The 47077-nt window shown below is 34.3% G+C and carries 47 protein-coding genes and 1 rRNA gene; 26 read left to right on the top strand and 22 right to left on the bottom strand.

Going from position 1 to position 47077, the window contains the following annotated elements; translation table 11 throughout:
- Nucleotides 1-13: 13 nt before the first annotated feature.
- Nucleotides 14-122 (top strand): 5S ribosomal RNA (gene rrf, locus EQG68_RS14560).
- Nucleotides 123-272: 150 nt separating this feature from the next.
- Here the strand turns inward: rrf and msrB (EQG68_RS14555) are convergent.
- From msrB (EQG68_RS14555) to EQG68_RS14545, 3 genes are all read right to left on the bottom strand, one after another.
- Nucleotides 273-662 (bottom strand): peptide-methionine (R)-S-oxide reductase MsrB, encoded by a 390-nt coding sequence (gene msrB / locus EQG68_RS14555; RefSeq protein ID WP_129465619.1) that lies wholly within the window; start codon nt 660-662, stop codon nt 273-275.
- The gene (gene msrB / locus EQG68_RS14550; RefSeq protein ID WP_129465618.1) at nt 659-1132 is read right to left on the bottom strand and encodes a peptide-methionine (R)-S-oxide reductase MsrB; all 474 of its coding nucleotides are present in this window, start codon (nt 1130-1132) and stop codon (nt 659-661) included. The genes msrB (EQG68_RS14555) and msrB (EQG68_RS14550) overlap by 4 nt, the downstream gene beginning before the upstream one ends.
- 189 nt (nt 1133-1321) lie before the next feature.
- Entirely contained in the window at nt 1322-2185 is an 864-nt protein-coding gene (locus EQG68_RS14545; protein ID WP_129465617.1) for an alpha/beta hydrolase, read from the bottom strand.
- 74 nt (nt 2186-2259) lie between these two features.
- Between EQG68_RS14545 and EQG68_RS14540 the strand changes: the two genes are divergently transcribed.
- The 6 genes from EQG68_RS14540 (at nt 2260) to EQG68_RS14515 (ending at nt 12647) form a co-directional block, all read left to right on the top strand.
- Entirely contained in the window at nt 2260-4194 is a 1935-nt protein-coding gene (locus EQG68_RS14540) for an alpha-1,4-glucan--maltose-1-phosphate maltosyltransferase (protein ID WP_129465616.1), read from the top strand.
- Nucleotides 4194-5816, top strand: a complete 1623-nt coding sequence (locus EQG68_RS14535) for a maltokinase N-terminal cap-like domain-containing protein (protein WP_129465615.1) — start codon at nt 4194-4196, stop codon at nt 5814-5816. The genes EQG68_RS14540 and EQG68_RS14535 overlap by 1 nt, the downstream gene beginning before the upstream one ends.
- A gap of 68 nt (nt 5817-5884) precedes the next feature.
- A complete protein-coding gene (gene glgB, locus EQG68_RS14530; RefSeq protein ID WP_129465614.1) occupies nt 5885-7798 on the top strand; it encodes a 1,4-alpha-glucan branching protein GlgB in 1914 nt (637 codons plus the stop codon).
- Between the two features lie 233 nt (nt 7799-8031).
- Nucleotides 8032-10431, top strand: a complete 2400-nt coding sequence (locus tag EQG68_RS14525; protein ID WP_129465613.1) for a glycoside hydrolase family 31 protein — start codon at nt 8032-8034, stop codon at nt 10429-10431.
- Nucleotides 10432-10462: 31 nt separating this feature from the next.
- Nucleotides 10463-11281: a M48 family metallopeptidase gene (locus tag EQG68_RS14520; RefSeq protein WP_129465612.1), complete on the top strand. Its 819-nt coding sequence runs from the start codon at nt 10463-10465 to the stop codon at nt 11279-11281.
- 64 nt (nt 11282-11345) lie between these two features.
- Nucleotides 11346-12647 carry an MFS transporter gene (locus EQG68_RS14515; protein WP_129465611.1) on the top strand — a complete coding sequence of 434 codons (1302 nt, stop codon included), beginning with the start codon at nt 11346-11348 and terminating at the stop codon, nt 12645-12647.
- Nucleotides 12648-12670: 23 nt separating this feature from the next.
- Here EQG68_RS14515 and EQG68_RS14510 read toward each other — a convergent pair whose 3' ends face one another.
- Genes EQG68_RS14510 through EQG68_RS14495 form a run of 4 tightly spaced genes read right to left on the bottom strand, consistent with a single transcriptional unit; the run spans nt 12671 to nt 15558 of the window.
- On the bottom strand, nt 12671-13393 hold the full coding sequence (locus tag EQG68_RS14510; RefSeq protein WP_129465610.1) for a head GIN domain-containing protein: 723 nt from the start codon (nt 13391-13393) through the stop codon (nt 12671-12673).
- A gap of 19 nt (nt 13394-13412) precedes the next feature.
- Entirely contained in the window at nt 13413-14468 is a 1056-nt protein-coding gene (locus tag EQG68_RS14505; RefSeq protein WP_129465609.1) for a hypothetical protein, read from the bottom strand.
- Complete coding sequence (locus EQG68_RS14500; RefSeq protein ID WP_129465608.1) at nt 14452-15003, bottom strand: anti-sigma factor; 552 nt, start codon at nt 15001-15003, stop codon at nt 14452-14454. The genes EQG68_RS14505 and EQG68_RS14500 overlap by 17 nt, the downstream gene beginning before the upstream one ends.
- A gap of 6 nt (nt 15004-15009) precedes the next feature.
- Complete coding sequence (locus EQG68_RS14495; protein WP_129465607.1) at nt 15010-15558, bottom strand: RNA polymerase sigma factor; 549 nt, start codon at nt 15556-15558, stop codon at nt 15010-15012.
- Nucleotides 15559-15688: 130 nt separating this feature from the next.
- On the opposite strand from EQG68_RS14495, the gene EQG68_RS14490 reads away from it, so the two are divergent.
- The 4 genes from EQG68_RS14490 to cmk all read left to right on the top strand — a co-directional run bounded on the left by EQG68_RS14490 (nt 15689) and on the right by cmk (nt 21270).
- A complete protein-coding gene (locus EQG68_RS14490; RefSeq protein WP_129465606.1) occupies nt 15689-16435 on the top strand; it encodes a hypothetical protein in 747 nt (248 codons plus the stop codon).
- Nucleotides 16436-16633: 198 nt separating this feature from the next.
- The gene (gene lon, locus EQG68_RS14485; protein ID WP_129465605.1) at nt 16634-19084 is read left to right on the top strand and encodes an endopeptidase La; all 2451 of its coding nucleotides are present in this window, start codon (nt 16634-16636) and stop codon (nt 19082-19084) included.
- Between the two features lie 145 nt (nt 19085-19229).
- Complete coding sequence (porQ, locus tag EQG68_RS14480) at nt 19230-20249, top strand: type IX secretion system protein PorQ (RefSeq protein WP_129465604.1); 1020 nt, start codon at nt 19230-19232, stop codon at nt 20247-20249.
- Between the two features lie 334 nt (nt 20250-20583).
- Nucleotides 20584-21270, top strand: a complete 687-nt coding sequence (gene cmk / locus EQG68_RS14475) for a (d)CMP kinase (RefSeq protein WP_129465603.1) — start codon at nt 20584-20586, stop codon at nt 21268-21270.
- Here cmk and EQG68_RS14470 read toward each other — a convergent pair.
- Nucleotides 21247-21759, bottom strand: coding sequence for a hypothetical protein (locus EQG68_RS14470; protein WP_129465602.1), 513 nt, complete (start codon nt 21757-21759; stop codon nt 21247-21249). The genes cmk and EQG68_RS14470 overlap by 24 nt on opposite strands.
- Before the next feature lie 174 nt (nt 21760-21933).
- On the opposite strand from EQG68_RS14470, the gene yaaA reads away from it, so the two are divergent.
- Nucleotides 21934-22695: a peroxide stress protein YaaA gene (yaaA, locus tag EQG68_RS14465; RefSeq protein ID WP_129465601.1), complete on the top strand. Its 762-nt coding sequence runs from the start codon at nt 21934-21936 to the stop codon at nt 22693-22695.
- 176 nt (nt 22696-22871) lie between these two features.
- Here yaaA and EQG68_RS14460 read toward each other — a convergent pair whose 3' ends face one another.
- Nucleotides 22872-23744: a winged helix-turn-helix domain-containing protein gene (locus EQG68_RS14460; RefSeq protein ID WP_246011774.1), complete on the bottom strand. Its 873-nt coding sequence runs from the start codon at nt 23742-23744 to the stop codon at nt 22872-22874.
- Between the two features lie 131 nt (nt 23745-23875).
- Here EQG68_RS14460 and EQG68_RS14455 point away from each other — a divergent pair, with 131 nt between their 5' ends.
- The 3 genes from EQG68_RS14455 (at nt 23876) to EQG68_RS14445 (ending at nt 26818) form a co-directional block, all read left to right on the top strand.
- On the top strand, nt 23876-24943 hold the full coding sequence (locus tag EQG68_RS14455) for a ligand-binding sensor domain-containing protein (RefSeq protein WP_129465600.1): 1068 nt from the start codon (nt 23876-23878) through the stop codon (nt 24941-24943).
- Nucleotides 24944-25122: 179 nt separating this feature from the next.
- Nucleotides 25123-26241, top strand: a complete 1119-nt coding sequence (locus EQG68_RS14450; RefSeq protein WP_129465599.1) for a ligand-binding sensor domain-containing protein — start codon at nt 25123-25125, stop codon at nt 26239-26241.
- 22 nt (nt 26242-26263) lie between these two features.
- Entirely contained in the window at nt 26264-26818 is a 555-nt protein-coding gene (locus EQG68_RS14445; RefSeq protein ID WP_129465598.1) for a hypothetical protein, read from the top strand.
- On the opposite strand, the gene EQG68_RS14440 is transcribed toward EQG68_RS14445, so the two are convergent.
- From EQG68_RS14440 to EQG68_RS14385, 11 genes are all read right to left on the bottom strand, one after another.
- The gene (locus EQG68_RS14440) at nt 26766-27080 is read right to left on the bottom strand and encodes a hypothetical protein (RefSeq protein ID WP_129465597.1); all 315 of its coding nucleotides are present in this window, start codon (nt 27078-27080) and stop codon (nt 26766-26768) included. The genes EQG68_RS14445 and EQG68_RS14440 overlap by 53 nt on opposite strands.
- A gap of 127 nt (nt 27081-27207) precedes the next feature.
- Nucleotides 27208-28005 (bottom strand): DUF2971 domain-containing protein, encoded by a 798-nt coding sequence (locus tag EQG68_RS14435; protein ID WP_129465596.1) that lies wholly within the window; start codon nt 28003-28005, stop codon nt 27208-27210.
- 328 nt (nt 28006-28333) lie between these two features.
- Nucleotides 28334-28858 (bottom strand): CIA30 family protein, encoded by a 525-nt coding sequence (locus tag EQG68_RS14425; RefSeq protein ID WP_246011772.1) that lies wholly within the window; start codon nt 28856-28858, stop codon nt 28334-28336.
- 87 nt (nt 28859-28945) lie between these two features.
- Nucleotides 28946-31171, bottom strand: a complete 2226-nt coding sequence (locus tag EQG68_RS14420; RefSeq protein ID WP_129465595.1) for a redoxin family protein — start codon at nt 31169-31171, stop codon at nt 28946-28948.
- 1 nt (nt 31172) lies between these two features.
- A complete protein-coding gene (locus tag EQG68_RS14415) occupies nt 31173-32078 on the bottom strand; it encodes an ABC transporter ATP-binding protein (protein ID WP_164975468.1) in 906 nt (301 codons plus the stop codon).
- Between the two features lie 90 nt (nt 32079-32168).
- On the bottom strand, nt 32169-33695 hold the full coding sequence (locus EQG68_RS14410; RefSeq protein ID WP_129465593.1) for a flotillin family protein: 1527 nt from the start codon (nt 33693-33695) through the stop codon (nt 32169-32171).
- An 11-nt stretch (nt 33696-33706) separates the two neighbouring features.
- Nucleotides 33707-34270 (bottom strand): NfeD family protein, encoded by a 564-nt coding sequence (locus EQG68_RS14405; protein ID WP_129465592.1) that lies wholly within the window; start codon nt 34268-34270, stop codon nt 33707-33709.
- Nucleotides 34271-34350: 80 nt separating this feature from the next.
- Nucleotides 34351-34920 carry an anthranilate synthase component II gene (locus EQG68_RS14400; protein WP_129465591.1) on the bottom strand — a complete coding sequence of 190 codons (570 nt, stop codon included), beginning with the start codon at nt 34918-34920 and terminating at the stop codon, nt 34351-34353.
- Nucleotides 34921-35024: 104 nt separating this feature from the next.
- Entirely contained in the window at nt 35025-35594 is a 570-nt protein-coding gene (locus tag EQG68_RS14395) for a YceI family protein (protein WP_187347470.1), read from the bottom strand.
- A gap of 26 nt (nt 35595-35620) precedes the next feature.
- The gene (locus tag EQG68_RS14390) at nt 35621-36253 is read right to left on the bottom strand and encodes an NAD(P)H-dependent oxidoreductase (RefSeq protein WP_129465589.1); all 633 of its coding nucleotides are present in this window, start codon (nt 36251-36253) and stop codon (nt 35621-35623) included.
- A 10-nt stretch (nt 36254-36263) separates the two neighbouring features.
- Nucleotides 36264-36719: a MarR family winged helix-turn-helix transcriptional regulator gene (locus tag EQG68_RS14385; RefSeq protein WP_129465588.1), complete on the bottom strand. Its 456-nt coding sequence runs from the start codon at nt 36717-36719 to the stop codon at nt 36264-36266.
- A 133-nt stretch (nt 36720-36852) separates the two neighbouring features.
- On the opposite strand from EQG68_RS14385, the gene EQG68_RS14380 reads away from it, so the two are divergent.
- The 7 genes from EQG68_RS14380 to priA all read left to right on the top strand — a co-directional run bounded on the left by EQG68_RS14380 (nt 36853) and on the right by priA (nt 43310).
- The gene (locus EQG68_RS14380; protein ID WP_246011770.1) at nt 36853-37377 is read left to right on the top strand and encodes a TlpA disulfide reductase family protein; all 525 of its coding nucleotides are present in this window, start codon (nt 36853-36855) and stop codon (nt 37375-37377) included.
- Nucleotides 37378-37387: 10 nt separating this feature from the next.
- Nucleotides 37388-37996 (top strand): thioredoxin family protein, encoded by a 609-nt coding sequence (locus tag EQG68_RS14375; RefSeq protein ID WP_129465586.1) that lies wholly within the window; start codon nt 37388-37390, stop codon nt 37994-37996.
- Nucleotides 37997-38121: 125 nt separating this feature from the next.
- Complete coding sequence (locus EQG68_RS14370) at nt 38122-38436, top strand: rhodanese-like domain-containing protein (protein WP_129465585.1); 315 nt, start codon at nt 38122-38124, stop codon at nt 38434-38436.
- Nucleotides 38437-38508: 72 nt separating this feature from the next.
- Nucleotides 38509-38724 (top strand): YgaP family membrane protein, encoded by a 216-nt coding sequence (locus tag EQG68_RS14365; RefSeq protein WP_129465584.1) that lies wholly within the window; start codon nt 38509-38511, stop codon nt 38722-38724.
- A 112-nt stretch (nt 38725-38836) separates the two neighbouring features.
- A complete protein-coding gene (gene nadC / locus EQG68_RS14360) occupies nt 38837-39694 on the top strand; it encodes a carboxylating nicotinate-nucleotide diphosphorylase (protein WP_129465583.1) in 858 nt (285 codons plus the stop codon).
- 209 nt (nt 39695-39903) lie between these two features.
- Nucleotides 39904-40830 (top strand): YihY/virulence factor BrkB family protein, encoded by a 927-nt coding sequence (locus EQG68_RS14355; protein WP_129465582.1) that lies wholly within the window; start codon nt 39904-39906, stop codon nt 40828-40830.
- Between the two features lie 29 nt (nt 40831-40859).
- A complete protein-coding gene (gene priA, locus EQG68_RS14350) occupies nt 40860-43310 on the top strand; it encodes a replication restart helicase PriA (protein ID WP_129465581.1) in 2451 nt (816 codons plus the stop codon).
- On the opposite strand, the gene EQG68_RS14345 is transcribed toward priA, so the two are convergent.
- Nucleotides 43307-44002, bottom strand: a complete 696-nt coding sequence (locus EQG68_RS14345; RefSeq protein ID WP_129465580.1) for a LytR/AlgR family response regulator transcription factor — start codon at nt 44000-44002, stop codon at nt 43307-43309. The two genes, priA and EQG68_RS14345, sit on opposite strands and share 4 nt — an antisense overlap.
- Before the next feature lie 169 nt (nt 44003-44171).
- Here EQG68_RS14345 and rpsF point away from each other — a divergent pair, with 169 nt between their 5' ends.
- The 4 genes from rpsF (at nt 44172) to EQG68_RS14325 (ending at nt 46044) form a co-directional block, all read left to right on the top strand.
- Nucleotides 44172-44510, top strand: a complete 339-nt coding sequence (gene rpsF, locus EQG68_RS14340; protein ID WP_129465579.1) for a 30S ribosomal protein S6 — start codon at nt 44172-44174, stop codon at nt 44508-44510.
- 5 nt (nt 44511-44515) lie between these two features.
- On the top strand, nt 44516-44812 hold the full coding sequence (gene rpsR / locus EQG68_RS14335; RefSeq protein ID WP_112087383.1) for a 30S ribosomal protein S18: 297 nt from the start codon (nt 44516-44518) through the stop codon (nt 44810-44812).
- 62 nt (nt 44813-44874) lie between these two features.
- Nucleotides 44875-45315, top strand: coding sequence for a 50S ribosomal protein L9 (gene rplI / locus EQG68_RS14330; RefSeq protein ID WP_129465578.1), 441 nt, complete (start codon nt 44875-44877; stop codon nt 45313-45315).
- Nucleotides 45316-45423: 108 nt separating this feature from the next.
- On the top strand, nt 45424-46044 hold the full coding sequence (locus EQG68_RS14325; RefSeq protein ID WP_129465577.1) for an L-threonylcarbamoyladenylate synthase: 621 nt from the start codon (nt 45424-45426) through the stop codon (nt 46042-46044).
- Between the two features lie 203 nt (nt 46045-46247).
- Here the strand turns inward: EQG68_RS14325 and EQG68_RS14320 are convergent, their stop codons facing one another.
- Nucleotides 46248-46733, bottom strand: coding sequence for a hypothetical protein (locus tag EQG68_RS14320; protein WP_129465576.1), 486 nt, complete (start codon nt 46731-46733; stop codon nt 46248-46250).
- Nucleotides 46734-47077: the final 344 nt, after the last annotated feature.

Genomic DNA, 47077 nt, shown 5'->3' with positions numbered 1-47077 from the left:
AAAACTAAAAACTTAAGGTGGTTATTGCGGCGGGGCTCACCTCTTCCCATTCCGAACAGAGAAGTTAAGCCCGCCTGCGCAGATGGTACTGCATTTTGTGGGAGAGTATGTCGCCGCCTTCTTTTGATAGGGTTGTCCAAATAGGACAACCCTATTTTTTTATAGGAACTTTGCAGTCCTCCGATTGTTATCGGGTTCGTGAGGCCGACTTCTTTTAAAAAACCTTCATTTAACGATGAAGGTTTTTTTGTTATATAAAAAAATTGAATTAATTATTCTTTAAATTCTATCGATAGCGAATTCACACAATAGCGTATTCCGGTTTCTGTAGGACCATCATCGAAGACATGACCAAGATGACCGCCACAGGTAGAGCAAAGAATTTCGGTGCGAATCATTCCGTGGGAAGTATCTTTACTATATTCCACTTTTCCGGGTAGGGAGGCATCGAAAGAAGGCCAGCCGCAATGGGCGTTGAATTTTGTTGAACTATCAAATAAAGGTTCTCCACAACCGGCACAACAATAGGTGCCTTTTTCAAAATGGAGGTTAAATTGTCCGGTGTGCGGGAATTCTGTTCCTTTTTGGCGGAGGATTTTATATTTTTCTAAGCCTAGTTGAGCTTTCCATTCTTCTTCAGTTTTTTGGATTTTGTAACTCATTTTGTTTTGGGTTTAAATTTAACTGAAACGGAATTAGTACAAAAACGTTTTCCGGTTGTTTCTCTTGGACCATCGTTGAACACATGACCGAGGTGACCGCCACAGTTAGCACACATGACTTCTACTCGAGACATGCCAAAACTATAGTCATTTTCATAGATAACAGAACCTTTAATAGCTTGGTCGAATGATGGCCAACCGCAATCAGATTCAAATTTTGTTTCAGAGGTAAATAACGGGTTTTCACAGGCGGCACAAACGTATTGTCCTTCTTCAAAATGATTCCAATATTCACCGGTGAAAGCTCGTTCAGTACCTTTTTTTCGCAATACTTCGTATTGTTCAGGGGTGAGTTCGGCTTTCCATTCAGCTTCTGTTTTTACAACTTTGAATGTTTTTTTAGTTTCCTTTTTTTGACCTTGACAGGCAGTTAGGGAAAATAGAGAAAGGATTAAAATTAAATTTTTCATAGCAATTATATTTGATTTTAAATTTTAAAATAAACTATCTTTTTACCACTATTCCTAGCCCGGATAGTAGCGGAAACCCCGCAGGACTGAAAGCTAATTTTTCTTTGCATTTTGGGGCGACCAAAGGAAGCCACGAAAAAGCTCTAGAAAAATAGCTTGAAGGCCGAGGAGTTGAAGCGAATAGCCGGATTAGCTTCTGATAAAAGTAATAATTTCCTCAATTACTTTTTCGTTTCCGAGTATTTTTCGATGTCCTAATTTTTTGGTTATCATTAGTTTACTGTTTTTTAGATGACTGTGAATACTGTGTGCACATTTTACATTTACATCTGAATCGTCTTCGTCATGAATAATTAAAACCGGTGTTTCAACATTTTTTGCCACCACTGATGTGGAATAATTGTTCATGGATTCTCCGAATTTCTGTTCAAAATGTTCACGCATTCGATTGCCGATTTCGGGTTTGAGCTGTAACTTTTCAATAAAATCAATGATGATATCTTGAATCAAGTCGCCACTACCTATAATTACGGCTTTTTTGACATAAAGGTTTTGTTTGATGGCGTTGATAATGGACATTCCGCCCAACGAATGACCGATGGCATATTCAAACGGTCCGAATTGTTTATCCAGTTCATGAATACTGGCAATAAATTCTGTCATAATAGTCGAATTACCTTTACTTTTTCCATGTGCCGGAGCATCAAAACTGACAGTAGCATAGCCTAAATCAATGAGTTTGTCGGCTATTTTTACTAATTGTGTGCCACGACCCGACCAACCGTGAACGAGTAAAATCTTATTTTTACTATTTCCGTACTGATAGGTTTTGACGGTTTTATTGATAGATGGAATCAAAACATCAATTTGGACACTTTGTTTTTCCATGTGAAATTCGCGTTTCGGAATCTTATATTTTATGGGAGTTGTAAAAAGTTTTGCTGCAAAACGAGAAGCCAATTTTGGTGAAATTGCTTGTAAAAATTTAGCGGTTATGAGAATTGGCTTCGGAATCTGCAAGGATTGATTGTCAGATTTGGATTTTTTTGACATTTCAATAAATTTTATGGCAAGGTATGATTTAAAATTATTTTTTATAAATTTAGAGTTCATAAAAATTACTTAAAATGCAAAATCAAACCCGTATTATTATTGAAAGTGTGAAGCCTCAGTTGGATGGAGGTTCTTTTTATATTAAACGTATTGTAAACCAAAAAGTTAATGTATCGGCACATGTTTTTGCCGACGGTCATGACGTGGTGGAATGTTGTGTAAAATTTAAACATGAAAAGGATAAAAAGTGGAGTGAGGTACGCATGGTTCCTACCGAAAATGACGAATGGGAAGCCGAATTTACAGTTGAAAAACAAGGTTTCTATTCCTATTTTATTGAAGGTTGGGTAGATTATGCGTTAAATTGGCAACACGGAACCGAACGAAAAATTAAAGACAATCAACACGTTAAATCGGAGTTGTTAGAAGGAGCAGAGTATTGCCAAGCGATTTTGAAAGAAGTAACAAAAGAGGAAAAAGCGTATCTGAATTCTGCTATCAAAGCGTTTCAAGATGCCAAATTATATGATTCAGCGATTGCAATTGCGTTGTCGGATGAATTGCATCAGATTTTTAAAAAATATCCGACTAGAACGTTGGCGAATTCTTCTGCGGAATTGAAGGTGTATGTAGATAGAAAAAAAGCGTTGTTTAGCACTTGGTATGAATTTTTTCCACGTTCGGCTTCTGAAACTCCCGGAAAACACGGAACGTTTAAAGATTGCGAACGATTGTTGCCGAGAGTAGCCGAAATGGGTTTTGATACGTTGTATTTCCCGCCAATTCATCCGATTGGCGAAATAAATCGCAAAGGAAAAAACAATGCTACAACGGCTGAAAAAGGAGATGTCGGATCGCCTTGGGGAATTGGTTCTAAACATGGCGGACATAAATCAACGCATCCGGAATTGGGAACAATTGATGATTTTAAATCATTGGTTAAAAAAGCCCAATCGATGGGCATTGAAGTGGCGATGGATTATGCATTGCAAGCCGCTCCTGATCATCCATATGTGAAAGATTTTCCACGATGGTTTAAATGGCGACCTGATGGAACGGTGCAATATGCTGAAAATCCGCCAAAAAAATACCAAGATATTCAACCGATTTATTTTGAAAGTGGCGATTGGAAAAACTTATGGAAAGAATTGTTAGATGTGGCTTTATTTTGGGTTGAGGAATGTGGAATTCGCGTATTCCGTGTAGATAATCCACACACGAAACCATTTTATTTTTGGGGATGGTTGATTGGCGAGATTAAGAAAAAACACCCAGATGTGTTGTTTTTGTCGGAAGCTTTTACACGTCCGAAAATCATGAATGAATTGGCTAAACAAGGTTTTACGCAATCGTATACTTATTTTACTTGGCGAAATACGAAAGCTGAATTGATTGAATACGTAACCGAATTAACCCAAACGGAACAAAAAGAGTTTTTCCGCCCGAATTTCTGGCCCAATACACCGGATATTTTGCCTTTTGCGTTGCAAACCGGAAATGAATCGGTTTATTTACAGAAGTATTTCTTGGCGGCAACATTGAGTTCAAGTGTTGGGATTTACGGTCCGGCTTATGAGTTTTTAGTGCATCAACCGATGGCAAAAGGAAAAGAGGAATATTTGAATTCTGAGAAATACGAAGTATATCATTGGGATTGGGAAGCGAAAAACAAATTGACTACGTTGATTACACGCATCAATCATATACGAAAACAGCAAGAATCCTTGCAACAAACCAATAATATTGTTTTTTGTAAAACGGATAACGAACAATTGATTGCGTATTACAAATTTAATGATGCCAAAACCGATCATACCTTGATGGTTTGTAGTTTGAATGCACAAAATCCGTTGCAAGCCGTTGTTCGTTTGCCTTTGGAAGAACTTGGCAATCAGCCCGTTCGTGTGACTGATTTAATCACAGGAAATAGTTATTGGTGGGATAGAGAGTGGAATTTTGTAGAATTACATCCTGCTTTACCTTTTCATTTATTTAAAATAGAACGCTAATGAATACGACCAACCAAGATACTTTTACAAGTACATTTGAATTTAAAACCGAATGGTCTACTTGTTTTGAAGATGAAAATTTTGTCAAGGTTTTTTCATCGGATATTTTAGAAAATTATATCATCAACAAACGATGGTATGGTGGAAAAGCGAGTACGTTAAAGTACATTGAGGTGGTCGATCATTTTAAAATAACCTCCAAGAAAAATACCTATTACGGGGTTTTGTTGGAAGTGAATTTCAAAGAAGCTTTTTACCAACATTATTTTATGCCATTGGCTTTTATGGCCAAAGAAGAGTTGGATACAAGTACTGTTATTGCTCCGGTTGTGATGGGAAAACAGAGCGGTTATTTAGTTGATGCTTTACATCAAGAAGACTTTCGTAAGTTATTGTTTGATAATATTGTAAAGTCAAAAGAAACACCAGGATTAAAGTTAGTTTTTCACAAAGGTTCTTCCATAGAAAAAGAAGAATATCAATCTTCTCGTTTCATGGGATTGGAGCAAAGTAATACGTCCATTATTTACAACGATTCCTTTGTGTTGAAGATTTTCCGACGTATTTATGTAAGTACGAATCCCGATTATGAAATCAGTCGTTTTTTGACGGAACGCATGCATTTTGAAAATACACCACGCTATACCGGAAGTATTAATTTGACTTTAGCTGAAGGAAATATTACGCTCGGTTTGATGCAAGAATTAGTTTCCAATCAAGGTGATGCTTGGAAATTTATGCTTGAACAAATTGACGGTGTTTTTGATAATTTGAAACGCAAAAAAATCAAAATCGATAAATTACCCGATATCGCGATGTTTAAACGATTGCGAATTAATGAAATTCCGCCCGAAATTATTGATTGGGTAGGATTGAGTTTGTTTTTACGCATTCAAACGTTGGCTTTGCGAACGGCAGAAATGCACATTGCGTTAGGAAGCGATATTCACGAAACGGCTTTTACACCCACCACGTATAATGGCGATTATACCGTTTGGTTGAAAAACAGAATGTTGTATCAGTTTCAAAACCGATTGAATATTATTGAAAACAGTTTGCATAAATTGGACGGATTGGCGTTGGAATTGGCTCATCAATTTATGGAAAATAAAAAGTTAGTCCGAAAACATTTTGTTGATTTTGATTGGACGAAAATGAAATCGGAACGCATTCGTATTCATGGCGATTATCATTTGGGACAAGTGTTAGTGAATGGCGACGATTTCTACATTTTAGATTTTGAAGGCGAACCGGAAAGCACTATTCGCGACCGAAAAGTAAAACAACCGCCGTTGAAAGACGTGGCCGGAATGTTCCGTTCGTTTCATTATGCCATTTATGCGACGATTTTTAACAACAAAGAAAAATATCCGTATGAACAAGAAGAGTTGTTTAAAGCCGGAGAAATTCTGTATAAATATTTTGTAGGTGTCTTTTTGGAAACCTATATCGAAAAAGCTCAATCCGGCAATTTAAACATTGGTTATAACCACGAGATTGACTTTTTATTGAAATATTGTTTGTTAGAAAAAGCGGTTTATGAGTTGGGTTATGAATTGAATTCGAGACCACGATGGGCGGTGATTCCGTTGCGGGGGATTCAGAGTATTATGAATTATTAGGTAAGATAATAGAGAAAAGAAAATAGAAAATAGACGATAGAAACAAAAACCATTTAAGGTTAAATAATATGAACCAAGTACAACCACATTCCTTATTCACCGATTTTGATATTTCGCTTTTCAAAGCCGGAAAACATTTTAGATTATACGAAAAATTAGGAGCTCATCTCATCGAGGTCAACGGCGTAAAAGGCGTTTATTTTGCTGTTTGGGCACCGTCGGCACGCTCGGTTTCGGTGGTGGGCGATTTTAATTATTGGATTCAGGGCGAACACCAATTGCATGTGCGATGGGATTCTTCCGGAATTTGGGAAGGATTTATTCCCGGAGTGGATAAAGGAACGAAATACAAATATAAAATTCAGTCCAATAACAACGGAATTATTACTGAAAAGGCCGATCCGTTTGCATTGTATTGCCAAAAACCACCGGAAACGGCTTCGGTCATTTGGGATTTGGAATACAAGTGGAAAGACAAAAAATGGATGGATACCCGAAAGGATAAAAATGGTTTAGACAAACCGTTTTCCGTGTATGAAGTGCATTTGGGTTCATGGAAACGCAATTTAGAGCAAGATCGTTCGCTTACGTATTTAGAATTGGCGGAAGATTTGGTGAATTATGTCAAAGAAACCGGTTTCACACACGTGGAATTTATGCCAATTATGGAATATCCATACGATCCGTCATGGGGTTATCAATTGGTAGGCTATTTTGCCCCAACTTCCCGATTTGGAAAACCACAGGATTTTATGTTTTTGGTGGATAAATTGCATCAAGCCGGTATTGGCGTGATTTTAGACTGGGTTCCGTCACATTTTCCTGATGATGCTCATGGGTTAGGATTTTTTGACGGCTCCAATTTGTATGAGCATCCGGATAGAAGAAAAGGCTATCATCCCGATTGGAAAAGTTTGGTGTTTAATTATGGAAGAAATGAAGTGCGTTCGTTTTTGATTTCCAATGCTTTGTTTTGGTTGGATCATTATCATGCGGATGGACTTCGTGTGGATGCCGTAGCCTCGATGTTATATTTGGATTATTCCAGAAAAGAAGGGGAGTGGGAGCCGAATATTTTTGGCGGAAGAGAAAATTTAGATACCATCAGTTTCTTGAAAGATTTCAATGAAGCGGTTTATTCCAATTATGATGGTGTTCAAACCATAGCTGAAGAAAGTACATCCTTTCCAATGGTTTCCAGACCTACATCGGTGGGCGGTTTAGGTTTTGGAATGAAATGGATGATGGGTTGGATGCACGACACGTTGCAATATTTTAAACGCGAATCGATTTACCGAAAATACCATCAAAATGATTTGACTTTTTCGATGACGTATGCGTTTTCGGAAAACTTTATGTTGCCGCTTTCGCACGACGAAGTGGTGTATGGCAAAAAATCCATTTTAGGACGAATGACAGGCGATGAATGGCAGCAGTTTGCCAATTTACGTTTGCTTTACGGCTATATGTTCACGCATCCCGGAACCAATTTATTGTTTATGGGTGCTGAATTTGGTCAGCGTGCCGAATGGAAATTTGACGGAAGTTTGGATTGGCATTTATTACAATATGGTTATCATGAAGGTACTCGTAAATGCATCTCGGATTTAAATGAATTGTATAAAACGAATCCCGCTTTGTTTGAAAAACAGTTCAGTCCGGAAGGTTTTGAATGGATTAATTATTCTGATCATCAAAATGCGGTATTGAGTTACATCCGAAAAGGAAATGAGGATAAAGAAAATCTGATTGTCGTTTGTAATTTCACACCGGTTGTTCGAGAAAATTATCGAATTGGATTACCTTCCAAAGGAAAACTGACTGAAATTTTCAATTCCGATAAAGTGGAATATAGTGGAAGCGGAGTTACCAACAAAAAAGCCATCAAGATTGACAAAGAGCCTTGGAACGGTAGAGATTTTTCAGCAGCATTGACTTTGCCGCCTTTGGGAGTTTCGGTATTTAAAGTTTCTTTGAAGTAAAATATTTTTTTGAACCATTAAGGTATTAAGTTGCATTAAGAATTCTAAACTTAATGCAACTTAATACCTTAATGGTTTAGATTTAAAGAAGATATTAAATACTGAATTTTTTCTTTTTTGTAAAGTAATTTTCATTTTATCCAATACCGCAAACGTTTGAGTTAATAAAAGCTAAAATTAAAAACAGAATAATACGTTCAACTTTGTAAATTTGAACATTATAACCCAAAAGTATGATTACAAATACCGAATTAGAATACAAAGGCGATCAGTTTCCTTCTAAGATAATTTCTTATAACCAAGATGTTGACAACGTCTTTTTTTACACTGAAAATAATGTAGTTTTAAAGATAACGATTCTTCGTGACAGTATGATTCGTTTTCGATATACGACCAAAGGCTATTTCAACAAAGATTTTTCGTATGCTATTGACAAAGGACAATCGCATGGATATAATGAATTAGCAGTAGAAGAACACAAAACCCATTTTAGTATTACCACCAGCAAAATCGTTTGTAAAATCAATAAAGAAAATGCCAAAGTATCCATTTTTGATTTAGAAGGTTTTCAGATTTTAGATGATGAAATTGGTTTTCATTGGGAAGAAAGTTATGAGTTTGGCGGCAACATCGTCAAAATGAGTAAGAAAGCCAATGATGGCGAGTGTTATTATGGACTAGGTGATAAAGCCACTCATTTAAATTTAAAAGGAAAACGCGTTGAAAATTGGGCTACCGATCAATATGCTTTTCATCGCGATCAAGAACCGTTGTACAAAGTAGTACCGTTTTACATTGGCTTGCATCATAATAAAGCGTACGGTATCTTTTTTGATAATACGTTCCGAACGTTCTTTGATTTTTGTCACGAACGCAGAAATGTGACCAGTTTTTGGGCTGAAGGTGGAGAAATGAATTATTATTTCATATACGGTCCGAAAATGAAAGATGTAGTAACGAATTATACGCATCTAACCGGAAAACCTGAGCTTCCACCCATGTGGACATTGGGATATCATCAATGTAAATGGAGTTATTATCCGGAAAGTAAAGTCAAAGAAATTACTTCCACTTTCAGAAAATTACAAATTCCTTGTGATGCTATCTATTTAGATATTGATTATATGGAAGGTTTCCGCTGTTTTACTTGGAGCAAAGAATATTTCCCGGAACCCAAGCGAATGGTCGCTGAATTGGCCAAAGATGGTTTTAAAACCGTTGTCATTATTGACCCGGGAATAAAAATTGACAAAGAGTATTGGGTATATCAGGAAGCTTTAGATAAAGATTACTTTTGTAAACGTGCCGACGGACCCTATATGAAAGGAAAAGTTTGGCCGGGTGAATGTAATTTCCCTGACTATACCAATCCGGAAGTACGAGAATGGTGGGCCGGATTATTTAAAGAATTGATTTCAGATATTGGTGTAAAAGGAGTTTGGAACGATATGAATGAACCCGCTGTAATGGATGTTCCCGGAAAAACCTTTCCAATGGATGTTCGTCATGATTACGATGGAAATCCTTGTAGCCATCGAAAAGCTCATAACATTTACGGAACGCAAATGGCAAGAGCAACCTATGAAGGTGTGAAGCGATTTGCTTATCCAAAACGCCCTTTTATTATTACACGTTCGGCTTATTCCGGTGCCCAGCGATATACTTCGTCTTGGACGGGTGATAACGTAGCTACTTGGGAGCATTTATGGATTGCCAACATTCAAATGCAACGGATGTCGATAAGCGGAATGGGATTTACCGGTTCTGATATTGGTGGTTTTGCTGAGCAACCTTCAGGGGAATTGTACGCTCGTTGGATACAGTTAGGTGTATTTCATCCCTTTTGCAGAACCCATTCTTCCGGAGATCATGGTGAGCAAGAACCTTGGTCATTTGGTGAAGAGGTAGTCAACATTACCCGAAAATTTGTGAATCTTCGCTATCAATTATTGCCCTATTTATATACCATGTTTTGGAAATATGTGAATGAGGGAGAGCCAATGTTAAAACCGTTGGTTTATTATGATCAAGAAGATATTCAAACTTTATACAGAACGGATGAGTTTATTTTTGGAAATCAAATTTTGGTTTGTCCTATATTAGAACCCAATGCTTTAGGTCGTAGAATGTATTTACCCAAAGGGAAATGGTATAATTATTGGACGAATGAATTGGTGGAAGGAAAAAGAGAATTATGGGTAGCAACCGATTATGATCAAATTCCGATTTTCATCAAAGAAGGAGCTATTATTCCCAAATATCCGGTTCAACAATATGTGGGTGAAAAAGATTTTGATGAAATAACCTTAGATGTTTATTATACTCCAGGTAAAGAAAAAACCGTTTTATATGAAGATGCACAAGATGGTTATGATTATAACAAAGGCAGATTTTCATTACGTACTTTTAACTTAACCGGAAAAGAGAAAGAATTAATTATTCAGTTACATAAAGTTGGAGAATTTATAACTTCTTATCAAAAATTTAAAATCAATTTGATAGGCTTACCCTTTAAAGTTTCCGCTATTGAAATTGACAATGAAAAAGTTGCTTTTGATTCTATCTTTTTTGATGGAAAAGCCAGTATGGTAGTAGATAAATTTTTTACAGAACTTCATATTGTTGGGGAATAAGTTTATTTTTGTAGAAATAAAGATTTGAATTATGAAACGATATTTTCCTTTTGGATTATTTGGAGCTTTTGTATTTACAATGGGTTGTGCCACAAATCCTTTGACCGGTAAAAGTTCGCTTGCTTTGGTGAATAATAGTTCAATATTTCCCTCTGCTTTTCAACAATATAGTACTTTTTTAAAAGAAAACAAAGTAGTTTCGGGAACAGCTGATGCAAAACGAGTTGAAACAGTTGGCATCAAAATCAAACAAGCGGCTGAAAAATGGTTGACCGCTGTTGGTCATCCTGACTATTTAAAAGATTATCAATGGGAATATAAATTGGTAGAAGACAAAGCGGTAAATGCTTGGTGTATGCCCGGTGGAAAAATTGTAGTTTATACCGGAATTTTACCGGTAACAAAAGACGAAGCTGGTTTAGCCACTGTAATGGGTCACGAAGTTGCACACGCACTTTTAAATCACGGACAACAGCGAATGAGTGCCGGAATTTTGCAACAAGCCGGAGCAGTTGGAGTTGGGTTAGCGGTAGGAGAAAAAAGTGAACAAACACAGGCTTTAGCAATGACAGCCTATGGAGCGGGTTCACAAATGTTTGGTATGCTTCCATTTAGTAGAAGTCACGAAAGTGAAGCGGATAAAATTGGTTTAATTTTAATGGCTATAGCCGGATATAATCCGGAAGCAGCTGTTCCCTTTTGGCAGCGAATGGGAGCGGCTTCCGGCGGACAAGCTCCACCGGAATTTATGAGTACACACCCTTCACACGATACTCGCGTTTCCAATTTAACCAAATGGATCCCTGAAGCGAAAAAAGAAGCGGCAAAATATGGAGTAGTATTCAAATAAAAAATCAGTATCTTCGAAGCTGTTCTGAAAAGAGCAGCTTTTTTTATGACCAAAATTAACTTATATGGCAACACTCGAAAAGGGAAGTAGTAAACTTTTAAATGCTTGGGCTTTTTATGACTGGGCGAATTCGGTTTATCCGTTAGTCATTTCATCTTCTATTTTTCCGTTGTATTATGGCTTTTTATTTCCAAAGGAAAACCCCAATATTCTATTTTTGGGTTATGAATTTAAAAGTACAGCGTTAATCAGTTTTGTAACTGCATTTGCTTTTTTATGTGTCGCTTTTTTATCACCAATTCTATCCGGTATTGCCGATTTTGCCGGTAACAAAAAACGGTTTATGCAATTTTTCTGCTATTTAGGAGCCTTGTCTTGTATTGGGATGTATTGGTTTACAGCGGATAATATTTATTTTGGAATCGTCTGTTTCTTTTTTGGATTGATTGGTTTTTGGGGAAGTTTGGTGTTTTATAATTCGTATTTACCGGACATTGCTCATAAAGAACAACAAGACAGTTTGAGTGCCAAAGGATATTCAATGGGGTATGTTGGTAGCGTAATATTACTCGCTTTGAATTTGTATTTAATTTTAGGAAAAGATGGGGAAGAGGCTTTAAAAGCCATGCGAATGGCTTTTGCGATGACCGGAATTTGGTGGATTTTATTTGCTCAATATGCCTTTTGGTATCTTCCGAAAGGAAATAAAAATGCAGATAAAATAACGAAAGATGTCATTTTTAATGGTTTCAAAGAATTAAAAAAAGTACAAAGTCAGTTGTATCATAATTTAGTGTTATATCGCTATTTAGTGGCCTTTTTTGTGTATAGTATGGCGGTTCAAACGGTAATGTTGGTGGCTACTTATTTTGGGGAACAAGAAATCAATTGGGCAACGGATAGTGAAAAAACCACCGGATTAATTATCAGTATTTTAGTCATTCAATTGGTTGCAGTAATTGGAGCAACCTTAACTTCCAAAGCATCAGAAATGTTTGGCAATATTCCAACGTTGATTGTGGTCAACGCGATTTGGGCCATCATTTGTGTGTTTGCTTACTTTGTAACAGAGCCAATTCATTTTTATGTCACAGCCGGTTTTGTGGGAATGGTGATGGGAGGAATACAAGCATTATCTCGTTCGACGTATTCAAAATTTTTACCGAAAACAGAGGATACGGCTTCCTTTTTTAGTTTTTATGATGTAGCCGAAAAAATTGGAATCGTGATTGGAATGGCGATTTATGGAACAATCGATCAAATCACCGGAAGTATGCGAAATGCGATAGTATTTTTGATGGTTTTCTTTGTGGCGGGATTGTTATTGTTGCTGCGAGTACCAAAAGCTACTGCTTCCGAAGAGTAATTTCGGAAGCAGAATTATTTTATTTACATCATTTTGATCTTCCCTGAACCGGCCACTTTTGTGTCCACTTTTTTAGGTTTTCCTTTGTATTCAATATCACCGGAACCGGCCACTCGTGCTTCGATATATTCTGTACAATTTGTAGAAATATTTCCGGAACCTGAAACGTTTAATTTGCTGTTTTGTGTGGTTAATTCAAAGGCTTCAATATCACCTGAACCGGCAACACTGGCTTCTAAGTTTGCGGTTTTTCCACCCAATTTAATATTTCCGGAGCCAGATAAACTAGCTTCAATCGTATCGGAATCAAGACGTAGTGTAATATCACCAGAACCTGCTAATGCTACTTTAAATTGAGTAGTTTTTATTGTAAAATCTGCTATAATATCGCCTGAACCGGCTAAACTTGCAGCCGAAATATCTTCAACAGGAACAATAATTTCAATTTTTTTTCCTTTGGAAGGATAAAGACTAATTCCTTTTTCAGTTTTTATTTTTAAATTAGAACCATCTGTCTCAATGATAACATATTCTAAAAGATTTTCTTCCCCTTTTAAAGTAATCTTACCTTCTTTTCCCTCAACTAATGTAACATGGAAAGCTCCGGCAACACCAATTTCGTCATAATCAGATGTGGTTATGTTTTTGGAAATTATATTTCCGTTTCCTTTAATTTTTTCTTGTCCCCATTGAGCCGAAACGATTGAGACAGCCAGTACAGTTACTAATGTGATAATTTTTTTCATTGTGTTTATTTTTGATTGATTAATTAGATAAATTCAAGTTTACATTACCATAGTTGGATGAAATTGTCATTTTGTTTGCTCCGCTTTTTTTGTAATATCCTTTGTATGATTTTGTGGATTGTGTTTCCACTCTTGCAGTATATTCCAAGGGAGCTTCACTTTTAAAGTTGGCGTATTTAGTTGAAACGTCAAAGTCAAAATAATAATTGACACTGTGATTGATATTAATATTTGTATAACCCGCAGAAATTGAAATATTACTCGCTTTTGCTGAGACACCATTCAGAGAAAAATTACTGTAGTTGGTAGAAAGTTTCAAATTATTTTCAATTTCATCAATTTTAATCGTTAAATAATTTCCACTTCCTTCCACATTATTTACCTTACCTATCACAATTTTCCCGTAATTACTGTCGTATTTTAAATTATTACCATTCATCACAGTCACATCGGTGTAGCTTGTATTTAAATCTACATTAGAAAAGGAACCGACAGTTAATCCGGAGTATTTTGCATTGATTATACCATTTTTCAAACTTTCGATGGATGACTTATTACAGTAATCGATTTTAATAGTATTGGAAGAATTATTCAATTTTCCCATCGAAATTTTTCCGTATTTACAGAGGATGTCACTGCTTCCGTTTAAATCATGTGTGACAATGTTACCATACTGATTTTCTATTTTCACGTTTCCGTTTTTTGGGATTTTTACGGTATAATTCACTTCCATACTGGTTCTTCGACCGGAATTACTCACTTTATCAAAAATAGTTTTGGCTGAATAAAGACTTTTTGTTCCACCAAATTCAATTGAAATGGAAGCTAATTTTTTATCAACCCAGCTTTCATCATCGCCACTGACAGTAATGACCACGTCAATATCAATTTTATCTTCGTCCCAAGTAGTTACAAATACATTTCCGTATTTGTTGTCAATGTCAACCGTTGCATCTGAGTTTACTATGACTGTTTTTTTTGTGTTTTTTTGTTTGGTGTATTTTCCGTTGTGCTCGGTGGCAAATCCTGAAGAAATTACAAAAAAGATTAATAATAAATTATATAGATTTTTCATTTTCAATGTTTTTTTGATGATTAATGATTTCAATTTTTTTAATTACTTCTTCCAGAAATGAAATTCGTGTTTGAAAATTCAGAATCATAGCATGAAGCAATTGTTTGGTGTCTCCGTTTTTTTGTAATTCGTTGATGATTTTTTGATAATCTTGTTCAAATATGTTCATTTGAGTGAGAGCATCGTTGATAATTTGTTCCGTTTCCGGGGTTTGTTTTGATTTTAAATCGGTTAATTCTTTTTCAACCACCGACGCAAAGTAATCGTGGGTTTCTTTGGTCTGTGCCGATGCGTTCTGCCATTGATTAGTTGGCGGATTGTCATTTTTAAGTTGATAAAAACTGATGATTCCGGCAATCAATAGGAGCGAAGCTGCTAATGATAGTGGCATCCAATTTTTCTTTTTGGTTTGAACCGGTTCTGCGTTTAGTTTTTTCAAAAACCGTTCGGAATGACCTAACCGTGGTGTTTCGGTATCCCACTGATTTTCAAATTGACTAAATAATCTTTCAATTGAATCTTTTTTCTCTTTCATGTTCTTTTATTTTGAAGCTAATTGCATGCGTAAACTTTCTTTTGCTCTACTCAAAGTCGTCCGGCAGTTGGCATAACTGATGTTTATAATTTCACAAACTTCTTCTAAATCATAGCCTTCAATTAAGACCAACGTTAATATCATGCGATAACTTTCTTTTAATTTGTGCATGGCGTTCATAATTTCCTGAACTTTCATATTTGTGTAGTCAATTACATCCTCCTCCGGTTTGTCTTCAATTTTGTATGCTTTTGCTTCATAGTCGTCGTGATTAAAAAAGCTGTTTTTTTTATAAAAATCAATACTGTAATTAATCACAATTCGTTTTAGCCAAGCTCCAAAAGCCACTTCACCTTTGAATGTTTCGAGTTTATGAAACGCTTTCAAAAAAGCTTCTTGCATCACATCTTCGGCAAAATGTTCATCTTTCACAATGCGAAGAGCCACGTTATACATCGCTTTGCAATAGCGATTATACACTTCTACTTGTGCTTTTTGATTATTTTGCTTACAGAGCGAAATCAGTTGCTCAATATTTTCGTTAGCTAAACTCAATCGGTTGACTTTGATTTGATATAATGACAGAAAGATTTTTGAAATGTTACAGTTTTGTAAAAATAATTTATTAAAACCTATCTATTCCTACTAAACAATTTTTATATTTGAAAATTAATTTTACAATCTTATGAAAAAGCAATCGTTTCTTGTTTATCTTTTCTTAGTTTTTATTGCATTCAACTCATCTTGTTCTGATGAATTTGAACCGGTTGACCCCGCTATTCAGATTCCGAGCAATGGAGGTGGAAATAACGGCGGTGGAGGTAACAACGGCGGTGGTGTTTCTACAGGCGATTATTGGCCTATGACAGTAAATAATCAGTGGGTTTTTTCTCAATCAGGAGTTAATCAAGCACCAATGAAAATTATTGGAACAGAACAATATAATGGAAAAGCCTATTACACGTATGATAATTTATTTGGCATTTCAACTGCCGGAGATCAATTTGAAGGAATTATTGCTACGAGAAAAGAAAATGGAGTTTATTATTATTTAGCAGCAATCAATATTCCATCTGTTGGAGGAAATCCCTCAATAAGTGTTTCTCCCCTTGAAATTATTGTGTTAAAAGATTTTTTAGAAGTTAATGAAACTTGGACACAAAGTTTAACACAAACAACGACTATAACCGGTGTTCCGCCAATTACAACCGAAGTAAATATAACCGGTAAAGTACTTGAAAGAGATGCTAATCTTGAAGTTGGATCAACAACATTTGAAAATGTCATCAAAGTTGAAGTAATTCAAAATACCCAAGGTCAGGTGAATACAAATTACTATTGGTTTGCTAAAGATGTTGGTGTAATTAAATATCAAAATATAATACAAGGCACAAATACAACCAGTGAATTGGTATCCTATACGATAAACTAATCTGTTAACAATAAATAGTAAAAAACCGTTTAATTTTTATTAAACGGTTTTTTTATGGCATGTATTTTGACTATTTATACTAAAGAAAATGCATTTCATCGTTTTTGTAAGTTTTTATAACTCATTATCAATAAGATGAATTATATTTGATATCTTTTATTAGAAAATTATTAATGACAAATTGACCCTATTTACTATATGTCAAACCACAATATCATAACGCTTGACAAAATGTCACTTCATGATTTCGATACAGAAGCCGATTTAATTCCGCTACTTACACCGGAGGATGAAGAAGAAATGGCCAATGAACAATTGCCTAATTCACTAGCTATATTACCTCTTCGAAACACTGTCTTGTTTCCCGGTGTTGTAATTCCTATTACAGCGGGAAGAGATAAATCAATTAAATTGATTAACGATGCCAATGCGGCAGGAAAAGTGATTGGTGTAGTCGCACAAAAAGACGAAGATATTGAAGATCCAACCCGTGATGATATCCATCAAATCGGAACAGTTGCTCAAATTCTTAGGGTACTTAAAATGCCCGATGGAAATGTTACGGTTATTCTACAAGGTAAAAAACGTTTTCAGATTAGTAAAGTCATTTCGGAAGAGCCCTACATCAATGCGTTGATTAAAGAAGTTCCTGAAAAAAGACCAAGTGTAACCGATACAGAATTTGGTGCGATTATAGATTCCATTAAAGAAATTGCAATTAAAATTATAAAGGAAAGTCCAAACATTCCAACGGAAGCTACTTTCGCCATTAAAAACATTGAAAGCCAATCGTTTTTAATCAACTTTGTTTCCTCGAACATGAATTTAGATGTGAAAGAGAAACAAGATTTACTATCGATGAATATTTTGAAAGAAAGAGCACTTTCAACTTTGCGGTACATGAATACGGAATTGCAAAAGTTGGAATTGAAGAATGATATTCAATCAAAAGTTCGAGTGGATTTAGACCAACAGCAGCGTGAATATTTTTTACATCAGCAGATGAAAACCATTCAGGAAGAATTGGGTGGTGTTTCTTATGATCAGGAAATTGATGAAATGCGTGCCAAAGCGAAAGGAAAAAAATGGGACGAAAAAGTAGAAAAACACTTTGAAAAAGAAATATCAAAGCTACAACGAACTAATCCGCAATCGCCTGATTTTGGTATACTTCGCAACTATTTAGAACTTTTTCTTGAATTACCATGGAACAATTTTTCCAAAGATAATTTCGATTTAAAAAGAGCTCAAAAAATTCTGGATAAAGATCATTTTGGTTTGGAGGATGTTAAAAAGCGAATCATCGAGCATTTAGCAGTTCTGAAATTGCGAAATGACATGAAATCGCCAATCATTTGTTTAACCGGTCCTCCTGGAGTTGGAAAAACATCCATTGGAAAATCTATTGCTAAAGCGTTAGGTAGAGAATATGTTCGCATGTCATTAGGCGGTTTGCGTGATGAAGCTGAGATTCGCGGACACAGAAAAACTTACATTGGAGCAATGCCCGGTAGAATTTTACAAAATTTAAAAAAGGCAGGAACTTCCAATCCGGTTTTTGTATTAGATGAAATTGATAAGCTGTCTGTCAGTCATTCCGGAGATCCATCTTCTGCTCTTTTGGAGGTATTAGACCCTGAACAAAACAAAGAATTCTACGATAATTTCCTTGAAATGGGATTTGATTTGTCGAAAGTCATGTTTATTGCCACATCCAACACCATGACAACCATTCAACCTGCTTTGAAAGACCGAATGGAAGTCATCAAAATGACAGGCTATACCATTGAAGAAAAAGTAGAAATTGCTCGTCAACATTTATTTCCAAAACAGTTAAAAGAGCATGGTTTAACAACCAAACATTTAACCATTGGAAAGCGTCAATTAGAAAAAATAATTGAAGGTTATACCAGAGAATCCGGTGTTAGAGCCTTAGAACAAAAATTAGCTCAAGTTATCCGAAATGCAGCCAAATCAGTTGCCATGGAGGAGGAATATAATATAAAAGTAACTGATGAAGACATCATCAAAAGCTTAGGTGCTCCTCGTTTAGAAAGAGATAAATCAGAAGGAAATGATGTGGCCGGTGTAGTTACCGGTTTGGCATGGACAAGCGTTGGTGGAGATATTCTGTTTATTGAATCGTTGATTTCCAAAGGAAAAGGGACACTTACCTTAACTGGAAATTTAGGTACAGTAATGAAAGAATCGGCAACAATTGCCATGGAATATATTAAGTCGAATGCAGAATTACTGGGTGTTAATCAGGAAATTCTTCAGAATTATAATATTCACATTCACGTTCCGGAAGGAGCCACACCAAAAGACGGACCAAGTGCCGGAATTGCCATGCTAACTTCTTTAGTGTCAGTTTTAACACAAAAAAGAGTGAAAAAGAATTTGGCGATGACCGGTGAAATTACCTTGCGTGGAAAAGTACTTCCCGTGGGCGGAATCAAAGAAAAAATCTTGGCTGCCAAAAGAGCCAACATCAAAGAAATTATTTTGTGTGCCGACAACAAGCACGATATTGATGAAATCAAAGCGGATTATTTGGATGGTTTAACCTTTCATTATGTGCGAGAAATGAGTGAAGTAATTGCACTCGCCATCACCAATCAGAAAGTTAAAAATGCTAAATCACTTTAAATAAAAAAGTTGTTTTTAAAAGTTGGTGTCGTCAAAAGCACCAACTTTTTTATTGGCTTATTTTTATTTTTAAGATAAATTTACTGAGCAAAAAATAATATCTTCGCATTACCGTTATCATTAAGCTAACTGAGTTCCGTTTATAATGTTTAAAAACTTTTTACGTCTTTCCTTTGTTCTTTTTTGTACTGTGAGCTACAGCCAAATTGGTGGACAATCCGTGTATCAGTTTTTGAACTTAGTTACTTCTCCCAGACAAGCTGCCTTGGGCGGAAAAGTAATTACCCATTACGATTATGATGTGAATGCCGGAATCTTCAATCCCGCCAGTATTAACAACGAAATGAATAATCATCTGTCGGTTAATTACGGAAATTATTATGGTGAAATTACTTATGGTACTGCAGCTTATGCTTATACGTATGATCGTCATGTGCAAACCTTTCATGCCGGCGTGAGTTATGTAAACTATGGAACTTTTGAAGGATATGATGAAAACGGTACTCGAACTGCTGATTTTTCAGGAAGTGAAGCAGCTCTGTCTTTTGGTTATTCTTATAATTTGCCTTTCACCGATTTTTACATCGGAGCAAATGCTAAATTAATTACCTCCACTTTAGAAAGTTATAATTCCTTTGGTGGAGCCTTAGACATTGGAGCGTTATATATAGATGAACGAAATGATATCAATTTTGCATTAGTCATCCGAAATATTGGAACTCAATTTACAACCTATGCCGGAACACAAGAAAAATTACCGTTGGAAATTTTAGCCGGAATTTCGCAAGAAGTTGAAAATGTTCCGATACGTTGGCATATCACCTTAGAAAATTTACAACAATGGAACATCGCTTTTTCCAATCCTGCTCGTGCAGAAGGTAACTTAGACGGAGGTCAACGGGAAGAAAAAGTTTCTTTTTTCAATAATGCACTTCGTCACTTAATTTTGGGAGCCGAATTATTTCCCGGAAGAGCATTTAATCTTCGTATAGGTTATAATTTTAGGAGAAGTGAAGAATTGCGAATTGTAGACCAACGGCATTTTTCCGGCATTTCTGCCGGATTTAGTCTTCGTTTTAATAAAGTACGTTTTGATTATTCTTATTCCAGGTATACTGTGGCGGCAAATACGAGTTTGTTTGGTTTGATGATTAATTTGCAGTAGTTTTCAGTCACAGTCACAGTTTTCAGTTTTGTGTAGATTATTTCTTTTGTACTACTTTTTGCACTGAATTGTGTGAGGGATTGCAGCGGAGAGCCCACAGAGAGGAGGCACGACGAACGAGGACTTGCAGCGGAAAGCCCGACCCGGAGCTTGCGGAGGGGCACACCCAAATTTTTAGTTAGGAGTTAATAGTTAGGAGTTTAGAAGTTTAAAAAAGGTTTAGAAACCTTGATTTTTGAAATTGCCATTGATTTTTGTACTTGTCATTGCCATTGATTTTTGAAAAGAACGTATCTTAGCCACTCAGAAACTTAGCGACTCAGCATTTCAGAAAATGAACAACATTACCATCGCCATTGACGGATTCTCTTCTACCGGTAAAAGTACATTAGCCAAACAATTGGCCAATCATTTGGGTTATGTTTACGTGGATACGGGTGCGATGTATCGTGCGGTGACTTATTTTGCGATGCAGCATAATTTGATTTCAGAGGATTTTTTTGATGCTGAAGGTTTGATTAAAAAGTTACCGGAAATCAAACTTCACTTTGAATTTAATGCTGAGTTGGGTTTTGCTGAAATGTTTCTGAATGATGTGAATATTGAAAATGAAATCCGAACCATCGACGTTTCTCGTTTGGTAAGCAAAATTGCTGAAATTTCCGAAGTCAGAGCAAAATTGGTCGAGCAGCAACAAGCCATGGGTAAAAACAAAGGCATCGTGATGGATGGTCGGGATATTGGAACCGTTGTTTTTCCGGATGCAGAATTAAAATTGTTCATGACTGCGAGTGCTCACACGCGAGCGAAACGTCGTTTTGATGAATTGGCAGAAAAAGGGCAATTGGTTTCGTATGAAGAAGTGTTGCAAAACGTGCAAGAACGCGATTATATTGATACACATCGTGAAGATTCACCTTTAGTAAAAGCTGAGGATGCGATTGAAATTGATAATTCAACCTTAACCAAAAAAGAACAATTTGATTTGGTTTTGGATTTAATCCACAAGTTTTTTGCTTAACTCGGTTTTAGTGGAAAGGTCGCCATTAATCATAAAATAGCGAAGGTTAAGGATGTTTTCATTCATGATGTCCTTCTGAATTTCATATTGAAAAGAAAACAAGCAGTTTCCAAAACAAGTTGTTCCATAACCATGATAGATGAGGTTTAGTGTGTCATCAACAATTTCAATTTCTCCTAAAAAAGAATAGCCACAATTACTGGGAGCACTGAATGTAATAAGACAATGGTTTTCTTCTAACACTATTTTTTCAATAGAAGTTGGAATCATCTCTTCCGTATAGTCAAGGGCAATGTTTTTTACTTCAAACCCAAGAAAAGCCATTCCACTGTTTTTGGCGGCATTAATTTTTGAACTGTTATGCAAAATTGAATTTCCTTTTAATTCATTATTTTGCAAATTGGGTTTTGAAACTTCTTCAAAATGAGTCTGACCCGCTACCAAAATCGGCAAAAAAAGTAATAGTAATTTAACTGATAAGGTTCTCATTGTTAAGTAATTTACACTCAAATGTAGAAAAATGATTTGCCAACACCTATTTTTTTCGTTCAAGTGCAGGAAATGCCGATATAATTTTAGTTGATGGAACAATCAATACTTTCCATTTTTACGTAGATGATTTTTGGGAATCAATTTGTAATTTTGGAATAATAAAATATAGTTATGAAAATCGTTATATCTCCCGCCAAATCATTGGATTATGAAAGTCCGATACCAACCAATCAATCCACTATTTCTTGCTTTCTAAAAGAAGCAAACATGATTAATCGTCAACTAAAAAAGCAAAAACCTAAAAAGTTGATGGAATTAATGGATATATCAGAGAAATTGGCCGATTTGAATTGGCAACGCAACCAAGAACGTGATTTGGATAACTTTACCTCAGAAAACTCACGTCAAGCGATTTACGCGTTTAATGGTGATGTGTATATCGGTTTGGATATTCACACTTTGCCTTCGGAAAAATTAGATGTTTTGCAAGATAAACTCCGCATTTTGTCCGGATTATATGGTTTTTTGAAGCCCTTGGATTTGATGCAGCCGTATCGATTGGAAATGGGAACCAAATTTCCGGTCGGTAAAAGCAAAAATTTATATGAGTTTTGGAAAGCGAAAATCACCAAGCAATTAAACAGCGAATTGCAAAAAGGCGAACTTTTTATCAACCTTGCAAGCAATGAATATTTTGATGCCGTGGATGTGAAAGCATTGAAAGTTCCTGTCATCACCCCCGAATTCAAAGATTACAAAGACGGAAAATTAAAAATAATAAGTTTTTTTGCTAAGAAGGCAAGAGGCATGATGGTTCGTTACATCATTGATACGAATGCTGAAACGATTGAGGATTTAAAAGGGTTTAATTATGAAGGGTATGCATTTGATGCGAATTTGAGTAAGGGAAATACGTTGGTGTTTACGAGGTAGGTTTGTTTCAAGTTTCAGGTTTCAAGTTTCAGGTTTCAAGTTACAAGTTTCAGGTTTGGGATTTGCTTAGAATTGATAATTTGAAGTCATTAATCCGCTTTTATTCTTTTATAGCGAAGCTTTAAAAATCTGTGAAGATTAGCGTTTGCATAGCAATCCGTTGAATCCGTGTTCCATTAAGAGCCATTTGCTTTAATCTCAAGCATATACCCAATTCCATGCACATTGGTCAACTTAATGCTTTCATCTTCACTTAGTTTTTTACGCAGTTTTGAGATGTATGTATCCAAACTTCTCCCCACAAAAACCCCGTGATCTTCCCACACTTTTTTAGAGAGTTCTTCTCGTTTGATGATTTTGTTGGGGTTTTCTATAAATAGCGAAAGCAATTCCACTTCTTTTTTGGAAAGATTGATTTCAATGGCTTTTACTTTTAATTTATTTTCTTCCGGATAAAATTGAAATTTACCCAACGAAATAAAATGTTCGTTAGTGGAATCAAGTTGTTTCGTTTTTTTCTTTTTGGGGAAGAACATAAAAGCTGAAAGTAGACTTAATGATATTAATGCAATCCAAATAATTTTAGAATTGGAAGTTGTTGTTTTTTCTAAAAAGCGTACTTCAATCGTATAACATTTTTGTGGAATTGTTCGTCCACTACAAGGAACGATACTTTTTTCAACGCTATGGTTTTGCAAAAAACTATACGCCACTGCCAAATCTTTGCATTGTTTCACTTCCAGTTGATAATGGGAGGGAAGGTTGGCTTTTTGAAAACTTTCTTGTACAACTTTTACCAAAGTATCCGGAAAAATAGTCAGTTCTCTCTCAAAGGAAAGTTGAAATTTTGATTCTTCTACTTTTTGAACCGGTAGTATAAGCGAGGTACTGTCTTGATTGGCTAGCAAAAGTTTATTTCCTACATCTCGCAATGCAATCTTTACTAATTCAGAAAAGGTTTCGTCTTTTTTAGTAGAAGTGAAAACCATGATTGCAGCAAAAATGGCTAAGCAAACACTACCGTAAAAATATATTTTTCGTTGATTCATAAGTAATGCAAATAACAAACAATTTTGTGATTTTTTAAAACCGTTGACACTTCTTTTACATTTTTTTTGCATTTCAATGAATCGATTAGGGTAGTTTTACATCAAGTTTTAATTTTAATATAGCAATAGAAATGAAAAGTATCCAATCAATCCTCAATAATAGCATAGTTGTTTTTATTATATTGTTAACTACATCTTGCAATTCACAAGAAAAGAAAGTAGAAACTACTGAAGTAGCAAATCAGATAGTACAAAAAAACGATGCACAAATTGGTGAATATGTGGGAGTGTATGAAGAGTCTAACGGTACTTTATGGTTTCTTACTTTGGCAAAAGGAGTAGCAAAATATGACGGAAACAAATTGGTTTATTTTACCATGGATGATGGATTGCCAAGTAATCGAATTGTTGATATTGTGGAAGATAAAAAAGGCAACTTATGGTTTGGTACAGGAGTCGGAATAGCAAAATATGACGGAAAAACATTTACCAACTTTTCAGAGAAAGACGGACTTTGCAGTGACATGATAAGCAACTTATTAATTGACAGCAAAGGAGTTTTTTGGATTGGAACTTGGGGAGGCGTTTGTACCTTTGACGGAACTCAATTTAAGAATTTTCCAATACCGTACCCAAAAGTAGCAACTCAAATCAATCCTGATACCAAAGATTGGATCACCTCGATTATGGAAGATTCTAATGGAAATATTTGGTTTGGAAGAGACGGTTATGGTGCCAGTAAGTTTGATGGACGCTCATTCGTTCATTATACCACAAAGGAAGGCTTGAACTCAAGCAATGTTCAATCAATTGTTGAAGACAAGGAAGGAAATTTTTGGATGGGAACAAGAGTTGCCGAAAGAGACAACCCAGACCCGGACAAACGATTTGGAAAAGGAGGATTAAATAAACTTGATGGTAAAAAGATTATTCATTTTCCAAAAAATGAAGGACTTAATGAAAATGACGTGTATGCCATTTACAAAGACAATTCAAATGATTTGTGGTTTAGCACAATAAGTAATGGTGTTTACAAATACGCGAATAACGAGTTCATAAATTATAAAGTCCCTGTTCCGATCATGGATATATTGGAAGATAAAAAAGGAACTCTTTGGTTGGGATGTGCAGGTGGATTATATAAAATTGATCAAAACGGAAAAGTAATTAATGTAACGATAAATGGTCCTTGGGAATAAAAAATGCCAATTCATAAAAAAGTACTAGTGAAAAACCTAAAAAAAATCATTTTCAAGACTGTTGACACTTTTTTTACCTATTTTTTAGATTTTAAACAATTGATAGGAGTAGTTTTACATTAAGTTTGTTCGGATAGATGAACTAAATCTTACACACTCCTTAATAATAAGAAATAACAATGAAATACATTCTATTAACTATTTTTAAAACAAAAGCAATTTGTCTCTCAATTCTATGTTCGTTGTGTATGACGTCGTGTGCCGGTCAAATTGAAAAAAACACTACATCATTAAAATTTATTCCTGAACAAACGAAAATATTGGCTGAAAAAATCAGTATAAAAGCAGAAACGTTACCCGAATTTAGAGTAAACATTCATGATGAAGATGAACAAGGTAACCAAATCAGTGGGGTGATTCGCACTGTTTTTCAAGATAGTAAGGGTAATTTTTGGTTCGGCACGCAAAATGGACTTTGCAGAAAAGACCAAAACGAGTTAGTCTATTTTGATCTGAAAGATGCATTGGCTCAATCTGTAACGGTTCATGTAATTTTGGAAGATAATTCCGGAAACATCTGGATTGGTTTTGGTGGTGGAATTGCAAAATACGATGGAGCATATTTTACCGTTTTTCACGAAAAAAGCATCCTAACCAATAGTAGTCTTTGGAGCATGCTAATGGATTCAAAAGGAACGCTTTGGGTTGGGACTACACAAGGTGTCTTTACTTTTGATGGCAAAGCATTTACACCGTTTGAAATTCCGGAAGGAAAAGTAAATCCAAACTTTGGCGTTAGTACTGCAAAAATGATACATTCCATTATAGAGGATAGCAAAGGCAATAAGTGGTTTGCCACTAATGGAGGAGCGTATAGGTTTGATGGAGAGAAATTGACAAACATTTCTGCAAAAGACCAATCGATTTCTAATTTTGTGCATCAGATAATTGAACGTAAAGATGGAACGTTTTGGATTTCTGCTTCAAACGGACTTTTTCACTTCAATGGAAAAACCTTTCAAAACATCACTGAAAATGTACTTGGAAAAGAGGTAGGCGTTGGCTGCGTTTTTGAAGATAAAACCGGCACGATTTGGTTTTCTGCCAACAAACGTGAAATCCATCATTATAACGGTAAAACATTCCAAAAAGTACAAATAAAAGAAGGGAATTTTAGCCCATTTCCATTTCAAATTTACCAAGACCATCAAGAGCGACTTTGGTTTGTTGGCTTTAAAGGAGCATATCGAATAGAAAACAATAACTTTATCAATATTAATAGGAATGGACCTTGGTAAAAAACATCTTAAATCATCCATCATGAACAACAATTTATTTTTTTGTTTAGTACTACTTTCGTTCAATTACAATTGTGCGGAAGTCAACTCACAAGACATAGCTCAAAACAGCAAAGTAGCAGACAGTGTGTATATTGGTCCCACTCATTTTAGCGATGATTTGGTGCGAGAAGATTCACTTTACACTGCAATTATTCGCATCGACAAACAAAGCGAAAAGGAACATGTACTTTCCATTCAAATGAATTTGAAGAAGAATAGCTATTTTGTTTCAGCTACAGAACACGATTCGTTTAAAGGAAAATTTAAGATTGTGCTGACAGAACCGCAACATCTCCAAACCAATGGGTCTATCATCGAAACGCCATTATCAAAAGTGGATGAAAATCACGGTTTTGTAAAATTGGTTCGCCAAAACACGCATTACAAACAATCACTAAAAGTCCTTTCCAACGAAAATTTTGAGGTCTATGGCTATCTCCAATTTACAATTGAACCCCGTTGCACGTTGGAAAAAATCCCGTTTATTCTTTCGTATGTGGATGGGAAGTTGAGTGTGAAAATGGATGGGTGTTAACAGTTGTCAATTTATACAAAGCAATTCCTAAAAGCCCTCCAATAATAAAAGAAACCATAAAATTTGTAAAATTTGGAACAGGATGACCATTATCTACAGGTCCGGCACTATAAAACAGACACATAAACGAATTCATTTCGTTTGTGTGATAATAGCAAGGATCAGGAATTAATAAATCATAAATAATTGTAAAACTAAATAAGAACATCATGACTCCGCCTAAGCCAATAAAAATAAACTTTGAAGTATTGCTTTTTTTCATGATTTGTTTTGAAATTATTTTTATTATTTCTTTTCAAATTAATTTATTTTTAAACAATTTTATTTTTTATTTAATATAATAATTTTTTTTTGGATAAAATTAATCGAACTTTTTATTCAAGAAATTTCTATTTTAATATTATTGGTGATTTAATCAATTCTATATTCAAGTTTGTAAGTTTCAATAATTCTTTTAAATTCTCAAATTTCCAAGGTTCCATTTTAGGATGAGATAAAATTGTCAATTTTAATTTTTCTAAATTTATTGGAATTGTAAAGAATTGAGGTCTAAATTCAAGATTATTAGAAATTATTAAGAAGCGATATTCATTTTCATGAGAATAAGATTCATCTTTTTTCAATGCACTGAAATTTAAAGACTGTCTTTTTAAATTCTCATCAAAGGGATTTAGTCTAAGATATTTTATTTCGTCTCCCACTATTGATATTCCATGATTATTTTCTGAAACAAATAAGGAAAATGATTGTGACAAACAATTTCTTAATGTTTCGAAATTAACCTTAATTGCGACTGAATCGGGATTTGAATAAAGATTCCACATAGCCATTGACTCTCTTTCTCCATTAAACCAACAGCTAACATATTGTTTTGTTTGTGAAAATTCTTTTATTTGATTTTGAATTACTTGAGAATTTTTTTTTAGTTTTTCAAACTCTTCATTATTATTATTCAATAGTAAATTAGAATGCTCTATTTGGGCTTCAATTTTTGCATTTAAATTATTATCTCTTAAGAATTTTGTAGATAAACCTTCAAAAGGATCGTCTAAATTATCTAACCTAGTGAAAAAGATTTTCTTTTTAGTAATTAAATAAATAAACCTATGTAAATCATAGTATTTCCATAAATATGGGTTTTTACTTTTTGGTTTTTTTATTGAAATTAAATTATCCTTTTTTTTCATTTAATCTATACTTATGGTTGTTATAATAACTACCTAATTTTTAAAAAAGTAAAGAAGAAAAATCAAATTATTTATAGTATGATTTTCTAAAAAATTTGGCACTTATTTTTTCAAATATAATCAAAAAACCAATCCAAAGACCTACCTCTACCCACCAAAAATCTCCTCCACCGCTTCCACATAACTCCTCGGATTCTGAGCTTTTTTAATTTTTTTCAACGTCTTTTGTGGGTTGGAGAAGGAAGAGGAAAAGTATTCCTAAAAACTTAGTATTTTCATTAAAAAAAGTTAATTGAAAAAATCTCCCTCACAACTACCCAAGCTTCAACTATTCCAACTCTATCTTATCCAAAACCAATTGAAACGATTCATTTTTTTTGTTGGCAATTAAAAAGACAATTTCTTCAAAGGAATCGCTTTCAAAGTTGGGAAGGTTCAAACGTCTGCCTCGAAACGAGGGGTACAAATCACTTAATGAAATAGTGATAGTTTCCCAATTACCGGACGTTTTAAAAGTAATAATGTAGGAGAAATAATTGTTTTGAGTGTCTTTAATTCTGAATTGATATTCCTTGCCATCTCCTTTTAAACGAATATGCACTTTACTGTTTTTATTGACTTTTACCTTGTCACAAAGGTAACGAACGGAGGAGAAGCCACCATTATTTTCTAACGATACCGTTCCGGCAAAAACGCCGTTACCTTCTTCATTGATAAAGAATCTTCCTTGTGATACTCCACCCATCACGCCATCATCAATGATTCGCCAATCGCGTGGGGAAGAGTTTTGGTTGAAGTCGTAGATCATTGTTGTGTTAAAAATTGCTATTAGTAAAACTACGCCTATTTTCATCTTTTATGATTTTTCATTAAAAGTAAATGTAATAGGTAATTGGTTAAACAGATTTAACAGACTTTTGTGCGGTGTTTAACATTAACTTTATTCCATCTCTTTCAAATTTAAAACCTTTCGCAAAATCATTTCAAAAGCCGGTTCTGTCGGAAATGGCATGCTTGAATTGTATATTTTACCTTCGGTATCAATTAATATGAATCGCGGAATTGATTCAATGTTATAGTCTTTTCTAAGTTTTTCCATATCATTGGCATGCAATTGCAAAACAGATTTTGATTTTAACTTAGCACTAACATACCATTTTGTGATATCTTTATCTGTACTCAATGCTATGAATTGGATGTTTTCTTTTTTGTATTTAAGGGCCATTTTTTCAAAATAAGGCGATTGGTACAAGCAAGGACCACACCAAGTTGCCCAAACATCAATAACGACATATTTTCCTTTAAAATTTGTTAGACTAAACGTTTTTGAATCTAAATTGGTAGCTATTATATCATCGGCTATTTTTCCTCGTCCTAATCTTTCGTAGGTTTTAAAAATATGAAGAATACTTTTATTAAGTTTCGAATCAGTTATTTTATCAGCATAATTCTCCACTAATTGCAATCTGGTTTCAGCAGAATTTGCCTCTTTGATATTATTTTTTAAGTAATTAAAAAGCAATCTATTTTTGAATTGACTTGGTTTTAAGGTTGAAATAGCATCAATTTCTTTCAGGTTTTTATCAATATCACGATCATCATTTTTTGTTAGTTCATAAAGCAAGTAGATCAAATAATTTTCATTCCCAATCAACGTCTCATCTTGTAATGAAATTTTTGATTTCAAAGAGGTAATATCATCCGTTAGAACTGTTTTTTCGTTTGGAAATAATGCTTTTCTTTTATCTAGAAATTGATTTAAAAGATTTAGATAGTCAATTGTAATTAATTTCTTTTCTTTTTCAATAAAGTCTTGTTTAGGAGTATAATTATCAGCTGTTCTAAAGGTATTTGCTGCGTTGTATTTTTCTTCCCATTCATCATACAATTCCTTTTGAATCCTGTTAGAGTTTTCTAAATTGACATTTTCATTAATTTGATAACTTAAATAACTCCAACTGAAACTGTTGCTTTTTTTATAATCGTTTTCGGGAAATCGTGTACCAAATAATTCCGTTTTTAATTCATTATTTTTAAATTCAATAGAAGCAAATATACTATCATTCGAAGCAAATAATAAATCTACCGGTAACGAATTATCAATAATTACTTTATAATTATCCAAAGGAATTTTATTACTTAAAACAGTATGAAATTTATTGTTTTTAATTTCTAAAGCGGCAAGTGTATCTTCAATAATTGGGTGAATTAGATAGGCTTTTTTAAATTGTATTTCACTTTTAATTTCACCGGCAATTATGGTTTTGTCATTTAATTTTACTTGATGTGTTTGCGAGAGAAACAAATAGGAAAATAGGGTTATTGTAAGAACAGCGAATGAAAGTAGTGCTCTTTTTTTTGAACTAAAAAATGCTCTGAAAATCGATTTAAAGCTATACCAATAATACCCTAAAAACAAAAAGAAAGCTGCACCAATTAAACTGCTTTTTTCTGTAAATAAAAACCAATTTCCTACTTGGCTACCTTCCGAATACTTTGAAACTCTATTTAAAATTTCAAATGGAAACCAATCAGGAATGATAACTAGATTTGATATAATTAAAAACCCTATCAACAGAAAAAAACCGATTAAAACTGACCAAATATAACTTGATATTTTGACAGCTAAGAAGTATTGAAAAGCAGTTAAATAAAGACTTGCAATAAATAACCGTATAAATAAATGAACTAAATAGGTAACAGGAATGCTAAAATCGGCTACTTCAGGAGCTTCTGTAAAGAGATAAATTAGATAGGTAGAAATAATACTAAAAAATATGAAAGTGAAAATAGCGATAATATTGGCAATTAAAACCATGCAAAATTTGGAAAGGTAGATGGAAGTTTTTTGCAAAGGAGTGGTTTCCATCAGTTGCCAACCGCCATTTTTATGGTCTAATTGAGCGATTTTACTTGTAATCAGAATAATAAGTAATGGAAAAATAAAAACAGTGAATGAATCCAAAATATCATCCAGGTGTTTTGTAAAAATATTAAATGAAAAGGCGATAGGTTTGCCGAGTTCTTGATTAAAAACTATTACAATTGTATAGAGTAATGGGATAATAAGACCAAAAATAAAACTGAGCAAATATATACCTGTCCCTCGTTTTTTTATATGCTCGGCTTGAATGGCAGTGAATAAATTATTTAAGCTATTTTTCATTTTAATTTTCAATTAAGTTCAAGAACCATTCTTCTAATCCTTCAAGTATTTTAACTTCATAAATTAACGCACCTGCTTCAATTAATTTTTTTATAAAAGTTGGAATTTCTTCTTTAGAATTCAATACGACGGCAATTTTATGAGTTTCGTTTAATTCTGTTTTTATGCCACTTTCATTTAATTTTTTTTGCCAATCAGAAGCATTGTCAATTGTTATTTCAATTTTACATGTATTAAAATTGGTGGACAATTGATTCATTGTGCCTTCAAATTTTAATTTCCCTTTTGCAATGATACCAATGTGTGTACACATTTTTTCTATTTCACTTAACAAATGACTTGATACAAAAATAGTTACCCCTTTTTCTTTATTTATTTTGATTAATAGTTTTCTGATTTCAACAATTCCATTTGGATCTAGTCCGTTAACAGGTTCGTCTAAAAACAACAATTCAGGTTCTCCTATGAGTGCCATTGCAATTGCTAAACGTTGTTTCATTCCAAGTGAATATTGCTTCGCTTTTTGATTTTTAGCATAGGTTAATTCAACTAATTCAAGCACTTCATTAATTTTATCAGGATTAATGTTTTTGACTTTTGCGATATACAACAGATTGTTATAACCTGATAAATGAAGATACAACGCAGGACTTTCAACTAATGCACCTATTTTGGAAAAAACAGAAGGAATTTGTTCATTCAAACTTTTTCCAAAGATTTTAATCGTATTGTTATCATCCGGAATGATTCCTGTTAATAGTCTCATCGTAGTTGACTTTCCTGCACCATTTGGACCAAGAAAACCATAAATACTTCCTTTAGGAACATTGATGGTTAAGTTTTCAATAATGCTTTTATGTTTTGAATATTGAAAAGTAAGGTTGGTTGTTTGAATTATTAACTCCATTAAAAATTTATTGATGTAGGTAAAAGTAAGAAAAAATCCCAAATTCATAATAAAGAATTTGGGATTAAGGATTAGTTGTTAAATAAATTTCTATTGCTCAGGATTTGGAATAGCATCAGACGATCCATCTTTAGTTTTCACATCCTCCACTTTATCCTCACCTTTCAAATACGTTGGCAAATTCAATCCGGCCATGTTGAATAAATCATTCAAAGGCGGAACCGTTTTCATCATTCCTGACACAAAATTGGCAGTGGAACCGTTTCCGTCAGTATTATTTCCGGAATCCCAAACGGTAATTTTATCGATTTTGATGTTTTTCACGGCTTCCACTTGTGTTTTTACCAATTCAGGAAGTTTTTCAATCAATAACAATTGGAAGGCTTTGGTTGGATCACCACCGGCAGCATTCACCACGTCGCGATAACCTTCTGCTTGTTTGGTTAAGATTTCGTATAAACCTTTTGCTTCGGCTTCCATTTTAGCATAAATCGCATCAGCTTCTCCTTTGGCTTGTACTCGGATTCGTTCCGCTTCCGCTTGTGCATCAATAATGGCTTTTTGTTTCGCAATCTCAGCCGGAATCACCACGTTGGCATTTTGTGTCGAACGTTCTCTTTCCGCACGAGCTTGTTCTGCTTTTTGTTCCGCAACATACGATTCTTCTAATGCTTTTGCTTGTTGCACTTTTTCAGAAGCTAATGCGATACGCAAGGCTTCTGCTTCTTTTTCACGTCGGGTTGCTTCCGATTGGGCAATGGCAATTTTAGCCTCGTTTTCTCCTTGAATTGCAATCGCATTGGCTTCGGAGGTTTTTACACGGGTATCTCTTTGAGCTTCTGCTTTACCAATGCTTTCATCTTTAAACGCCTCGGCTATACTAACTTCCTTGTCTTTATTGGTGATGGCAATTTTCACATCACGATCACGGTGTGTTTCGGCAATTTGAACGTCTTTTTCACGGTCGGCGATTGCTTTACCGGTTTCTCCGATTTTTTCTTGCTCAGCTACCGAAATTTTTGCTTCGTTGATCGCTTTTGCAGCGGCTTCTTTTCCTAACGCTTCAATATAGCCTGATTCGTCTTTGATGTCAGTAACGTTGACGTTGATTAATTTCAAACCGATTTTTTTCAACTCAGAATCCACGTTTTTAGAAATGTTGTCTAAGAATTTATCACGATCGGAGTTAATTTCTTCAATTGTCATCGTGGCAATTACTAGACGCAATTGTCCGAAAAGAATATCTTTAGCCAACTCTTGAATTTGCTCCGGAGAAAGTCCTAAAAGACGTTCTGCAGCCGTGTTCATACTATCATTCTCAGTAGAAATAGCAATCGTAAATCGACATGGAACATCCACACGAATATTTTGTCTGGAAAGAGCATTGGTTAAATTGGCTTCGATAGAAAGCGGTTTTAAATCCAAATATTGATAATCTTGAATTACAGGCCAAATAAAGGCACCACCACCGTGCACACATTTGGCAGATGATCCACCTGTTTTTCCATAGATAACCAAAATTTTGTCAGACGGACAGCGTTTATAACGCGAAACCAGTGTCACAAAAAGAACAAATACAATAAAAACAGTTACAACAATAATAATTAATTGGGTCATAGCGTTAGGATTTAAAGTTTATCAACGATTAAGATATTATTTTCAACACTTTTAATTTTCACGAGACTTCCTGTGATTATTTTTTCGGAAGCTTCGGTCATGGCTTGTAATTCATGAAAGGAACCTTTTACACTGATTTGGACTTTTCCGACACCGGATTTAGATTCAGGAATGGTAAGATAAACAGTGGCAGTTTGGTTAATTGTGTTTTCAAATTGAAAGGAATTATCTTCCCCTAATTTTAAGATTTGTTTGATTAGAATAAAAAACAAAGCAATAAAAACTATTCCTACTGCAACTGAAATAATTATTAAAATGGTTTTGTTTTCGATGCTGTCATAAAAGGAAATACCGGTCCAACTGAAACCCAAAAGAAAGTTGATGAGGTTCCTAAGTGAAAACAATTCAAAAGGTGCATCTGCCACATCGTGTCCTTCTGCCATATCAACATCTGCGTCGGCACCCCCAAATCCAATAAAAGTTAAAATCGTTTGCAGTAAAAAAAACAAACTTGTTGGCAAGGCAATATACCAATAGCTTTTTAATAACGGATCTAATCCTTCAAGAAATTCCATAAGTTAAGTTTTGGTTGGTTTACAATTTTTATACGTGGAGTTTTACAAAAAGTTACAAGAGAATGTTAAATATTAAAATATTATTTCATTTCTAACCAATTCTTCAAAATGGTTTTTCCATCCGGTGTTAAAATACTTTCCGGATGAAATTGCACCCCTTTTACATCTAAATAGTTGTGTTTGATAGACATGATTTGTAGTTCCTCATCAACTGATGTCACTTCTAAAACTTCCGGAATGGAATTCGGATTCATCACCCAAGAATGGTATCTTCCCACTTCAATTTTTTTTGGCAATCCATTAAAAAGTTCGTCTTCTGATACTATGGTAATTTCAGAAGATTTGCCGTGATGTACTTTGTTTAAATTGAGTAAATTACCACCAAACACTTCTGCAATTGCTTGAAGTCCTAAACAAATGCCTAAAATACTTTTCGAATTGGAATAAGTTGTAATAACTTGCTTAAGCAAGCCTGCATCAGCAGGTAATCCCGGACCGGGTGAAAGCAAGATTTTATCAAATTTTTCAAGTTCATCAATTTCAAATTCATCATTGCGATAAACGGTTACGGAGCAATTTAAATCCTCTAAATAATGCACTAAATTATAGGTAAAACTGTCGTAATTGTCGATGATAACTACTTTTTTCATAGGACTTTTTAGAAAAGTAAAAGTAGCAATAAATTGAACTATAAAACAAAAAAAAATCCTGACACTTTCGCATCAGGATATAGCAATTTTTCCCACTTGTTTTATTAGTAAACTAACGATACAGTTAATTCAAATTCATCGTTGATTGCTTTGTCTCCTAAGTTATCAAAGAATGAACCCGAACCATATTTGATATCGTATTTCGTTCTGTCCACTTTAAAAGATGTTCTGGCTGTTCCTGTTCCAATAGCAAGATCAAAAGTAACCGGTAAGGTTTTTCCTTTGATGGTTAAATCAGCAGTAACAGTATAAACATCGCCTCCTTTTGCAGCTATTGTTTTAAATTCTAAAGTAGAAGTTGCAAATTTGTCTACACCAAAAAAGTCATCGGCTTTTAAATGTCCTTCTAATTTTTCTTTTCCTTTACCTGCTTGTAAATCGGCAACAGTAATAGAGGTCATGTCTACTTCGAATGAACCGCCTTTTAATTTTTTCCCATCAAAAACTAATGTTCCTGAGCTAAAATTAAGGGTACCATCATGTTGACCGGTTACTTTTTTACCAATCCACGTGATTTTACTTTTTTCCACATTGATTTTTTTGTTCTGAGCAGACGCTGTTAACGTGGTAGCCGCAACAAATAATGTAAGGGCAATTGTTTTTAAATTTTTCATTGATTTCATTGTTTAAGGTTTATTGATTATAAATTGATAAATAATTCATTTTTGGGTTTACGCACTTTTTTATAATGTTGCGTTGCGTCTTCTTCATGACGGTAACCAATAGTAGCAAGTAAAGAAGCATGTAAACCTAATTTTTCTAATCCTAAAATTTCATTTACTTTTTCCGGTTCAAAACCTTCCATTGGTGTGACATCGATCTTTAATTCTGCTGCTGCATTCATTAAATTGGCTAATGCCAAATAAGTTTGCTTAGATGTCCATGTATTTCTCTGCTCTTCCGGTAAAGTTGTAATTTTCATTTTCATAAAATCGGCATAACCTTTGACACTTTCAGCAGTAATTCCTCTGGTTTCTGCCATTAGGTTAATGTAGTTGTCAATTTCAGTTTCTCCAAAGTTAGTAATATTTGCGAAGACTAAAAGCTGAGACGCATCTGTAATTTGCGATTGACCCCAGGCAGCTGGCTGAATTTTGGCTCTTAACTCAGGATTTTCAATAACAAATATTTTGTAAGGTTGTAATCCATAAGAAGAAGTACTCAATTGAATTGCCTCTTTTAATGTTTCTAAATCTTCCGAGGAAATTTTTTTGGTGGCATCGAATTTTTTGGTGGCATAACGCCATTTTTGATTGGTAATAAAGTCGCTCATTTTTTTTAAGTTAAATCGTTCTGTATTTTTCTAATAAATTGTTCAAATTTTCTAATTCCTCCGGAGTTAAATTATAACCAAATAATTTTTCGTGTGCTTCAATTTTCGGGTCTAATTCAGCTAATAGATTTAATCCTTTTTCAGTAATGGTGATTTCCATCTTGCGTCTGTTTTGTTCGCAAACTTCTCTGTTTACTAAACCTTTTAAAAGTAGTTTATCTACCAATCGGGTAGTGTTACTGGTTTTGGCAATCATTCGTTCTTGTATCACACACATGTTGGCCGGTTTTCCTTTTTGGCCACGAAGAATTCGCAAAACATTAAATTGTTCAACAGACAAATCAAAGGATTTTAAAATTTCATTAAATGCCTCTGCAACCACATTTTGAGTGAACATGATGTTTAACACAGTCCGCTTTTCAATGCTGATGGGTGAATTGGATTTGATGATTTCTTCTATTTTCATTTGTAATTACAAAATTTGTATGTACAAATGTAATGCTATTTTTTTATTGTATATACAAATGTCTATTAAATTTTTGTTAAAGATTTTTGTGAGGGACGAGGAAGGTTTAATTTTATATTATAATCCTTAGATGATGCCAACTATTAAATATTGTGTAGTTTTTATTGTAATTCATTTTTTTATTACAGTGGAGGGATTTTCACAGAATAAGCCTTTAAAAGTATATGAAAAAAATGGAATTGCTTTGAATTCCTATAATTTTGAAGGATTGCAATCTTTTTTGAATCAAAAAAACGACACCCTTTATGTGATTAATTTTTGGGCCACTTGGTGTGTGCCTTGTGTAAAAGAACTACCGTATTTTGAAAAGTTGAATCAAAAATACAAAAACGAAAAATTCAAAATGATTTTGGTAAGTTTAGATTTTCCTAAAATGATTGAAAGTCGCGTGATTCCATTTATTATAAACAAAAATTTACAAGCCGAAATTGTCGTGCTCAATGATCCCGATGCCAATAGTTGGATTGAAAAAGTAGCCAAAGAGTGGACAGGAGCCATTCCGGCCACGGTTATTTATAGAAATGACAAACGTAAATTTTATGAACAGTCGTTCACAGAAGAAGAATTAGAAACACAAATAATATCATTTATGAACTAAATAAAAAACTATGAAAAAATTCAAAATTGCTTTTTTATTGCTTGCTGCCGGTTTGATAACGGCTTTTAACACAATTAAACCAGCCGGTTACGAAATTGGTTCAATTGCCACCGACTTTTCCTTAAAAAATGTAGACAATAAAATGGTTTCGCTAAAAGATTATAAAGAAGCCAAAGGTTTTATTGTCATTTTTACTTGCAATCATTGTCCGTATGCTGTAGCTTATGAAGACAGAATTATCGATTTAGATAAAAAATACAAAAAGTTAGGTTATCCGGTCATTGCCATCAACCCCAATAATCCGGAGAAACAAAAAGACGATAGTTTTGATAAAATGAAAGTTCGTGCCAAAGAAAAAGGATTCACATTCCCTTATCTGTTTGACGATGGACAAAAAATTTATCCACAATATGGAGCAACTAAAACACCTCATGTATATGTTTTACAAAAAACAGACAAAGGAAATGTGGTAAAATACATCGGTGCAATCGACGATAATCACAGTGATGAAACCGCTGTTGAACAAAAATATGTTCAAAATGCCGTAGATGCCTTATTGAAAAATCAAGATGTGAAAGTAAAAACAACTAAAGCGATTGGCTGTTCGATAAAAGCATAAGAAAAGGTTCTAAGTTGCTAAGGTACTAAGGGTCTAAGGTAAATTTACTAGATTTGCCTTTTTATAATCATAACACCTTAGTACCTTAGCACCTTAGTACCTAAGTAAATTAGCACCTCAAAAAAATGAATCTACAACAACAACAATGGTGGGCAGAAGCTCAAAACGATGAAAACGCAATCATTATTGATGTGCGAACACCGGAAGAATTTGAAAGGGGAATTATTCCAAACGCCATCAACATCGATATATATAAAGGACAAGGGTTTATTTATTTGATCGAAGAATTAGATAAATCAAAAACGTATTACGTTTATTGTCATGCCGGAAGTAGGAGTGCAAAAGCGTGTCAAGTCATGCAACAGCTCGGTTTTGAAAAGACTTATAATTTATTGGGAGGCATTTCTGAGTGGAACGGACCGATAGTTGAAGCGAACTAAATTTGTATAATATACAATTTTATAACATTTTTTTTCTATTTTTATAATCCAAAAACAATTAATTTAATGATTATGAAAAAAAATGTAGGCAATACTGATCGCTTTGTAAGAGTAATGTTTGGCATTATTCTGTTAATTCTTTTTATGTCCGGAGCCATTGAAAATAATTTAGTGCAATGGATTGTTTTAGGCGTAAGTTTAATTTTAATCATTACAGCTTTTGCTACATTCTGTCCGCTTTATGCTTTGGTTGGAAAAAGTACCTGCGAAGTAAAGAAGAAGAAATAAATTTCATAGTAAATAAAGAATACAACCACGAATTTCGTGGTTTTTTTTATGTAAAAAAGTATCAAAAAAACGAAACGATTTCCTATTTTAGCCATTCGATACATTTATATTTATGATTACAGAAGCCCAATTTCAAAACGAACTTCAACGCATCATACAAAACGGAATCAGAGAAGATATTGGCGATGGCGATCACAGTTCCTTAGCTTGTATTCCAAAATCAGAAACCGGAAAAGCAAAATTACTAGTTAAAGACAAAGGAATTATAGCCGGCGTAGAATTTGCTAAAATGGTTTTTAAACAGGTGGATGCCGATTTAGAAGTAGAAACCTTTATTCAAGACGGGAGTTTTGTCAATTACGGTGACATTGTTTTTCATGTGTATGGAAGTTCGCAATCGATTTTAAAAGCAGAACGATTAGTACTCAATTCCATGCAACGCATGAGTGCCATTGCCACCAAAACAAAAATGTATGTTGATTTATTGGAAGGAACATCTACTAAAGTATTAGATACTCGCAAAACCACTCCCGGATTTCGAGCAGCAGAAAAGTGGGCGGTGAAGATTGGTGGTGGCGAAAATCATCGGTTTGCATTATATGATATGATTATGTTAAAAGACAATCACAATGATTTTGCCGGTGGCATTGCAAAAGCGATTCAAAAAACAAAAGATTATTTAACCGAAAATCAATTGGATTTAAAAATCATAGTGGAAGCCAGAAATTTAAATGAAGTGGAGGAAATTTTGAAAAGTGGTGGCGTTTACCGAATCTTATTAGACAATTTTAATTATGAAACAACGCGAGAAGCAGTGAAATTAATTGGCAACCAATGTTTAACCGAAAGTTCAGGAAACATCAATGAAAACACTATCCGTCAGTATGCGGAATGTGGTGTGAATTATATTTCATCCGGTGCCTTGACGCATTCGGTGTATAATATGGATTTGAGTTTGAAGGCTTTTTAGGGAGAAGTTGGGAGTTGGGAGATGGGAGATGGGAGACGGGAGTTTGGAGTTTAGAGATGGCAGTTTTCATCCCGAGACTTCGGGAGCGGTTTTCAGTAGTAGAAGTAATTAAGAAAATAAATCCGTTTTCATCAGCGTTTTGCGAAGTAAATCCGTTTTATCCGCGTTCCAAAATAAAATTTAATTAGAATAATTGACTTAGACAAAACATGTCAGTAGAAATAGAACAAAAACTGGAAAAAATACCGGTCATTAACCACCTGGTTCGGTTGATGAAGAGCATTAAACTTCCCTGGTTAGAAGGTTTGTCGTTCTATGATTTAATGGAATTATACATCATCGGAATTGCACAAGGAGCTTTTTCATATCGTGCCGGAGCCATCGCGTTTAGTTTTTTTATGGCTTTGTTTCCGTTTGCGTTATTTATATTAAACCTGATTCCGTTTATTCCGATTGATAACTTTCAAGATGATTTTTTAAAATTTGTATCTGAAGGAGTTCCACCTACTACTTTTGAAGCCATAAAAACCATTATTGATGATATTTTAAATAATAGTTATAAAGGACTTCTTTCATCAGGTTTTATTCTTTCCATTTTTTTGATGTCTAACGGAATTAATGCTATTTTAGGCGGATTTGAAACGTCTTATCACATCACCATTTCACGAAGTTTTATCAGACAATATATAGTTGCATTGGCGATGTCATTGCTTTTTTCCTTTATTCTAATTGTTACCGTTGCGGCCATCGTCGTTTCAGAGGTAATAATTCAAAAAATACAACTTCACGAAATTGTTGATGCTAATATTTCTCTGATTGAAATTACCCGTTATGGTTTTGTAATTTTAATGATTTTAATCACAACTTCTTTACTGTTCAAGTTTGGAGCAAAAGAAACCTCAAAGATTTCTTTTATTAGTATAGGTTCAGTTTTTACGACTATTTTAATTCTGTTATCTTCCTATGTTTTTGGAATTTATGTTGTAAAATTTGCCAAGTATAACGAACTTTACGGCTCTATCGGAACACTTTTAATTTTAATGTTTTACATCTGGATTAATTGCATGATTCTGCTGCTTGGTTTTGAATTGAATGCCACTATCAACAAGTTAAAAAGGAAAAATCTTTTTGATTAAATGCTTTTTAATGAATTAATTGCCTGAATATGTCCCACTTCGTTGAAGTTATTTTGCCTTTGGCACTCGATAAAACCTTTACTTATCAAGTTTCGGAAACGGAGTATAAGTATATTAAACCCGGCATGCGAATTGCCGTTCCGTTTGGAAAAAGTAAAATGTATACGGCTCTTGCCATTGAAACCCATCAAAATCCACCGACTTTATACGAAGCGAAAGAAATTCATCAAATTCTGGATGAAAATGCAATTGTAAATGAAGTACAGTTAAAACATTGGCAGTGGATTGCATCCTATTATATGTGTTCCATTGGCGAAGTATATCGAGCGGCCTTACCTTCCGGATTTTTGTTGGAAAGTGAGACGGTTATTTCATTAAAACAAGGTGAATTAGTTGATGAAAAAACGTTAACTGATGATGAATTTTTAGTATTTGAAGCTCTTCAATATCAAAGTTCGCTGAAAGTGAATGATGTTGTTTCTATTCTCAACAAAAAAAATGTTTTACCTCTTCTTCAAAAATTAATTGACAAAAGTGTTGTTTCTCTCCAAGAAGAAATACATGAATCGTATAAACCGAAATTAGTCAAATACATCAAACTTCATGAGAATTTTTCAACAGATGAACGTTTGAATGAACTGTTGAATTCCATTAAAGCTGAAAAACAAAAAGAACTTTTATTAGGTTATTTTCAGTTACATGTTTCAGAAAAGAAACCAATTTCTGCGAAACAACTTATTGATTTTACCTCTTCCAACTCAAGTGTGTTAAAAAAGTTAATTGAAAAAGAAGTATTTGAAGAATACCACCTCATTCAAGATCGTACCGATTTTAATGAAGTTGAAAATGCAAAAGACCTCACTTTAAGTCAATCACAACAAAAGGCTTTGGATGAAATTAAAAACCATTTTACAACCAAAGATATCTGTTTGTTACACGGTGTAACCTCCAGTGGTAAAACAGAAATTTACAGCAAACTCATCCAAGAAACTATGCAAACCGGCAAACAGATTTTATTTCTTTTGCCCGAAATTGCACTCACCACGCAATTAGTTTCTCGTTTGCGAAAGTTTTTTGGCAATAAAGTAGCGGTTTTTCATTCCAAATACAACAATAATGAACGGGTGGAAGTATGGAATCAAGTACTTCAAAATTCTCCAAAAGCACAGGTGGTCATCGGTGCACGGTCAGCCATGTTTTTGCCTTTTTCCGAATTGGGATTGGTGATTGTGGATGAAGAACACGAACAAAATTTCAAACAAACCGATCCGGCTCCACGTTATCATGCTCGTGATGCAGTGACAGTTTTGGCTAAATTTCACCAGGCCAAAGTTTTATTGGGCTCCGCAACACCCAGTTTGGAAACCTATTATAATGTAGAGAATCAAAAATATGCGTTGGTTGAACTCTTTGAACGCTACAATAACACGCCTTTACCGGAAGTAATTTTGGTTGATTTAAAAGACAGCTATTTCCGCAAACGGATGAATGGACATTTTAGCGATACATTAATTGAGGAAATCACTACGGCGTTGACATTAGGTGAACAAGTGATTCTGTTTCAAAACAGAAGAGGATATGCTCCTTTATTGGAATGCATGACCTGCGGACACATTCCGCAATGCCCGAATTGCGATGTGAGTTTAACCTATCACAAATTTAAAAACCAATTGCGTTGTCATTATTGCGGACATTCAATAGCCAAACCAACTCATTGTCACCAATGTTCCAGTGTTGATTTAACCACTAAAGGCTTTGGAACGGAACAAATTGAATTGGAATTAGCGACTTTATTTCCCAACAAAAAAATCCAACGCATGGATCAGGATACTACTCGTGGAAAATTTGGCTACGATAAAATTATTGATAAATTCCAAAATCGAGAAGTTGATATTTTGGTTGGTACGCAAATGTTAGCCAAAGGATTGGATTTTGACAATGTGAGTTTGGTGGGAATCCTAAATGCGGATAACATGCTTTATTTTCCTGATTTCAGAGCTTTTGAACGGAGTTACCAAATGATGGCACAGGTATCGGGTAGGGCAGGAAGAGCCGATAAAAGAGGTAAAGTGGTGATTCAAACGTATAATCCAAATCACAATACCATTCAACAAGTGACACACAATAATTATATAGGTATGTTTAAAGAACAGTTGTATGAGCGACAGATTTTTAAATATCCTCCTTTTTTCAAGCTTATAAAAATAACACTTCGTCATAAAGAATATGAAAAAGTGAAAGAAAGTTCGATGTGGTTATACCAGGTATTGAGTCAACAGCTGAAAATGCCTGTCTTAGGACCGGAGGAACCGGCGGTGAGCAAAATCAGAAATGAATACATCAGAACCATTGTGATCAAAATCCCGGATTCGGTTTCGTTACAAGGCACAAAAAAAACTATTCAGAAAGTACTGAATAGTTTTGATGTTATTTCGCAATATAGATCTGTAAAGCTTGTAGTAAATGTTGATTTTGGTTAGGCAATTGCTAAAGCTTTCTTCAAATCGTCTTTTTTGTTTCGGCTTAAAGGAATTTTGGTTACACCAATTTCGGCAAACTTACTGTTGAATCGTTCAATTTTATCAATGTTCACAATAAAAGATTTGTGTACACGTAAGAATCGGTCTTTCGATAAATCATTTTCAAACGATTTCATGGTAGAAAGCACCAAGTTGCTGTCTTCGTCGGTCACCACTTTTACATAGTCACCATACGCTTCAATCCACTTGATTTTTGAAGTGAATACTTTTAGTTTTTTCAGATTACTTTTAATAAAGATGTAATCACCTTCTTCTTCAGTCACTTCATTTCTCAATTTGTGCATATCGATTGCTCTTTTTACAGCAGAATCGAAACGGTCAACGGAAATTGGTTTTTGTAAGTAATCGGTGGCATCATAATCAAAAGCTTTCACGGCATAATCCGCTTTTGAAGTGATAAAAATAATTTGTGGTTTGTTTTTTAAACCATCAAGAAAATCGAAACCATTGATAATAGGCATTTCGATATCTAAAAAAATAAGGTCAACAGAGTGTATGGACATACAACTCTTTGCTTCAATTGCGTTAGAAAAATCACCTACAAGATGTAAATTTTGGTGATTATTAACTAACTTCGTGATGATCATTCTTTGGATAGAACTGTCATCGACTACGACACAATTTAGTTTCATAATTCGATTTATTATAGATTTGGTGAAACAAACATAATGCATTTCATCGATAAAAACTAATTTTTTTCGTTTTTTTTTGCTTTATGTCGATTATTTATGGTTTGAGCTTGTGATTTAAAAATAATTTCTTACTTTTGCACCCAATTTAACAATTTTAAAGTAAATTATTATGAATCATTATGAAGCTGTTTTCATCTTGAATCCCGTTTTATCTGAACAACAGGTAAAGGAAACAGTAAGCAAATTCGAAGATTTTCTTACCGCCAAAGGGGCACAGATGGTATCCAAAGAGGATTGGGGACTAAAAAAGTTAGCCTATGAAATCCAACACAAGAAAAGTGGTTTTTACCATTTATTCGAATTCAAAGCTCCTGCAGATGCAATTTTAGGTTTTGAAACAGAATTAAGACGTGACGAAAGAATTATGCGTTTTCTAACGGTAAGTTTAGATAAACACGCCATTTCTTGGGCAGAGAGAAGAAGAGAAAAATTAAAAGTTAAAGCGTAATTACGATGTCAACAATCGAACAATCAGCAAAAGGAAAAAAAGAAGGGGATATCAGATATCTTACTCCTTTAAACATAGATACAAACAAAACTAAAAAGTATTGTCGTTTTAAAAAATCAGGTATTAAATACATTGATTATAAAGATGCCGACTTTTTATTGAAATTTGTAAACGAGCAAGGTAAAATTTTACCAAGACGTTTAACCGGTACTTCTTTAAAATACCAAAGAAAAGTGTCAGTTGCTGTGAAAAGAGCAAGACATTTAGCGTTAATGCCTTATGTGGCGGATTTATTAAAATAATAATTAATTAAGTTGTTGCCTCGTCATGGACGGGCTAACTTCTACAAAAAAAGGACAACAACATGGAACTAATCTTAAAACAAGACGTTCAAAATTTAGGTTTTAAAGACGATATCGTTACAGTAAAACCGGGTTACGGAAGAAACTTTTTAATTCCTCAAGGATTCGCTACATTAGCAACTCCTTCTGCTAAAAAAGTATTGGCTGAGAATTTAAAGCAAAAAGCTCACAAAGAGCAAAAATTAGTGGATGATGCTAAGAAATTAGCTGAAACATTAAAAGCTTTGGATATCAAAATTACTGCCAAAGCAGGTGGTGAGAAATTATTTGGTTCAATCACAAACATCGATATTGTGGAGGCTTTAGAAAAAGCAGGACACGCGATTGATAGAAAGTTTGTTACTTCCGGAACTGTAAAAAGAACAGGAAAATACAATGCAACCGTTCGTTTACACAGAAACGTTGTAATTGAATTGCCATACGAAATTGTTGCTGAGCAATAATATTCCACTGCATAAAATTTTAAAACCCTGCTTCGGTAGGGTTTTTTTATTTAGAAAAATACCTCAGTAATTAGCTTGTATAATTATTTAGTTGTTTAAATTTGTCTCATGGCTCAATTTATTAAAATATATCCCGAAAATCCAAATGAAGCTGCGATTGCCAAAGTAGTTAAAGTTTTAAAAGAAGGCGGATTGGTCATTTATCCTACCGATACAGTGTATGGTTTGGGATGCGATATTACGAATACGAAAGCTTTAGAACGGATAGCCAAAATAAAAGGCATCAAACTGGAAAAGGCAAATTTTTCCTTTATCTGTAAAGATTTGAGTAACCTTTCCGATTATGTTAAACAAATTGATACACCTACTTTTAAAATTTTAAAACGAACACTGCCGGGTCCTTACACATTTATTCTTCCCGGAAATAATAATTTACCCAAAGAATTTAAAAAGAAAAAAACAGTAGGTATTCGTGTCCCTGACAATAACATTGTACTTGAAATTGTAAAACAATTAGGGAATCCGATTGTGTCCACTTCCATTCACGATGACGATGAAGTATTGGAATACTCTACCGATCCCGAACTCATTTTTGAAAAATGGCAACACCTCGTGGATGTGGTTGTAGATGGCGGTTATGGCGACAATCAACCTTCCACCATTATTGATTTATCGGAAGGCGAACCGGTGGTGATACGAGAAGGAAAAGGGGATAGTGCTATTTTTTAAAAAGTGATTTGATTCATTTCTCCATTCACTTTTTTTATTTTTCATTTTATTGAAAGTTGAGAGTTTTTTAAGGTTGAACAACGGTAAGTATAAGAATATAAGCCGAATGCGTGGCACTTTCCTGTCAAGTTAAAGATAAATTGAAGCGGGCTACATCAGTTGAATTTACTACTATTTTGTATTTACATTGTTGCCAGTAGTTTTTATATTTTACTTAACCATTCAATCCATTTGTTTTGTAATTCAGTCAGTTCATTTTGAGAAGTATTCATCATTACATTTCCGAAATCTTCTCCAGTGATATTTTTCAATAAATGATTTGCTCTTCCAGAAATCTTAAATAAATCATCAAAAGCAATTCCACCGTGACCATAAAATTTCAAATCTCCACTTTCAATTCGTTCCCAAATAATTAAATCCGCTGTGTTTATTAATCCGATTTCTTTATTATTTGTTATCCGTTTTATTAATTCGGGAATCATTTTTTTGTAATTAAAAGCAAGCCAATATTCAGATTCAAAAATATATTGATACTCTTTACTGTTATCAATTTTGTCTAAAATAAATTCGGTAGAATAACTTTTAATTCTCGTTGTATCTTTTCTAAATATTCTATAAAACTCGTTTTTCTGTTCTTTAATTTGCTCAGAGAAAGTATCGGATAGAACTATGTTTTCAGGGAAAATCAAATTTTTATTTTGGGTTTCATTGACTTTTGCAACTTAAACTCAAAAATAAAATTGAAATTATTATTAGGTTTCTCATAGGTTTCTCAAATTACTTGCAACGTTTCTTGTGTATGATTAGTGGCGTGGTTTAAGCACCTAATTTAGTAAATAATAACCAAATTGAAAACCCGTGAGGATTTTCGTAAGTAGGCTAGAACTAGCCATTAATTATACACGGTGTGTGTGCCCTGCATCCGCAGGACACACCCCGAAAGCTTTTCAAATAGTTCAAAAATACAAATTTGGATTACAAAAACTAATTCTCGGGGTGTTATTTTTCTAGAGGGTGCGAGTCCCTTAACCGC

Origin of the sequence: Flavobacterium piscinae, from assembly GCF_004122145.1 — a bacterium.
GTDB lineage: Bacteria > Bacteroidota > Bacteroidia > Flavobacteriales > Flavobacteriaceae > Flavobacterium > Flavobacterium piscinae.
The sequence above is the reverse complement of the archived record's forward strand: the minus strand, read 5'-3'. Positions and strand labels throughout refer to the sequence as shown.

Coding starts and splice junctions, on each gene's coding strand:
- EQG68_RS14390 (WP_129465589.1), bottom strand. CDS start 36,253: ATGAGCGACTTTATTACCAATCAAAAATGGCGTTATGCCACCAAAAAA.
- EQG68_RS14540 (WP_129465616.1), top strand. CDS start 2,260: ATGCAAAATCAAACCCGTATTATTATTGAAAGTGTGAAGCCTCAGTTG.
- EQG68_RS14325 (WP_129465577.1), top strand. CDS start 45,424: ATGGCTCAATTTATTAAAATATATCCCGAAAATCCAAATGAAGCTGCG.
- nadC (WP_129465583.1), top strand. CDS start 38,837: ATGATTACAGAAGCCCAATTTCAAAACGAACTTCAACGCATCATACAA.
- EQG68_RS14415 (WP_164975468.1), bottom strand. CDS start 32,078: ATGGAGTTAATAATTCAAACAACCAACCTTACTTTTCAATATTCAAAA.
- EQG68_RS14505 (WP_129465609.1), bottom strand. CDS start 14,468: ATGAAAAATCTATATAATTTATTATTAATCTTTTTTGTAATTTCTTCA.
- EQG68_RS14395 (WP_187347470.1), bottom strand. CDS start 35,594: ATGAAAAATTTAAAAACAATTGCCCTTACATTATTTGTTGCGGCTACC.
- EQG68_RS14435 (WP_129465596.1), bottom strand. CDS start 28,005: ATGAAAAAAAAGGATAATTTAATTTCAATAAAAAAACCAAAAAGTAAA.
- EQG68_RS14365 (WP_129465584.1), top strand. CDS start 38,509: ATGAAAAAAAATGTAGGCAATACTGATCGCTTTGTAAGAGTAATGTTT.
- EQG68_RS14405 (WP_129465592.1), bottom strand. CDS start 34,270: ATGGAATTTCTTGAAGGATTAGATCCGTTATTAAAAAGCTATTGGTAT.
- EQG68_RS14355 (WP_129465582.1), top strand. CDS start 39,904: ATGTCAGTAGAAATAGAACAAAAACTGGAAAAAATACCGGTCATTAAC.
- EQG68_RS14445 (WP_129465598.1), top strand. CDS start 26,264: ATGAACAACAATTTATTTTTTTGTTTAGTACTACTTTCGTTCAATTAC.
- EQG68_RS14460 (WP_246011774.1), bottom strand. CDS start 23,744: ATGAATCAACGAAAAATATATTTTTACGGTAGTGTTTGCTTAGCCATT.
- EQG68_RS14450 (WP_129465599.1), top strand. CDS start 25,123: ATGAAATACATTCTATTAACTATTTTTAAAACAAAAGCAATTTGTCTC.
- EQG68_RS14510 (WP_129465610.1), bottom strand. CDS start 13,393: ATGAAAAAAATTATCACATTAGTAACTGTACTGGCTGTCTCAATCGTT.
- EQG68_RS14385 (WP_129465588.1), bottom strand. CDS start 36,719: ATGAAAATAGAAGAAATCATCAAATCCAATTCACCCATCAGCATTGAA.
- msrB (WP_129465619.1), bottom strand. CDS start 662: ATGAGTTACAAAATCCAAAAAACTGAAGAAGAATGGAAAGCTCAACTA.
- lon (WP_129465605.1), top strand. CDS start 16,634: ATGTCAAACCACAATATCATAACGCTTGACAAAATGTCACTTCATGAT.
- EQG68_RS14345 (WP_129465580.1), bottom strand. CDS start 44,002: ATGAAACTAAATTGTGTCGTAGTCGATGACAGTTCTATCCAAAGAATG.
- rpsF (WP_129465579.1), top strand. CDS start 44,172: ATGAATCATTATGAAGCTGTTTTCATCTTGAATCCCGTTTTATCTGAA.
- EQG68_RS14420 (WP_129465595.1), bottom strand. CDS start 31,171: ATGAAAAATAGCTTAAATAATTTATTCACTGCCATTCAAGCCGAGCAT.
- EQG68_RS14440 (WP_129465597.1), bottom strand. CDS start 27,080: ATGAAAAAAAGCAATACTTCAAAGTTTATTTTTATTGGCTTAGGCGGA.
- rpsR (WP_112087383.1), top strand. CDS start 44,516: ATGTCAACAATCGAACAATCAGCAAAAGGAAAAAAAGAAGGGGATATC.
- EQG68_RS14515 (WP_129465611.1), top strand. CDS start 11,346: ATGGCAACACTCGAAAAGGGAAGTAGTAAACTTTTAAATGCTTGGGCT.
- EQG68_RS14375 (WP_129465586.1), top strand. CDS start 37,388: ATGAAAAAATTCAAAATTGCTTTTTTATTGCTTGCTGCCGGTTTGATA.
- EQG68_RS14410 (WP_129465593.1), bottom strand. CDS start 33,695: ATGACCCAATTAATTATTATTGTTGTAACTGTTTTTATTGTATTTGTT.
- EQG68_RS14490 (WP_129465606.1), top strand. CDS start 15,689: ATGAAAAAGCAATCGTTTCTTGTTTATCTTTTCTTAGTTTTTATTGCA.
- EQG68_RS14470 (WP_129465602.1), bottom strand. CDS start 21,759: ATGAGAACCTTATCAGTTAAATTACTATTACTTTTTTTGCCGATTTTG.
- rplI (WP_129465578.1), top strand. CDS start 44,875: ATGGAACTAATCTTAAAACAAGACGTTCAAAATTTAGGTTTTAAAGAC.
- yaaA (WP_129465601.1), top strand. CDS start 21,934: ATGAAAATCGTTATATCTCCCGCCAAATCATTGGATTATGAAAGTCCG.
- EQG68_RS14455 (WP_129465600.1), top strand. CDS start 23,876: ATGAAAAGTATCCAATCAATCCTCAATAATAGCATAGTTGTTTTTATT.
- cmk (WP_129465603.1), top strand. CDS start 20,584: ATGAACAACATTACCATCGCCATTGACGGATTCTCTTCTACCGGTAAA.
- EQG68_RS14380 (WP_246011770.1), top strand. CDS start 36,853: ATGCCAACTATTAAATATTGTGTAGTTTTTATTGTAATTCATTTTTTT.
- EQG68_RS14425 (WP_246011772.1), bottom strand. CDS start 28,858: ATGAAAATAGGCGTAGTTTTACTAATAGCAATTTTTAACACAACAATG.
- msrB (WP_129465618.1), bottom strand. CDS start 1,132: ATGAAAAATTTAATTTTAATCCTTTCTCTATTTTCCCTAACTGCCTGT.
- EQG68_RS14500 (WP_129465608.1), bottom strand. CDS start 15,003: ATGAAAGAGAAAAAAGATTCAATTGAAAGATTATTTAGTCAATTTGAA.
- priA (WP_129465581.1), top strand. CDS start 40,860: ATGTCCCACTTCGTTGAAGTTATTTTGCCTTTGGCACTCGATAAAACC.
- porQ (WP_129465604.1), top strand. CDS start 19,230: ATGTTTAAAAACTTTTTACGTCTTTCCTTTGTTCTTTTTTGTACTGTG.
- EQG68_RS14525 (WP_129465613.1), top strand. CDS start 8,032: ATGATTACAAATACCGAATTAGAATACAAAGGCGATCAGTTTCCTTCT.
- EQG68_RS14520 (WP_129465612.1), top strand. CDS start 10,463: ATGAAACGATATTTTCCTTTTGGATTATTTGGAGCTTTTGTATTTACA.
- EQG68_RS14545 (WP_129465617.1), bottom strand. CDS start 2,185: ATGTCAAAAAAATCCAAATCTGACAATCAATCCTTGCAGATTCCGAAG.
- EQG68_RS14400 (WP_129465591.1), bottom strand. CDS start 34,920: ATGAAAAAAGTAGTTATCATCGACAATTACGACAGTTTTACCTATAAT.
- glgB (WP_129465614.1), top strand. CDS start 5,885: ATGAACCAAGTACAACCACATTCCTTATTCACCGATTTTGATATTTCG.
- EQG68_RS14370 (WP_129465585.1), top strand. CDS start 38,122: ATGAATCTACAACAACAACAATGGTGGGCAGAAGCTCAAAACGATGAA.
- EQG68_RS14535 (WP_129465615.1), top strand. CDS start 4,194: ATGAATACGACCAACCAAGATACTTTTACAAGTACATTTGAATTTAAA.